Genomic DNA, 57,671 nt, shown 5'->3' with positions numbered 1-57,671 from the left:
ATCCCACGACGGCGATGTGCCTCGAGTGGCTCGACGGCCAGCAGCTTGCCGGCAAGACCGTCCTGGACTACGGCTGCGGCTCCGGCATCCTCGCCATCGCCGCGCTGAAGCTCGGCGCGTCGCGGGCGGTGGGCATCGACAACGATCCGCAGGCGCTGCTCGCCTCGCGCGACAACGCGGAGCGCAACGGCGTCGACGCGGACCTCCAGGTCTACCTTCCCGGCGAAGCTCCCGCCGTGCCCGCCGACGTCCTCGTCGCGAACATCCTCGCCGGCCCGCTGGGTGAACTGGCCCCGACGTTCGCCGCGGCCGTGAAGCCCGGCGCGCCGTTCGCCCTCTCCGGCATCCTGCAGGGCCAGCATGAGGAACTGCTGGTGCGTTACGCCGAGTGGTTCGACGACCTGGACGTGCGCACGATGGAGGACTGGGTCCGGATCAGCGGCCGCCGCAAGGCCTGAGTCGCCAGGACGCCATCAAAAAGAAAGGGCCCCGAGGGGCCCTTTCTTCATTCGACCTTGGGGTCGTTCTGCTTTTCCCAGGAGTGCTGCTCCTGGAGGAGCTTGTCCGGGTCGAAGCCCTGGTCGTCGTTCAGGCCCTGCATCTCCTCGATCGCCGAGGCCGGCGGGTTGCCGTAGTAGATGTTGTACAGGCGCTGCTGGCGGTAGGCGTCGCGCACGAAGACGTACGGGTCGTAGGCCGAGGCGAGGAAGCTCTCCGCGTCGATGCCGCGCGAGCGCAGGGTCACGAGGTAGAGCAGCTGCGGCACGTACTGCTGGCCGTACTTGAAGTCGTGGTTGCGGCTGTAATAGCTGAGCGGGTCGAAGAAGTAGCTGTCGACCGGCAGGCGCCAGACGTCGCGGACCGTGGTCGGGCCGACGAACGGCAGCACGAGGTAGTCGCCCTCGGGCACGCCCCAGCGGGCCAGCGTCACGCCGAAGTCGTTGTCTTCCAGCGGGATGCCCAGCAGGCTGGCGGGATCCTTGAAGCCGAGGAAGCCGATCGTCAGATTCACCACGAAGCGGCCAGTCGTCTGCAGCGCCTGCTTCGGACGGAACTGGAGCAGGTCGTTGGCGACCGTGATCGGCAGGCGGATGTTGGTGTAGAAGTCGCTGATCGCCGTGCGCACCGGCGGGTTCGTGACCTTCCGGTAGCCGACCGCGACCGGGCGGATGACCGCCTTGTCGAGCTTGTCGTTGAACGCGTACACCTTGCGGTTGAACTTCTCGTTCGGGTCGTCGGTGCGTGGCGGGGCGACGTGACAGGCCGCGAGCAGCGCGACGGCCACGAGGCCGAGGAGGGTACGGGCGGTCCGGGCAATCCGGTGCGGGGTCGTGGGGCGCATCGCTGGGGCTTTAGGGGTGGGGCGGTGGTTTAGTGTACCGCGCGGTTTTATTATTTGCACTAAAAGCCGTCCGTCCTGGTCAGAACCGCGCATGATACCCCTACCCCGATTGCCAGCCAACGGGCCGGACCGGTAAACTGCACGGTCAGAAGTGTCTTTATTGTCAAGGATTTGAAATGGCCCGTATTACCGTCCAGGACTGCCTCGAGGTAGTCGACAACCGCTTCGAGCTCGTGCTCATGGCGACCAAGCGCGCCCGTCAGCTGTCCAAGGGCGCCGAGCCGACGCTCGATCCGAACAACGACAAGCCGACCGTGCTCGCCCTGCGCGAGATCGCCGCGCGTCGCGTCAACGACGACATGATCGACGAAATCGACCGCGCCGCGCGTGAACGCGCCGAGCGTGAAGCCCTCGAGTGGGCCGCCACCGAAGTGGACGACGACCTCTCGAAGGGTGGAGATGACTGATGACGCCGGGTCGCTGTCGGCCCTGCATTCATCCGTATTCCGCGCACGTTGATGCGCGGCCGCTGAAGCCGCGCGCGGGAGGCGTCGCCCTCTGAGGCGATCGATCCTTCCATGGAAGTCATCCCTGCGAAAAAGCTGACCGACGTGGTCGATGACGGACCGGTGCCTCCGTATGTGCAGGCGCTGGAAGAGCGCGTGGGCGCGTATCTGCCGCACGATCAGGTGATGCGCATCCGCCGCGCGTTCCTCGTCGGCGCGGCGGCGCACGAAGGCCAGACGCGCAAGTCCGGCGAGCCGTACATCACGCATCCGGTCGCGGTGGCGCAGGTGCTCGCGGACCTCGGCCTCGACGCCGAGACGATCATCGCGGCGATCCTGCACGACACCCTCGAGGACACCCGCCTCGAACGGCCGGAACTCGCCGGCGAGTTCGGCGAGACGGTGGCCGAGCTGGTCGACGGTGTCACCAAGCTCGACAAGATGCGCTTTTCCAGCCGCGCCGAGGCCGACGCCGAGAGCTTCCGCAAGATGCTCCTGGCGATGGCGCGCGATCTGCGCGTCATCCTGATCAAGCTCTCCGACCGCCTGCACAACATGCGCACGCTCGGCGCGAAGGATTCCGACTCGCGCCGTCGCATCGCGCGCGAAACGCTCGAGATCTACGCGCCGATCGCGCAGCGCCTCGGCATGAACAAGTTCAAGGCCGAGCTGCAGGACCTCGGCTTCAAGGCGCTGTATCCGGATCGCCACCGCATCATCGGCGAGCGCATCCGCGCCGCGCTCGGCAATCGCCGCGAAGCGATGGCCAAGATCGAGATGGCGCTCGAGGGCCGCCTCGCCGCGGAGAAGATCCCCGGTCGCGCGGTCAGCCGCATCAAGTCGGCGTGGAGCATCTATTCGAAGATGCGCAGCGAGCACAAGTCGTTCGCGCAGCTGATGGACGTCTACGGCTTCCGGGTCATCACCGATTCCGCCATGCACTGCTACATGGCGCTCGGCGCCGTGCACGGCCTGTACAAGCCGGTCGACGGCCGCTTCAAGGATTTCATCGCCATTCCCAAGGGCAATGGCTACCAGTCGTTGCACACCGTGCTGCTCGGGCCGTTCGGCGCGCCGATCGAGATCCAGATCCGTACCTCGGAGATGGAATCCGTCGCGGAGCGCGGCGTCGCGGCGCACTGGGCGTACAAGAGCGATTCGGGCCCCGCGAACAGCGCGCAGGCGCGCGCCCGCGAATGGCTCTCCGCGCTGGCCGACAGCCAGGCCAACACGCCCTCGGCGTCGGAGTTCCTCGAGGCGGTGAAGATCGACCTCTTCCCGGACGAGGTCTATCTGTTCACGCCGCGCGGCGACATCTTCTCGCTGCCGCGCAACGCCACGGCGCTCGACTTCGCCTACGCCGTGCACACCGACGTCGGCGACCACGCGGTCGCCGCGCGCGTCGACAAGAAACTCGTGCCGCTGCGCACGCGCCTCGTCTCCGGGCAGCAGGTGGAGATCATCACCGCGCCGTCGGCCGTGCCGAACCCGGCATGGCTCGAGGCCGTGGTCACCGGCAAGGCCCGCACCGCGATCCGGCAGTACCTCAAGCACCTCCAGCACGAGGACGCCGTCGATTTCGGTCATCGCATGCTCGATCGCGCGCTCGACGCGCGGGGCACGAGCCTCGACTCGATCCCCGCCGGCGTGCTCGACCGTTTCCTCGACGAGGCCAAGCTCAAGCGGCTCGAAGAGTTGCTCTCGGAGATCGCGCTGGGCAACCGCTTCGCCGATCAGGTCGCGACGCAGCTGATGGGGCTGCTCGGTCCCCGCGAGGACGAACCCCACGCGCATGCCGAGCACGCGGCGGAGAAGATCCGCATCAGCGGTGCGGAGCGTGGCGTCCTCAGCTTCGGCAACTGCTGCCACCCGCTGCCGGGCGACGAGATCGTCGGTTTCCTCTCGTCGGGCAAGGGCATCGTGGTCCACCGCGTGGAGTGCCCGAACGTCGCCGAGTTCCGCAAGACGCCGGAGCGCATCGTCGCCATCGAATGGGATCGCGACGTGTCGGGCGACTACCGCGCCGAACTGCGCATCGAGGTGCTCAACCGTCCGGGCGTGCTCGCCACGGTCGCGGCGGCGATCGCCGACGCCGGCTCGAACATCGAGAACGTCGAGTACATCGAGCGCGACAGCACGGCCGCGACGCTGCTCTTCGCCATCGAGGTGAAGGACCGCAAGCACCTCGCGGACGTCATGCGCCGCGTGCGCCGCACGGGTGTCGTCAGCGGCGTGTATCGCCACCCCCTCTGACGATAGACTGTCCCGATACCCCATCGAGGACGTCACATGACCCGCAGCATCATCGCCACCGACAAGGCGCCTTCGGCCATCGGCCCGTACTCGCAGGCCGTGCGCGCCGGCAACACCGTGTACTTCTCGGGCCAGATTCCGCTCGATCCGGCGACGGGCAACCTCGTCGAAGGCGACATCACGGCGCAGACCCGCCGTGTCTTCGACAACCTGACCGCCGTCGCCGAAGCGGCCGGCGGCAAGCTGTCCGACATCGTGCGCGTGGGCATCTACGTCACCGACCTCGGCGACTTCGCCGCGGTGAACGCCGTGATGGCCGAGTACTTCCAGCAGCCGTACCCGGCGCGGTCGACGATCGAAGTCTCCGCCCTGCCGAAGGGCGCGAACGTCGAAGTCGACGCGATCCTCGTCCTGCCCTGAGTCCGCCAGCGATCGCCGTGCCCCGCAGCCTGGCCCCGACCACCGCCGCGCCACCCGCGGACGCGGCCCATGCGCCCCTGACGACGCTCGGGGGCGTCGGTCCCGCGCTCGCCGAAACGCTCGGCAGGCTGGGCCTGCGCACCGTGCAGGATCTCTGGTTCCACCTGCCGTTGCGTTACGAGGATCGCACCCGCGTGGTGCCGATCGGCGACCTGCGCCCGGGCGACCGCGCGCAGGTCGAAGGTACCGTGGACTTCGTGGAGCGCGGCTTCCGCTTCCGCCCGCAGCTGAAGGTGATCGTCGGCGACGAATCGGGCAGGGCGCTCCTGCTGCGGTTCTTCCACTTCCGCAAGTCGCAGGTCGACCAGTTGCCCAAGGGCGCGCGCCTGCTCTGTTTCGGCGAAGTGCGCCAGGGCCCGCAGGGTCTGGAGATGGTGCATCCGCAATACCAGCGGATCGAACCGGACGATCCCGTGGTGGTCGACGAGCGCCTCACGCCGGTCTATCCGACGACGGAAGGACTCGGGCCGCGACGCCTCGCGGGCGTCGTGTCGCGCGCGCTGACCCATCTGCCCGCCGACGATCGGCTGGAACTCATTCCCGACGACGCGGGCCTGCCGCCGGGCATGACGTCGCTGCGCGATGCCCTGCTCTACGTGCATCGTCCGCCGCCGGAAGTCGACCTGCGCCAGCTCGGCGAAGGCGCGCATCCCGCGCAGAAACGCCTCGCGTTCGAAGAACTCCTGACGCAGCACCTCACGCTGCGACGCATGCGCGCCGCGGTGAAGAAGCGCAAGGCGCCCGCGCTGAAGAGCGCCGGTGCCTTGCGCAATCGCCTGCTCGCCGGGCTCCCGTTCGCGCTCACGGCGGCGCAGTCTCGCGTGTCGCAGGAGGTCGCACGCGATCTCGTGCGCGCGCACCCGATGCTCCGTCTCGTGCAGGGCGACGTCGGCAGCGGAAAGACCGTCGTGGCCGCGCTCGCCGCGGTGGCGGCGGTGGAGGCCGGCTACCAGGTGGCGCTGATGGCGCCGACCGAGCTGCTGGCCGAGCAGCACCTGCGCAATTTTCGCGCGTGGCTCGAACCGCTGGGTCTCAAGGTCGAGTGGCTGGCCGGCAAGGTGCAGGGCAGGGCGCGAAAGACGGCGCTCGGGCATGCCGCCGATGGCAGCGCGCACGTCGTCGTCGGTACGCACGCCCTGATGCAGGAGGGCGTGGCGTTCGCGAAGCTCGGCCTCGTGATCGTGGACGAGCAGCACCGCTTCGGCGTGCACCAGCGCCTCGCGCTGCGCGACAAGGGCGCCGAGGGCGAACTCATCCCGCACCAGCTCGTGCTCACCGCGACGCCGATTCCGCGCACGCTGGCCATGAGCGCCTACGCCGACCTCGACGTCTCGTCCATCGACGAGCTGCCGCCGGGTCGCACGCCGGTGCAGACCTCCGCGATCTCCAGCGAGCGCCGCTACGACGTGATGGAGCGCATCCATGCCGCGTGCATGCAGGGTCGCCAGGTCTACTGGGTGTGCACGCTGATCGAGGAATCCGAACAGCTCGTCGCGCAGGCGGCCGAGGTCGCGCATGCGGAGCTGACCACCGCGTTGCCCGACCTCGCGGTCGGCCTGATCCACGGCCGCATGAAGCCGAAGGAAAAGCAGGCCGTGATGGACGCCTTCAAGGCCGGCGAACTCTCGGTGCTCGTCGCCACGACGGTGATCGAGGTGGGCGTCGACGTACCGAACGCGAGCCTCATGGTGATCGAGAACAGCGAGCGCCTCGGCCTCGCGCAGCTGCACCAGCTGCGTGGTCGCGTGGGACGCGGGTCGGTCGCATCGAACTGCGTGCTGCTCTACCAGACGCCACTGTCGCGCCTGGCGAAGGAGCGCCTGCAGGTGATGCGCGAGACGAACGACGGGTTCCGCATCGCGGAGAAGGATCTGGAACTGCGCGGCCCGGGCGAAGTGCTCGGCACGCGCCAGACGGGCCAGCTGCAGTTCCGCATCGCCGACCTGGCGCGCGACGCGCACCTGATGCCCGACGTGCAGCGCGTGGCCGAGGCCATGATGAAGCACCATCCGGATCGTTGCGAGCGCCTCATCGCGCGCTGGGTCGGCGACGCCGCCCGCTACGTCGACGCCTGACCAAGAGCATCGCCGATACGATCGGCGACCCCGCGGCAGCGGGCCGAGAGCGGTTGACGCCGTACGCTTCAGCCAGGCCCCAGATGCCGCCGCACTTCCGCCGCGATCGTCGCGGTCTCGCGCAGTGCAGGCTGCCGATCGGGCGTCGCCGCATCGATGGCATGCAGCAGCCCCGCCGCGCGAAGTTCGGCATGGAAGCGCTCCAGCTTCGGCGGCAACGGCGAGGACACCACCGTATGCACCGGACGACCCGTGGCGCAGGCCTCCGACAGCATGTTCACCGAATCCGGCGTCACGACGAGCCGGTCCGCCCAGCCAAGGATGCCGGGATAAGGATTGGGTCCGTCGGCCGTCCCGGTCCACACCAGCCCAGGGACACCCGCGAAGGCTTCCCGAAGGCGCGGCAGGAAGGCGGCCGGCGTCCGCCGCGACGCGACGGCGAGCACCGAGCCTCCCTCCGAGACATGTCGCGCGCGCACCGCGGCGAGGAACGCGTCGAAGGCATGCGGATCCGCGGGTGCGCCGTGCCGGTCGCCACCGATCAGCACGCCGAGGCGCGGCCGCGGCAGCTCCCCGAACGACGGGAACCCCGCGCGTCCGTCCTCGAGCCATGCGTCGTCGATGGGATGTAGCGACCCGAGCGGCGAGAGCACGTTGTCGCCATGCAGGCCGTCGTGCCGCGGCGCCACGACCAGATCCCAGTGCGCGGTATCGATGCGCGGATCGAGGATCTGCACCGCGAGGGTCGCGCCGGCCGACCAGCGGCGGATCAGCCGCGTCGCCCATGCGGCCTGCCGGCCGCATCCGATGGCGAGCCGCGGCCAGGGCGGAAGCAGGGCGTCCTCGCCGCGCGCCAGCGCCATTCGCGGCCCCGGCAACAGGCGCGGCGCCAGCCAGGACCATGGCGCGCGCAGATCGATGGCGATTTCGCGGAACGACGGGGTCAGCGCCTCGGCGAGGGCGAGGGCCTGCCGCCGGTTGCCGGCCGCGCCGTCCGTCAGGACCCAGCAGGCGTCGCGTGGCAGGCCGTTCATGGCCGCGCCGTGCGGTGGATTGTTGTCGATTTCGGCACAGTTCGTTCCCTGGCTGACCGTTCATTCGCGCGTCGTGGCGCTTACACTCTCACGGTGCCGGCGATCCGGCGTACCGCCACTGTACAAGGATACCCATGAGCTCTCCGCTGAACGATGCCGCGCTCGATCAGATCTTTCGTAACGCGCGCACCTACAACGCCTGGCAGGACAAGGAGGTGCCCGAGGCGCTGCTCCACCAGCTCTACGACCTGGTGAAGATGGGCCCGACCTCCGCCAACTCCTCGCCGATGCGTCTGGTGTTCATCCGCTCGAAGGACGCGAAGGAGCGCCTGCGCCCGTTCCTCTCGGAGGGCAACCTCGCCAAGACGATGGCCGCGCCGGTCACCGCGATCGTCGCGACGGATTTCGCCTTCTACGACAAGCTGCCCGAGCTGTTCCCGCATGCCGACGCCCGCAGCTGGTTCGTGGGCAACGAGGCGCTGGTCCAGGCCACGGCGTTCCGCAACAGCTCGCTGCAGGGCGCCTATCTGATCCTGGCCGCCCGCGCGCTGGGCCTCGATTGCGGTCCGATGTCCGGTTACGACCAGGCGGGCCTCGACGCCGAGTTCTTCGCCGGCACCCCGGTGAAATCGAACTTCCTGGTCAACATCGGTTACGGCGACGCGGAAAACGGCCTGTTCCCGCGCAACCCGCGCCTGGCGTTCGACGACGCCGCCCAGATCCTCTGATACCTTTCGGGCGGCGACCCGATGCTGCCGCCTTTACATGGCCGTACTTAAACTTCACTGCAGGAGTCACACCATGCGCGTCCTTCGTTATGTCGCCCTCGCGGGCCTGCTCGCCACCGCCGGCACCGCCGTCGCCGCCCCGGTCACGTACAAGCTCGACCCGGGCCATACGATGGTCCTGTTCAGCTGGAACCACTTCGGCTTCTCCAACCCGTCGGCCAACTTCGGCGACGTCGACGGCACGCTCGTCTACGACGAGGCCGACCCGTCCAAGGCCACCGTCGAAGCCACGCTGCCGCTGTCGGGCCTCGACAGCTTCGTGCCGAAGCTCGACGAGCACCTGAAGTCGGCCGACTTCCTCGATGCCGCCAAGTACCCGAACGTCACCTTCAAGAGCACCAAGGTCGTTCCGGCCGGCAAGGGCAAGCTGAAGGTCACGGGCGATCTCACCGTCCACGGCGTGACCAAGCCGGTCACCCTCGACGTCACGCTGAACAAGTCCGGTCCGCACCCGATGATGAAGGTGCAGACGGTCGGCTTCGACGCCACCGCCACGATCAAGCGCTCGGACTTCGGCGTCGGTCAGTACGTGCCGAACGTGTCGGACGAGATCAAGATCCGCATCACCACCGAAGCGCACGACGCCTCGGCGAAGAAGTAAGCCCATCCTTCAACGGATGAAGACGAACCCGCGCCAGCGATGGCGCGGGTTTTCTTTTGCTTGACACGATGGGCCCGCCTGTCTAATCAATGCCCGCATGAGTTCGCGAGACCCCACGAATCCGCCGCGCATCGCCCTGGTCGAGGACGACCTCGCGTTGCGCGACGGTATCCTCATGCCCGGGCTGCGCGGGTACGGATTCGACTGCGTGGCGCTGGGCAGCGCGGCGGAGCTGGATGCCGTGATGGACGGCGGCGCGTTCGACATCGTGATCCTCGACGTCGGGCTGCCGGATACGAATGGCTTCGACCTCGCGCAGCGGCTGCGTCGCGCGTCGCGCGTGGGCATCGTGATGCTCACGGGCCGTAACGGTAGCGCCGACCGCATTCGCGGCCTGAACGACGGTGCCGACGCCTATCTCGCCAAGCCCGTCGATCTGGGCGAACTCGCGGCGACGCTGCACAGCCTGTTGCGTCGCCTGCGCCCCGAGCCGTCGCCGGGCGGCGGCTGGCGCCTCGACGCGAATGGCTGGTGCCTGGTTTCGCCGGGCGACCGGCGTGTCGCGCTGAACGAGGCCGAGCGCAAGGTGCTCGCCCTGCTGATGGCGACGCCGGGCGCGGTGGTGAGCCGCGACGACATGGCGGCGGCGCTGACCGGCGACATCTACGACTTCGACCCGCATCGTCTCGAGGTGATGGTCCACCGCCTGCGTGCCAAGATCGCCGACCGCAGCGGCGAAGCCTTGCCGCTGCGCGCGGTGCGCGGCAGCGGCTACGTCATGCTGGCCTGAGCGTTCGCCGCCATGCGCCGTACGCGGTCGACGAGGGCCGTCGGCGCGAACGGCTTCGGCAGGCAGCTCACGTGCCGGCCGGCATCGTGCAGACGCCTGGCCTCCGCTTCCGCGCTGGCGGAGATCAGCACGATGGGCAGGTCGACCGCGTCGAGCCACGCCAGCCGGCCATGCTCCGTTCCGGGCAGGTGGCAGTCGCTGACGATCACCTGCAGCGAGTCGCCCGCGTCGCGCAGCAGGCGCAGCGCGTCCGTGGCGTTGTCGGTGGCGATCGCGACGCAGCCTGCGTCGTCCAGGGCGTGGAGCAGCAGCTCGCGCAGGTCTTCGTCGTCTTCGACGAGCAACACGCGCACCGCCGCGCACGCGGGTTCCGGGACCTCCGGTGCGGGCACGGCCGGTAGCCACAGCCGGAAGCGCGTGCCCTCGCCGGGCTCGCTCTCCACCTCGATCCAGCCGCCGCCCGCATGCATCGCGTCGCGCACCACCGCGAGGCCGAGTCCCGTGCCCGAGCCCGCGGGCTTGGTGGTGAAGTACGGCTCGAAGATGCGCCTGCGCACCGCCTCCGTCATGCCCTCGCCCTCGTCCCGCAGTTCGATGGCGACACCGTCGACGCCCGCGTGGCGGACGGCGCGCAGGCCGACATCGAGACGTCCGCCCGACGCCATCGCGTCGCGCGCGTTCGCGGCGATGTTCAGCAGCGACAGCTCCAGCTGGCCGCGATCCATGCGCACATGGCGAGGCGTGTCGAGCGCGTCGTCGATGCGGACGCGACTGCCGTCGACGAACAGCTGGCGCAGCATGGGGGCGATGTCGCGCAGCGCGTCCGCGACATCGAACACCTCCATCCGGATCGACTCGCGGCGGCTGAAATTCAGCAGCCTGCGTGTCACGGCGGAGCCGCGCCGCGCGGCGGCGGCCATGCCCTGCACCGCCTCGCGCAGATGCGCCGTCTCCGCGCTGTCCTGCACCTGCTCGGCGTAGCCCTCGATCACCGCGAGCACGTTGTTGAAGTCGTGCGCCACGCCGCCGGCGAGGCGCCCCACGCTTTCCATCTTCTGCGCGTGGAGCAGGTTTTCCTGGGCGCGTTCGCGAGCCGTCATCTCGTCGCGCAGCGTCGCGTTGCTCGACGCCAGCGCGCGCGTCAGGCGGCGCGACTCGTCCAGGGCCCCGCGCAGGGCCGCGACGCAGCGGTCGACCACGAGCGTGATCGCGAAATAGCTGATCGCCAGCGACGGCAGGTTGGCCGCGCCGATCCACGGTCGCGGATACGCGCGCCCCGACAGGGTCATGACGTCGACGAGACCGCCGAGGCAGAACATGGCCATCAGCAGCGCGTAGATCGTCCACAGCTCGCGTCGACCGAGCACGAGGCCGCCCAGCACGATCGTGAGCACGGGATAGGTCTGGTCGAGCAGCTGGCGCGTGAGGCCGATCGACGCGTACATGGTCGTCAGCGACAGCAGCATCGCGCCGACGAAGACGAAGGTCGCGCGTCGCAGGGCGCCGCGACGGATCAGCCACAACGCGAAGGCGGCCGCGCTCCACACCAGCACGTCGACGCCGACGTCCACGATCACGTCGCGGCGCATCGGCGTGCGCACCACCGCGAGGTGGTAGGCCCAGTTGCCCGGAACGGTCACGAGGATGAACGCCATCAGGACCTGCAGCACCGGGGCGTGGCGACGCTCGATCGGGTCGGTGACGGGCACGTCGCGCAGCCAGCGCACGATGCCGCGGAGGTTGTCCCGCAAGGCGGAATTCGAAGGTCGGAGAGGATCGGTGAGCATCGGTAAGCGTCGGTGCGTGTGACGGGAGGATGACAACCCTAGGATGGCCCGATGCCGGCGCAACGCCGGTCGATCAGGACATTCCGGCGCCTGCACGTGGAAGGACTCCCGGGGGAAAGCGGCAGGCGCCTCATTCGTTTTCCGTGGGGAGTGGAAACGTGGGACATCCATATGTGACGTTCGGGCGCCTTGGAATTGCAATGGCGGTCGCGGCGGCCTTGCCCGTGATGGCGATGGCCGATGAGGTGAGGACGACGCCGGCGGTCGCCGCGCGTGCGCAGGGGGCCGCGGTCGATGGCTACGTGGCGGTCGACGGGGCGGGCGACGGCAGCGACGACGCCTATGTCGAGCCCGGCACCCAGGGTGTCGCCGTCGGCGCCGCGAGCGGGGCGATGGGCGTCGCGAGCGCGGCCTTCGGCTATGCGAGCCAGTCGTTCGCCGATTATGCCGTGGCGCTTGGCTCCTACAGTCTTTCCACCGGCATCGGCGCCGCGGCCGTGGGCAGTCTCGCGACCGCGACGGGCGATAGCGGCGTGGCTGTCGGCTACGGCAGCCTCGCCACCGCGACCGGCGCCATCGCCGTCGGCGGCGCGGCCGCCATTCCCGACCCGACGGGCAGCTTCCTCATCGATGCGAGCACGAGCGCGCGCGGTTACGCCGCGATGGCGCTGGGCGCGGGTGCCACGGCGGAATCCAACTTCGGCCTCGCGGTCGGCACCGGTGCCTACGCGTACGGCGACCAGGCGGTGGCGGTCGGCCTGCAGGCGCAGTCGCTCGGACCGGCGACGATCGCCATCGGCAACTACGCGAGCGCGGACGGACTCGTGGCCATGGCGCTGGGCAATGGTGCGAAGGCCCTGGGCGAGGGCACCGTCTCGATCGGCGCCAGCGCGGACGCGCTGGCCGAGGGCGCGACCGCCATCGGTGCCAACGCCTATGCCTCCAGCCAGTACGGGTACGACACGGCGGTCGGCAACAACGCGTACGCGTCGGGCTCGTCGTCGACGGCCATCGGCTTCTCGGCGCTGGCGCTGCATACGGGCGCGATCGCCATCGGCCCATCCACCGCACTCAGCGACTATGCGATGACGATCGGCATCGAATCGCAGGCGGACGGCCGGTCGAGCATGGCGTTCGGCTTCGGAGCGCGCACCGGCGGACAGCGGCCCGAGCCGCCCTCGGACGGCGGCGGCGACGAGCCGTGCTGGATCTGTCGCGCCGCCAGCCCCTATGAGACCGCCGACTACGCCATCGCGTTCGGCGATCACGCGCAGGCGTTCGGCAACGGCATCGCGTTCGGCGCGCGCAGCCTCGCGCTCGGGGCCAACAGCGTCGCGCTCGGTGCCGGATCGCGTTCGGATCGCGACGACTCGGTCTCGGTCGGCACGTCCGAGGCGTGGACCGACAATCAGGGCGAGGTGCACGAGGCGCATACGCGGCAGATCACCAACGTGCGCGCCGGCACCGACGACTTCGACGCGGTGAATGTCGGGCAGATGAACACGGCGCTGCAGAGCGTGACGGGCGGCGCGGAACTCAACGGGCTCGCGATCGCGGCGGCCTTCGGTGGCGGGGCGTCGTACGCCGGTGGCGTCATGACGGCACCGGCGTATCTCATCCAGGGCAACCCGTATTCGGACGTCGGCCACGCGCTGTCTGCATTGGACGTCTCGTTGACGGGCGCGCTGCGGGACATCCAGGACCTGCAGGCGCAGGTGGGTGATGGCGGCCCCGGACAGGGCGGCCCGGGTCATGGCGGGCCGGGGCACGGCGGCCCCGGGCACGGCAACGGCCTGTCGCTGGGCGAAGGCAGCGTCGCGAAGGACAGCCGCGACACGGCGATCGGCACCGGCGCGACGGTCAGCGCGGACGGCAGCACGGCGGTGGGCAGCAACGCGACGATCGACGCCGCGGCCAGCAACGCGGTGGCCGTGGGTGCCGACACGCACGTCACCGCGGCGTCGGGCACGGCGCTGGGGCAGGGCGCGTCGAGCACCGCGGCGAACAGCGTCGCGCTCGGCGCGGACTCGGTCGCCGACCAGGCCAACACGGTCTCGGTCGGCAACGCGGGCCAGCAGCGTCGCATCACCCAGGTGGCGGCCGGCACAGCCGCGACGGACGCGGCCAACGTGGGACAGGTCGACCAGGCGCTGCAGTCGGCGAAAAGCTATGCCGACACGGGCGACCGCAGCACGCTCGAGACCGCGAAGCGTTACACCGATCAACGCTTCACGCAGATGGACGACCGCTTCCACGCCGTGGATCGCCGCCTCGATCGCATCGGCGCGATGAGCACCGCGAGCACGCAGATGGCGATCAACGCGGGCGGCGTCACCTCGCGCGCGGGGCGCATCGCGGTCGGCGCCGGCGTGCAGAGCGGGCAGAAGGCGCTCGCGGTCGGCTACGCCACGCAGCTGGGCGAACGCACGCGCATGAGCATCGGCGGCGCCTTCAGCGGCTCCGAGAACTCCGCCGGCGTCGGCTTCGGAGTCGACCTGTGACGTCACGCCCATCACGATCCCCGAGGAACTTCTCCATGAAAACGACGCGCTCCCTTTCCGTCGCCGTGCTGGCGCTCGCGCTTCTCGCCGGCCTCCCCGGCCTGGCGTTCGCCGCCGCCACGGATGCCAAGGTCGCCCTGGGCGGCATGCGTGCCGATGGGCATGTCGACCGCTTCATCGTGCGCTACCGCGACGGCAGCGCGGAACGTCGCGATACGTCGATCGCCGGCCAGTCGTTCGCGGCGGCCCTCTCGCGCAGCGCCGGCAGCCGCGCGCGGGCATCGGCGCCGCTCACCGCGCGGGCCCTGCAGCGCCTCGCCGTCGGCGGCACCGTGTTTCGCGTGTCGCGCAAGCTGGGCGCGAGCGAGGCGACGGCGCTGATGAAGGCGATCGCGGCCGATCCCGCCGTCGTCCACGTGGAGCCGGACGTCCTGCTGCACGCCGTCCGCGACGTGCGCGCCACCGACGCGGCATCGCCGCCGGACGATCCGAACTACACGGTCGCCCAGTGGAATTTCTTCGATCCCACGGGCGGCGCGAACCTGCCGGGCGTCTGGAACGCGTTCCCAGGCGTCGACGGCAGCGGCGTGACGGTGGCCGTGATCGACACGGGTGTCACGGCGCATGAGGACCTCGATACGTCGCTTGCCGACGCAGGCTACGACTTCATCGTGGATCCCTTCGTGTCCGGCCGGGCCACCGAAGGCCGGGTACCGGGCGGCTGGGACATCGGCGACTGGACGACCGACGAGCCGTGGCTGAGCGAATGCACCAGCGACGACCATCCCGCGGAGTTCAGCAGCTGGCACGGCACCAACGTGGCCGGCATCGTGTCCGAGCTCACCAACAACGGCATCGGCATGGCCGGCGCCGCACCGGGCGCGAAGGTGCTTCCCATCCGCGCGCTCGGCCATTGCGGCGGCTACACCTCCGACATCGCCGACGCCATCGTCTGGGCGGCCGGCGGCCATGTCGACGGCGTGCCCGACAACACGCATCCGGCCAGCGTCATCAACCTGAGCCTCGGCGGCAGCGGTCCCTGCGAATACGACGGCGTCACGTCGGCCGCGGTGGCCGATGCGCTCGCTCGCGGTGCGACCGTGGTGGTCGCCGCCGGCAACGCCGCGGACGATGCCGGCAACTACACGCCGGCGAGCTGCCCCGGCGTGGTCAGCGTCGGTGCCACGGGCATCACGGGACGTCGCGCGTTCTATTCGAACTTCGGTTCGACGGTGACGTTGTCGGCGCCGGGCGGCGGCATCTATCCGAACGACGGGTTCGGCGGCTCGCCGTCCGTGCCGAACGGCTTCATCTGGGCGGCGTACAACTACGGCACGACCACGCCGGTCTCGGTGGCCGACGGCGGTTCCGTCTACGCCGGCATGGCGGGCACGTCGCAGGCCACGCCGCACGTCAGCGCGACCGTCGCCCTGATGCTCGACGCCACGCGCCTGGCCGGCCTGCCGTCACCGTCGCCGGCGGCGATCCGGACGATGCTGGCCTCCAGCGCGCGGCCGTTCCCGCTGACCATCGACCGGCCGATGGGATCGGGCATCCTCGATGCGCAAGGTGCCGTCGCCGCGGCGCTCGGCGTGACGCTGCCGCCGCAGGTGGTCGCGCTCGCGCAGGGGCGTCTCTCGCCGCCACAGCAACGGGCCGCCGGGAGCAGCGCGCTGCTCTCCATCGAGGTGCCCGCCGGTGCCCGCAACCTCGTCATCCGCAGCGTGGGCGGCACGGGCGACGCGTCCCTGTTCGTGAAGGCCGGTGCGCTCCCGGCGGAAGACGGCAGCGACGCCGGCTACCGCTCGGTGCGCCCCGGCAACACCGAAAGCGTCGTGGTCCCGGCGCCGGCGGCGGGCACCTGGTACATCCGCCTCGCGGCGGTGAAGGACTTCGCGAACGTGAACGTCGTGGCGACGTTCGTGCTGCCCTGATCGGGGCGATTCCGCCAGAGAGCCTGGGTGTGGGAAGCCCGCTCGCGGGCGAACGGGTGCTCGCCGCATGCCCCGTTCGCCCGCGAGCGGACTTCCCACAGTCTTTGTGGGCGCGTCGCCGGGCAGGGCGTTCCTGCTAACATCGCCCCTTATCCCCGTTCCAACGCATCGCCGGAGTTTTCCCATGCGCCCCAATCCCGCGGCCGCGCCGCTGATCCCGGCGAACGCCGAAAATCGTTACGAAGTGACGCGTGCCGACCTTCCGCTGTCGTGCCCGATGCCCGGCATGTACCTTTGGAACTCGCATCCGAAGGTGTACCTGCCGATCGTCGACGACGGTGGCACGTCCAAGTGCATGTATTGCGGCGCGACGTACGTCCTGAAAGACTGATCGACCCGCGCGGGCATGCTTCGTGCATCGCCTGCGCGTCTCCCACCCCATCCGGACCGCCCATGGCCACCGTCTCTCCCTCCCGGACGATGACCGTCGTACAGCTCATACCCGCCCTTCATTCCGGTGGCGCCGAGCGCTCGACCCTGGAAATCGCCAGGGCCCTGGTCCGGGCCGGCCACCGCTCGGTCGTCGTGTCCGCCGGCGGACGCATGGTCGCGCAGCTGGAGGCCGAGGGTAGCCAGCACATCACGCTGCCCATCGGACGCAAGTCGCTCGCCACGCTGTTCACCGTCGGCAAGCTGCGCCGCATCCTCCGCGACATCCAGCCCGACATCGTGCATGCGCGTTCGCGCGTGCCCGCCTGGATCGGCTGGTGGGCCATGCGCGGCGTGAGGCCGCGGCCGCATTTCGTCACCACGGTGCACGGCCTGAACAGCCCCGGTCGCTACAGCGCGATCCTGCTGCGCGGCGAGCGCGTGATCGTGGTTTCGCAGACCCTGCGCGACTACGTGCTGCGTCATTACCCGGACGACATCGAGGCGTCGCGCATCGCCGTCGTGCCGCGCGGCATCGACACGGACGCCTTCCCGTATGGCTACCGTCCCGACGATACCTGGCAGCGCGCGTTCTTCGAGCAGTATCCGCAGCTGGCGGGAGCGCCGCTGCTGACCTTGCCCGGCCGCGGCACGCGCCTGAAGGGCCACGCGGACGCGATCGAGCTGGTGTCGGATCTGGCGCAGCGCGCCATCGACGTGCGCCTGCTCCTGCTCGGCGCCGACGAGCCGGGCCGCGAGGCGTACGTGGCCGAGTTGCGCTCGCTCATCCATAACCGCGGGCTGGACGACAAGGTGGTGATCTCGCCGCCGCGTTCGGACGTCCGCGACATCTACGCCATGTCCGACCTGATCCTGCAGCTGTCGGTCCGTCCGGAATCGTTCGGCCGCACGGTGGTCGAAGCGCTCGCGCTGTGCCGGCCCGTGATGGGCTACGCGCATGGCGGTGTCGGCGAGTTGCTGGCCGAGCTCTATCCGGCCGGCCGCGTGCCGCCGGGCGATCGCGAGAAGCTCGTGGAGCGCGCCGCCGAACTGCTGCGCTTCGCGCCGTCCATCCCGCCGCCGCGCAGCTATCGTCTCGCCGACATGCAGTCGGCCACGCTCGCGATCTACGACGAGGTGGTGGCCGGCGTGGCCGCGGCGTGAGCGCCACCGGTTTCGGCGCATCGCTCCGCGCGGGGCTCGCGTCGCCGCTGCTCCCTGTCTGGCTGGTTCCCGCGCTGTTGCCGTTCGGCCGTAGCGCGGAGCTCGGCGTGTTCCTCGCGCTCGTCGGTGCGATCCTGCTCATCGTCCGCGAACCCGAGGCGATCCGTCATCATCCGGGCGCCAGGCTCTTCCTCGCGCTGTTCTCGGCGTACGCGCTGGCGGCGCTGGTCTCGGCGATCGACGCCGTCTCGCTGGGGAAGAGCTGGGGCACGGTGGCAGGGATCCTTCGTTTCGCGCCGCTGGGCGTCTACACCTGCTTCGCGATGCGCCGGCCCGGCAAGGTCCGCGCGCTGTACACGGCGACGGCCGTCGTGGTCGCCGTCTGGGTCGCGGACGCATGGGTGCAAGCATTGACCGGCTACGGCCTCGCGGGCGCCTCGCACCCCGAACGCCTCTCGGGCATCTTCGGCGACACCAATCTCAAGCTCGGCCCGGCCCTTTCGGCGCTGGCGCCTTTCCTGCTGTGGGCCGCGCGCGAGCGCTGGGGCCGCCGCGGCCTCCTGCTGGCGTTCCTGCTGGGGCTCGGGCCCGTGCTGCTTTCCGGATCGCGCGCGTCGTGGCTCTGCTACGGCATCGTGGCGCTGGCGTTCCTCTGGAGCGAGGCCGGCACGTTCCGGCGTTTCGTCGTCGCCTGCGTCGGCGCCGGGGCGGTGGTCGCGCTCGTCGCGGTGCTGGCCTGGCAGGTCTCGCCGCGCTTCCGCGACCGGGTGGCGCACACGGTGCCCGCGCTGTCGGGCACGTCGGCCGGTATCGACGCCGCGCTGACCGGTCGCCTCGACATCTGGACGACCAGCCTCCGGCTCTACGCCGCGCATCCGGTGAACGGCGTGGGCGTGCGCGGCTTCCGCGTCGCGTATCCGGCGTACGCCGCACCGGGCGACCACTTCCTCACGATCGAGAAATGCGGGGACGGCGAGGGGGCCTGCCACGCGCACCAGGTGCTGCTCGAGGTCGCGACGGAGACCGGCACGCTCGGGCTCGTCGCGTGGCTCGTCGCGGCGATCCTCGCCGCGCGGGCGTGGTGGCGCGCAAGCGCGGAAGCGCGTCGCCGCGCCTTCCCGCCGACGGTGGCGCTGGTCGCGATCCTGTTCCCCCTGAACACGCACATGGCGTTCTATTCGGCGTGGTGGGGACTGCTCGCCGCGTGGCTGGTCTCCGTGTGGTGCGCGGCGCTGTTCGCCGACCTTCCGGACGAGGCGCCCGTTCGTGCGCGCTGAGCCGCTGTCGGTCGTCGTCACGACGTTCGACAACGCCGACACGATCGGCGCGTGCCTGGCCTCCGTCGCCTTCGCCGACGACATCGTCGTCCTCGATTCCGGCTCCACCGACGCCACGCGCGAGATCGCCCGCCGTCACGGGGCCCGTGTCGAGGTGCAGCCGTTCGCCGGCTACAGCGCGCAGAAGCAGGCGGCGATCGACCTCGCGGCCCATCGATGGGTGTTGCTGCTGGATTCGGACGAATCGCTGCCGGCCGATGCCGCGCCACGGCTGCGCGCCGCGCTCGCGGCGCCGCGCGCCGCCGGCTTCGTGCTGCTCCGCCGCGAATGGGTGTTCTGGCGCTGGCAGGCCGATCGGGCGCGAATGAACCACTACGTGCGCCTGTTCGATCGCACGCGCGCGCGCATGAGCGGCCACGAGGTGCACGAGAGCGTCGTCGTGGACGGTCCCGTCGAGCGCCTCGACGTGGTGATCGATCACTACGGCGAGCGTGACATCGAGGGGCGCGTCGACAAGGCCAACCGCTACTCGTCGTTGCAGGTGCGCGACCGCGACGCGCGCAAGCCACGCTTGCTGCGCACGCGCATGGTGTTCTACCCGGCGGTGGCCTTCGCGCGGTATTACTTCTGGCGCGGCCACTGGCGCGCGGGATGGGCCGGTTTCGTCGCCGCCCGCGTGCACGCGTTCTACGCGTTCCTGAAATACGCGAAGCTGTACGAGTCGCAGCGCTCAGGCGGCGAGGGCGAGCGCCGGCCGCCGGACGCCGAACGCGGCGACGATTAAATCGCACGCTTCGTGCCGCAGCGCCTCGCGCCGGCGGAACTCGCTGCGCCGCTTGCTTTCGACATCCATCGCGCTACGCACCGGGTCGCGCGGCGGGAGCACGAAGAATCCATCGTCGCCAGGCACGCCGTCGGATTCGATCCAGAACGCGTCGTAATCCGCCTTGACCTTGTCGGGAATGCCGGCGAACACGTGCTTGCCGTTGCCGATGCCGATCACCCGCTCGACGTCGAACGCGTCGGCCAGCGCGCGGATCATCGACAGGAGCAGGTTCTTCGGCCGTAACCCATGGCACTGCCGCGTCAGGTCGCGTACCACGTCGCGTCCCGCGTTGTTCGCCGCACCCTGCAGGCAACCGATCGCGATCGTGCGGCCGCCATCGATGAAGGAGATCGTGGCGTAGGAAATCTGCAGGCCGTTCTCGTCGGTGAGCGACAGGCTGAGCTCGCCCTCGCGGCTGCGCCGCATCGGTGCCTTCACGATGAGCGAGAGCCTGCCGCCGTCGCGCAGCGTGAGTTCGCCGGCGACCACCTTGCGTTCGCGGTAGAGCGTGTGGAAGAACGAGCGTGGGAAACGCGCGAGCGCGAACTCGTAGTGGTCGCGTATGGCGCGCAGGCGACACTCGCGCGTGAACGCCTTGCTCAGGTAGCGATGCTGGTAGCGCTCGGGAAGCACCGTGTCGATCGCGGCGATGCCGAGCATCGGCGTGGACTCGAGGAACGCCAGCCAGTCGTCGTGCTCGCGCCAGCGCGACACGCTGCGTCCGACATACGTCAGTACCGCCCCGACGGCATGCGACCGCGTGCTGTGCCACCCGGTACGACCGCGCAGGGAACGCACGAAACGAAAGATCGATTGCATGGCGGAACGGTCCATCCGGTGACGATGGCCATCGTTCTACGCTGCCGTTTTTTCGCGTGGCTTTCGAAAGGTCGGGGCTGTTGGGCGGGTGTTGTGGGACGAGAAAGCCCATGGAAAGGTACGTACGACCGCGACGGTCTTCGGGTGGGAGCGCGCTTGCGCGCGAAGGGGCTCGCCTCACCGCGAGCTAGAGCCAGATCGCGTTCCAGTAAGGGTAGCCACCTACCGTGTGTGCGAGTCCGGCACGAACCGGATTGGCGATCAGGTAACGAGCGGCGTACCGTAGATCGCGGTCGCGCCTCAACGCGCAGTCCACGTATCCGCGCTGCCAGACGGCGCCAACTCGCAGCGAGCGGGTGACGGATGACTTGAATCGTGCGATGACGCGCGGCAGCGGCTCATCGCCGAGTTCGATCAAGCCATGCCAATGATCCGGCATGACGACCCAGGCGAGGACTTTCGCGCTACCCCACGTGTCGCCAGCGTCGCTGATTCGCGATGCCGTTCGGGCGCGGAAGGTATCCGCGAAGATCGGCAACCGGTTCCGCGCACAAATGGTAATGAAATAGACGCGACCCGGCTCCGAAGACCTGCCGAGCCTGAGTCGTCGGCTCTGGTAATGCATCGACGGATGGTGAAGTTTCCTGAGTGCGGCAGCTGTCCGCCACTGCGGCTATGCAGGCGATCGTGGCGCCCGTTCGCGCGCAAGCGCGCTCCCATCCGAAGGTAGGTCACGCTCGAACGGCCTATGGCCGCGGCTCAGTAAACCTTCGCCGCGCCCGGAGGGCGCGTCTTGAAGCGCTTGTGTACCCAGAGGTATTGCTCGGGTGCTTCGCGGACCATCTGCTCGATTTCTCCGTTCACGCGCGCGGTGTCCAGCGCGGCGTCCTTGCTCGGGAAGTCGGTCATCGGCGCGCCGAGGCGCATCGCGTAGCCGGCGTCGCCGGGGAGGCGGCGATGGTAGAAGGGGATGACCACCGCGCCGGAGAGGCGGGCGAGGTGGTGCGTGGCCGTGATCGTGGCCGCGGGCACGCCGAAGAAGGGCACGAACACGTTGTCCTTGCTGCGCATGTCCTGGTCGGGCGCGTACCAGAGCGTGCCGCCGGACTTGAGGTACTTCACCGTCCCGCGGATGTCGTCCTTCTCGAACATCGCGGCCGCGTAATGCAGTCGCGAGCGCAGCACCGCGAATTCGAAGACGTCGGAATCCATGCGCCGGTACATGCCCGAGATGCGGATGCGCTGCGACACCAGGCGCGCGCACAGCTCCAGATGCGAGAAGTGGCCGCCGACCAGCAGCACGCCCCGGCCTTCCGCCCGCGCGGCCTCGAGGTGCTCCAGCCCCTCGACGGTCACCGGCACGTTGGCGATCGCGCGGTCGGAACCCATCCAGCCGAGCGCGAACTCGGCGAGCATCATGCCGACGTCGCAGAGGTTCGCCCGGACCAGCGCCTTCTGCGCCGCGGGATCGAGCTCCGGGAAGCACAGCGCGATGTTGATCGCGGCGACCCGCCGACGTTCGGGGTTCAGGTGGAGCGCCAGCCGGCCGGCGAGGCGTCCCAGCCGCATCAGCAGCCGGAAGGGCAGGCGCGCGATCAGCCAGATGACGGCCACGCCGAGCCACGCCGGCCAGTGGCGGGGCGTCAGGAGGGCGCGGGTCAGGTGGGGGCGGGGCATACCGGGCATGGCCGGTCATTGTAGCGAATGGGGGCGGCTATACTGCGCGGTCACGGGCAAACCCAGGATCCGCGTGCTGCTGCGCCTGCTCTACAACCTCGCGATGTACCTGTTCACGCCGTTGGTGATGCTGCGACTGATGGCGCGCGGCATGCGCTACGGCGACTATCACGTGCGCTGGCGCGAGCGCTTCGGCCGGTTCCGCGAGCCGCGGCTCAACGGTTGCCTCTGGGTCCACGCCGTCTCCGTGGGCGAGGTCAACGCCGCGGAGCCGCTGGTGAAGGCCTTGATGGAGGCTTATCCGCAGGCCCCGATGCTGGTGACCACGGTGACGCCCACGGGCTCGGAGCGCGTGCGCCAGCTCTTCGGCGACACCGTCCACAGCGTCTATCTGCCGTACGACCTGCCGTTCGCGGTCCGGCGCTTCCTGCGCAGCACGCGCCCGCGGCTGGCCGTGATCGTCGAGACGGAGATCTGGCCGAACCTCTACTTCGCCTGCCGCCGCCACGGCATCCCGCTGCTGATCGCCAACGCGCGGTTGTCCGAGCGCTCCTTGCGCGGCTACGCGCGCATGAGTTCGCTGGTGAAGCGCGCGCTGCGCTGCGTGAGCCACATCGCCGCGCAGTCGCGCACGGACGCGGCGCGCTACCGCCTGCTCGGCGCGGAGCCCAGCCAGCTCACCGTCGCCGGCAACCTGAAGTTCGACATGCCGGTACCGAGCGCGGCCGTGGAGGCCGGCACCGCGATGCGCGAATCCTGGGGCAACGGCCGCCCGGTCTGGATCGCGGCGAGCACGCACGAGGGCGAGGAGATGTGCGTGCTCGAGGCGCACCTCGAGGTGATGCGCCGCCTGCCGGACGCCCTGCTGTTGATCGCGCCGCGGCATCCGGAGCGCTTCAGGGCCGTGGAGGCGTCGGTGCGCAGCCTCGGATTCCACGTCGCGACGCGCAGCGGCGACAAGCTGCCGGGACACGGCACGCAGTGTTTCGTCATCGATTCGATGGGCGAGCTGTTGCGCTTCTTCGCGGCGGCGGACGTGGCCTTCGTTGGCGGCAGCCTCGTCGCGATCGGTGGCCACAACGTGCTGGAACCGGCCGCGTTCGGCAAGCCGGTGCTCGTGGGTCCTTACACGTACAACTTCGAGGAGATCACGCAGCTGCTGCTCGACGAGAAGGGCGGCCAGCGCGTCGCCGACGGCAGCGAGCTCGGCGCCGAGGTGCTGTCGCTGCTGCGCGACCCCGCGCGGCGTGCCGCCATGGGCGCGGCGGCGCGTCAGGTGTTCGAGAGCGAGCGCGGCTCGGTAGGCAAGGTCATGGAGCTGGTCGACCGCCTGCTGCAGGAATGACGCCGTCCGCGAGGTCGGCACGTTCTCCAACGAAGAAGCCCCGGGTCTCCCCGGGGCTTCTTCGTTGCGACCGTTCGCCGCGGATTACTGCAGCAGCGCGTTGATCGCTTCGAGGTCCTTCACGTCCACCGTCCCGGCGGTCTGCTTCAGCAGCAGCTTGTCGAGGATGAACTGGTGGCGGGCCTGCGAGTAGTCGCTGAGCGCCTGGGTGAGGTTCTGCTGGGCGATCAGCACGTCGACGATCGTGCGCGTGCCGACCTCGAAGCCGGCCTGCGTGGCGTCGCGCGCGCTCTCGGAGGACTCCACGGCCGCCTTGGTCGCTTCCACCTTGCTGATGCCCGCCACGACCGAACGGTAGTAGTTGAGCGTGTCGCGCACGACCTGGCGGCGGGTGGCCTCCAGCGAATCCTGCGCGGCGTCGCGCTGGTAGATCGACTGGCGGACACGCGACTGCGTGGCGCCGCCGGAGAAGATCGGCACGTTCAGCGTGACGCCGACGGTCGTCTGGCCACGGCCGTTACCGTTCAGGCGGTTGATCGCCGACGAGGCGCCGTTGCCGCCGTTCTCGTACCACTGGGTCGACTTGCCGTAGCTCGCCGTGGCGTCGATCGTCGGCAGATGGCCGGCCCGCGCGGAGGAAATGCTGTGCTCGCTCGACTCGACGTTGTACTGCGAGGCGATGATCTGCGGGTTGCTCTTGACCGCTTCGGCGACCCACGCCTTCGGATCGTTGGGCGAGGGCGCGTCCATCGGCAGCTGCTCGCGCAGCTTCTTCAGGTTGTCCGCCGGCTTGCCGGTGATCTGCGTGAGCGCTTCGCGCGAGTCGGCCAGCGTGTTCTCGGCCGTGATGACGGCGGCCACGGCGGTGTCGTGCTGGGCCTTGGCGTCCTGCACGTCGGTGATCGCGGAGAGACCGACGTCGAAGCGCTGCTGCGCCTGTTCGAGCTGGCGGGCGAGCGCCTGCTCGTTGGCCTTCGCGAAGGTCAGCGCGTCGTCGTTGGTCAGCACCTGGAAATACGCGGTGGCGACGCGGGTAGCCAGCTGCTGCAGCGCCGCTTCGTACGTGGCGTCCTGCGCCTCGGACGACGACTTCGCCGCCTTCAGATCGGCGTACTTGCTGAAATCGAGCACGCTCTGGCTGATCGTCGCCTGCTGCGTGCGCGTGCGGACGTGGCCGAGATCCGGTCCGATGACGGTGTTGCCGTTGGCGTCCTGACCGGCGGAGCGATTCGGACCGTTGACGTCCGTCTGGCTCAGGCCGAGCTGCGCGTTGATCTGCGGCAGCAGCAGGGCACGGGCCTGCACCACCGTTTCACCGGTGGCGAGACGGGTGGAATCCGCCTGCGACAGCGTCGGATCGTTGGCCCGCGCCTGCCGGTAGGCGTCCAGCAGGTCTTCCGCATGGCTGGCAAAGGGCATCGCAGCCAATGCCAACGCGACGGTGAGCAGCTTCAAGCGCATGGTTTCGCCTCGTGTGTGATGGGGATCTGGTGGGTCAGAGCACGAAGCGCTTCACCGGCGCGGCATGCGCCAGGTAGGGAAGGTCCGTTTCGAGCAGCGATTCCTCGCGGTAGCGGCCGTCACCCTCGTGGGTGAGCAGCACGGCCGTCTGCGCGGGGGAATCGCCGCGCACCACGAACATGCGCCCGCCGGGCTTCAGCCAGCGCACGAACTTCTCCGGAACCGCATGGACGGCGCCGGTCACCACGATGGCGTCGAAAACGGCCTTCGGGTCGTAACCGTTGACGGCCTCGGCCGTCGCCAGCGTGACGTTGGTGACGCCGGCGGCGGCGAGGCGCTGGCGCGCGGCCTCGACGAAGTCGGCATGCATGTCGATGCTGGTGACCTTGCCGGCGAGGTGGGCGAGGCAGGCGGTCAGGTAGCCGCTGCCCGTACCGATCTCGAGGACCTCGTCGGTCTTGTTGAGCGCCACGGCCTGCAGGGTCCGGCCCTCGATCACCGGCTTCATCATCACTTCGCCATGGCCGATGGGCAGCGTGAGGTCGGCGAACGCCACGTTGCGATGCTCCGGAGCCACGAAATCCTCGCGACGCACGGCCTTCAGGGTATCGAGCACATCGAAATCAAGGACTTCCGCGGGGCGGACCTGGTTCTCGACCATGTTCTGCCGGGCCTGCTCGAAATTCATCGCCATGGTTGGTATTCCGTACGAAAGCTGCAAAAAGATTTGGAAGGATAAGCGGTTAGGACCCGTTTTCCCAATGATGCAAGGCTGCTGCGCCGTCGCCGCCGGGCGAAGTGCCGGAAGTCACCGGACGGAACCGACACAAGTCATGGTTCCTGCCGCGCCGCCGGCCGCTGGCGCCTGAACGGTCGCTGCGTGGGCCCCTTGCCGTCCATGGGGAACCGCCGGAGCGCCCCCACCTTGCATTCTAAGGTAGAAGGACGGCGGGACTCTTGTTGTTACGGCCCTCGCGATGCCAACCGCGACGTGCTGGAAATAACTGAACCGCTGCGTATAATAAAGTCATAATCTTAGTTTGTGAAGGTGCAGCCATGAACGCCAGCCCGAAACTCAAGGCCCAGGGCCCGGGCCGTCCCAAGGACATGGAGAAGCGCGCGGCCATCCTCGATGCCGCGAAAGCGCTGTTCACCCAGGGCGGGTTCGCCGGCACCAGCATGGACGCCGTGGCCGCCGCCGCCAGCGTGTCCAAGCTCACCGTTTACAGCCACTTCGGCGACAAGGACAACCTCTTCCGCGAGGTGATCCGCGCCCACGTGCAGGAGCGCCTGCCCGACGACCTGTTCGATTTCAGCCCGGGCGCCGACATCCGCGTCACGCTGACCAACATCGCCAGCCGTCATGCCGCGATGGAGACCAACACCGAATCGGTCGGCACGTTCCGCGCGATCCTTTCCGACTGCCAGTCGGGAGGCAATCCGCGCTTCGGTCGGCTCGTGTGGGAAGAAGGTCCCGTCCGCATGCACAAGCTGATGCAGCGCCTGCTGGAGGGCGCGGCGGCGCGCGGGCAGCTCGACATTCCCGATCCGTCTCGTGCGACCACGCAGTTTCTCGCGCTGCTCAAGGGCGACCTGCTGATCCGCCGCCTGTTCGGTTGCGAGGATTGCGCCGTGCAGTTCGGCGAAGAGGTCAAGGCCAATGCGCTGGCCGCCGTCGACATGTTCATGCGCGCGTACTCGCCGCGCCACGTGAGCGTCTGATCCCGCTCGACGATCGTTCGTTTGCCGGACCGCATGGGTTCGGCCGTCGAGCTGCCGCACGACAGCGCCCATCTCGCCATGGCAGCCATCCGCGCGCGTCGGGTGATGTGGACGCCCGCGCCTTCACCCAGTCTTTCCAGGAAGCGCCCTAACGTCTGGCCGATCATTCCCACTCTCCCAGGAGACCAGGCCATGTCCAGCGTGAAGCCCTTCGTCAGCGACATCGAGAACATCCGCAAGCGCGCCCGCGAGCACATCGACAACGGCGCGGTGACGTCGGGCTACCGCGCGGATCGCGAGACGGTGATCAAGCTGCTCAACGAAGCGCTCGCCACGGAGATCGTCTGCGTGCTGCGCTACAAGTACCACTACTACATGGCGCCCGGCATCCACTCGCAGAGCGTCAAGGCCGAGTTCCTCGAGCACGCCAACGAGGAACAGGCGCATGCCGACCGCATCGCCGAACGCATCACGCAGCTCGACGGCACGCCGAACTTCAATCCGGAGGGCCTGCTCTCGCGCAGCCACGCCGATTACGTCGAGGGCGTGACGCTCGTCGACATGATCAAGGAAGACCTCGTGGCGGAGCGCATCGCCATCGACAGCTACCGCGAGATCGTCCAGTACATCGGCGACGACGACCCGACGACGCGGCGCATCATGGAAGACATCCTCGCGCAGGAGGAGGAGCACGCCGAGGACATGGCGACGCTGCTGGAAAACCTCGGTGCGAAGGGTGACGGCGCGCCTGGCGCGCACTGACCCGTTAAGGGGCGGGCGGTTAAGCTAGGCGAACGTTCACGACGACAAGGACACCCCTCATGAATGCGACCGCCACTCCACCGCCGGCCGCCCGCCGCCGGCGCAGGCCCCTCAGCATCGCGATCGCGCTGCCGATCGCCGTGCTCATCCTGCTCGTGCTGATCCTCATGTGGTGGTGGGACAAGGAACCGGAGCAGTTCGATCCGGTGGCCGTGACCACCGCGCACATGAAGGAGATCGACCGGCCGATGAGCACCGGCGCGGTCACCACCTATACGCTGATCCGTTCGGTGGACACGCTGCTCGACAAGCGCGGCGGCTACCTCAGCAACGACAAGCTGCCGCCGGGCGTCTTCATGGACAACGTCCCGAACTGGGAATTCGGCTCGCTCACCGCGTCGCGCGATCTGGTTCGCGCCCTGCGCAACGACTTCAGCCGCTCGCAGACGCAATCCACGGAAGACAAGTCGCTCGGCGAGGCCGACCCGCTGCTCAACAGCCCGAACGACCGCTGGCTGCTTCCCAGCTCGGAATCGCAGTACGGCAAGGCGGTGGACGACCTCGAGGACTACCTCGCGCGCCTCTCCGACGCGCCCGACGCCAACGCCCATTTCTACGCGCGCGCCGACAACCTCGCCGATTACCTGCAGACCGTCTCGGCGCGGCTCGGCTCGCTGTCGCAGCGTCTTTCGGCGAGCGTGGGTCAGCTTCGCGTCGACGCCGCGCCGAATGCCGACGCGCCCGCCGCGGCGGGACCGGCCAAGGCCGTCTTCGTCAAGACGCCGTGGAACCGGATCGACGACAACTTCTACGAGGCGCGCGGCTACACCTGGACGCTCCTGGAGCAGCTCAAGGCGATCCGCCACGACTTCGCGCCGATCCTGCGCAGCAAGAACGCCGACGCCAGCCTGCAGCAGGTCATCCGCGAGCTGGAGGAATCGCAGAAATCGCTCGGCAGCCCGGTGGTGCTGAACGGCTCGCCGTTCGGGTTCTTCGCGAACCACTCGCTGGTGATGGCCAACTACGTGTCGCGCGCGAACGCCGCGATCATCGATCTGCGTGCCCTGCTGGGCCGCGGATGAAGAAAGGCCCGCCGATGGCGGGCCTTTCGTGTTCTTCACAAGGTAGCGCGCATCGCGCGCTACCCGACGCCGATCAGTTCTCGGACTTGTAGCGGCCCATGCCGGCGACGATCTCGGCCTTCGCCTCGTCCGCGCCGACCCAGCCGTCGACCTTGACCCACTTGCCCTTCTCGAGATCCTTGTAGTGCTCGAAGAAGTGGCCGATGCGCTCCAGCCAGTGGCCCGACACCTGCGCGATGTCGCGAATGTGGGCGTAGCCGGCGAATACCTTCTCCACCGGAACCACGACGAGCTTCTCGTCGGCGCCGGCTTCGTCGGTCATCTTCAGCATGCCGACCGGGTGGCAGCGGATCACGGAGCCCGGCACCAGCGACAGCGGGAGGATCACGAGGGCGTCCAGCGGATCGCCGTCGCCACCCAGCGTGCCCGGCACGTAGCCGTAGTTGCACGGGTAGCGCATCGGAGTCGACAGGATGCGGTCCACGAAGATCGCGCCGCTTTCCTTCTCCACTTCGTACTTGACCGGCTCGGCATCCTTGGGGATTTCGATGATGACGTTGATTTCGTCCGGCACGTTCCTGCCGGCGGGGACGAGGTGCAGACCCATGGGATTCCTTGATCTTTCGAGGGGTTAAGGGGGCCGATAGCATACGTCCTGCGGAGCGGCCGGGCAAAACCCGGCCGCTCCCGCCGACTACTTCAGGTGTTCCCAGAGGTACGTGTACGCCAGCGCGTTCATGAACGCGGACTGCTTGTTGTCCGCCGCCGCGCCGTGCCCGCCCTCGATGTTCTCGTAGAAGCTGGCGTCGAAGCCCATGGCCTGCATCCGTGCCGCCATCTTGCGGGCGTGCACCGGGCCCACGCGGTCGTCGCGCGTGGAGGTTGTGAACAGCACCGGCGGGTAATGCGTGTCCTTGCGCAGGTTGTGGTACGGCGAGAAGGTCTGGATGTACTTCCATTCGGCCGGGACGTCCGGATTGCCATACTCGGCCATCCACGACGCGCCCGCGGACATGTGCGGATACCGCTTCATGTCCAGCAGCGCCACCTGGCTGACGATCGCGCCGTACAGTTGAGGGTACTTCGTGAGCATGTTGCCGGCCAGCAGGCCGCCGTTACTGCCACCCATCATGCCCATGTGCTTCGGGCTGGTGACCTTGCGGTCGATGAGGTCCTGCGACACGGCCGCGAAATCCTCGTACGCACGCGGGCGCTCGGCCTTCAGGGCCGCCTGGTGCCAGCGCGGACCGTATTCGCCGCCACCGCGGATGTTGGCGACCACGTACACGCCGCCCTTCTCCAGCCAGGCGCGCCCGACGCCGGCCGAGTACGCCGGCTGCAACGAGATCTCGAAACCGCCGTAGCCGTAGACCAGCGTCGGATTGCTGCCGTCGGCCTTCATGGCCTTCGGCGCGACCTCGAAGTAGGGCACCTTCGTGCCGTCCTTCGACGTGGCGAAGTGCTGGCTCACCGTGTACTTCGACGCGTCGAAGAACGCCGGGCTGTGCTTGAGCGCTTCGCGGTCGCCCTTGCCCAGCACGCCGTAGTAGAGCGTGGTGGGCTGCAGGAAACCGGACACCGTGAGGAAGTATTCGTCGGAATCGTCGGCGTCCACGCCACCGGCCTGCATGGTGCTCAACGCCGGCGCGCCGCCGAGCGCCTCGCTCTTCCAGTCGCCGGTCGTCGCGGGCGTCAGGATACGGACCTCGCTCACGACATCGCGCATCACGTTGAGGATGAGGTGGTGCCGCGTCCAGGAATGGCTCGACAGCGAGGTGTGCTCGTCAGGGGTGAACAGCACGGTGAACTCGCGCTTGCCCGCCATGAAGTCGTCGAACTTCGTCGCGATCAGCGAGCCAGACGGGTACGTCTTCCCGCCGACCGTCCATGCGGTGCGCGGCTCGACCAGCAACCACTCGCGCTCGACGTCGGTCTCGGCGTCGTTGGGGACGTCGATCTTCGTCAGCTTGCCGTCCTTGCCGCGGACGAACGTCTCGCTGTTGTAGAACTCCAGCGCGCGCAGCACGAAGTCGCGCTCGAAGCCCGGCGTCCGGTCGCGGAACGCGGAAATCGACATGTCGGACGACTTGCCCTCGTACACCGTCGTCGCCGACGACAGCGGCGTGCCGCGCTTCCACTCCTTGACGATGCGCGGATAGCTCGAATCGGTCATCGAACCCGGGCCGAAGTCGGTCGCGACGTAGAGATGGTCCTGGTCAATCCAGGCCACCTGGCTCTTGGCCTCGGGCAGCGCGAAGCCGTCCTTGACGAACGCCTTGGCCGACAGGTCGAACTCGCGCACCACGTCGGCGTCCGCGCCACCGCGCGAGAGCGAGACGAGGCAGAGGCGGTCGTCGGGCTTCAGGCACTGCACGCCGTGCCAGACCCAGTTCTCCTTTTCGCTCGCGGCGAGCGCGTCGAGATCGATCACGGTCTCCCAAGCGGGCTTGTCCTTGCGATATTCCGCAAGCGTCGTGCGGCGCCACAGCCCCTTCGGATGCTGCTTGTCGCGCCAGAAGTTGTAGAAGTGGCCACCGATCTTCGAGACCATCGGGATCTTCGCGTCCGAATCCAGCACCTCGAGGATGCGGGCGTCGAGCGCCTTGAAATCCTGCCCTTCGGCGTAGGCCGCGACGGTTTTCGCGTTCTCGGCCTTCACCCATGCGAGCGGCTTCGCGCCGTCGATGTCGTCGAGCCAGAGGTTTTCGTCGTCGCCGGCGGCCTGAGGGGCGGGGGCGGAGGAGTGCGGGGTGTCGTGTGCCTGGGTCATGCCACAGAAGGTAAGGGCGATGGCCAGCGCAATAAAGCGGTGCATGGGTCTGGTAGTCCGGCAAGCTGGTGACAGCCGACCATAACCCATGGCATCGCGGCAGGCCCCATGACTTTCGCCCTAGGCATCGCCGACACGGTCGGCTCCCACCCTTCGGTAGCAGGGTGGCTACCGAAGGGTGGGAGCCGATCGCATCGGCGATCGACGTGCCTCAAAGCAGCGGAATCAGCAGCAACGCCACGATGTTGATGATCTTGATCAGCGGGTTCACCGCCGGGCCGGCGGTGTCCTTGTACGGGTCGCCCACCGTGTCGCCGGTGACGGCCGCCTTGTGGGCGTCGGAGCCCTTGCCGCCGAAGTTGCCGTCCTCGATGTACTTCTTGGCGTTGTCCCAGGCGCCACCGCCCGTGGTCATGGAGATCGCCACGAACAGCCCCGTGACGATCGTGCCGATGAGCACGCCGCCCAGCGCCTGCGCGCCGGCCTCCGGTCCGCCCAGCCACTTGAAGCCGAAGATCACCACCACGGGTACAAGCACCGGCAGCAGCGACGGCACCAGCATCTCGCGGATCGCCGAACGGGTCAGCATGTCGACCGCGCGCGAGTAGTCGGGCTTCGTCGTGCCCTGCATGATCCCGGCGATCTCGCGGAACTGGCGGCGCACCTCCTCCACCACGGCGCCCGCCGCGCGGCCCACGGCCTCCATCGCCATCGCCGCGAACAGGTACGGGATCAGACCGCCGATCAGCAGGCCGATGATCACGTAATGGTTCGACAGGTCGAAGCGCACGTCGGCGCCGCCGAAATGCAGGCCGAGGTTGTGCGTGTAGTCGGCGAAGAGCACCAGCGCGGCCAGGCCCGCCGATCCGATCGCGTACCCCTTGGTCACCGCCTTGGTCGTGTTGCCCACGGCGTCCAGCGGGTCGGTGACGCCGCGCACCTCGGCGGGCAGCTCGGCCATTTCGGCGATGCCGCCGGCGTTGTCGGTGATGGGGCCGTATGCGTCGAGCGCCACCACCATGCCGGTCATGCTCAGCATCGCGGTGGCCGCGATGGCGATGCCGTACAGGCCCGCGAGCGCGAAGGCGCCCCAGATCGCCGCGCACACCGCGAGCACGGGCAGGGCGGTCGACTTCATCGACACGCCGAGGCCCGCGATGATGTTCGTCGCGTGTCCGGTGGTGGACGACTGCGCGACGTGCCGCACGGGGCGGTACTCGGTCGCGGTGTAGTACTCGGTGATCACGACCATGGCGCCCGTCAGCACGAGACCGATGAGCGCGCAGCCGAAGAGCCGGCCGGCGCCGTAGGCGGAATCGGCCATCAGCGACTGCGTGATCGGCCAGAAGGCGATCGCCGCGAGCAGCGCGGAGACGAACACGCCGGCGTACAGCGCGTTCATGATCTTGCCGCCGCGCGTCTTGACGAAGAACGTGCCGATCACCGATGCGACGATTGACGCGCCGCCGAGCACCAGCGGATAGAGGATGCCGTTCGGTCCCACCTCCGTCGCCATCACGCCACCGAGCAGCATCGTGGCGATCAGCGTCACCGCGTAGGTTTCGAACAGATCGGCGGCCATGCCGGCGCAGTCGCCGACGTTGTCACCCACGTTGTCCGCGATGACCGCCGGGTTGCGCGGGTCGTCCTCGGGGATGCCGGCCTCGACCTTGCCCACGAGATCGGCGCCGACGTCCGCGCCCTTGGTGAAGATGCCGCCGCCGAGCCGCGCGAAGATGGAAATCAGGGACGAGCCGAAGGCCAGGCCGACCAGCGCGTGCAGCACGTGCGCGCGCTCGTAGCCCATGTGCGTGAGCACGCCGTAGTAACCGGCGACCCCGAGCAGGCCGAGACCGACCACCAGCATGCCGGTTACGGCGCCACCGCGGAACGCCACCGCGAGGGCAGAAGAAAGGCCGCTCCTGGCGGCCTCGGCGGTACGCACGTTGGCACGAACCGAAACGTTCATGCCGATGTAGCCGGCGGCTCCCGAGAGCACCGCCCCTAGCGCGAAGCCGATCGCGGTACCCCAGTCGAGGAAGATGCCGAGGAGGAGGAAGAGCACGATGCCGACGACGCCGATGGTGGCGTACTGGCGGTTGAGGTAGGCGCGGGCTCCTTCCTGGATGGCGGCGGCGATCTCCTGCATCCGTTCGTTGCCCGGCGATCGTGCCAGGACCCAGCTGACCGAAAACGCGCCATACGCGATCGCGACGACCGCACATGCCAGTGCGATCCATAAACCGTACTGCTGCAGCATCGAAGCCTCCCCGGATTGTGAGGGGCCCGTGCCGGACCCCTGTTCCGAGTATAGGCACGACCGCATGAGAGGTCGTTGTGCGCTGCGCCACCCATGCGCCACGACCGTCACCACGAACTCGTGGGACTTCGCGGGATCTGGTTCCGCGCCCGGCTCTGCGGAAGGTTTCTCTGCAGATTCTCGAGCGCCCGCGTCAGCCGTCCGGTCGCGTTTCGCTGTTCCTGCGTCTGGTCGTGAGCGAACGGATGCTGCGGAAGTGCGTGCTCCGGCCCCGTGGGCCCCATCACCCGGTGGAAGGCCTGCAGCTCCCGCGTGACCCACGCAGGATTCAACGCCGGTTCCGGCACGCCGGCGATCATGAGGACGGGAGGCGTCGCCGGTGCCGTTGGCGCGAGCGATACGGGCGCGCTGAGCGCAGGGGCTTTGCGACCCTGGCCTCGTGTGAGAGGCGGTTCTGCCGGCGTTCCTGGCTGTGACGCGGGTGTCGGCATGTTGGAGGTGCGGCGCCCGATGGGGTTGTCCTGCGGCACCAGCGGCACGTGGTTGTCGAGAAACGTCTGCCGCCCGGTTCCCAGGCGAGCGCGGCCGGTCGCGACGTGGCCGATGGCGCCGCTCTCGATCCCCGCATCGGGCCTTATCAGGCTATCGCAGTGATAGCAGGCGTCGAATGTGGCGCTCCGTATCTGCGCCTTCAGCTCGTCCATCGTCCACGTCGCGGCGTCGCCGTTACTCAGCGGTCCGAGCTTGATGGTGAAAATCACGGCTCTCGCCGTGCCGTAGTCGGATACCGCATGGTGTACCGCACTCGTCGCGAGTGTTTCGGCGTGCAATCCCGGTATGCTGTCGTCGCGACGATGCGGTCGCACGTCATGCGTACCATCGGGCCTGGGAACCGGCCGATGGACGTCGATGAAGGAGCGCAGCACGCGCTCCAGGTTGCTGTGGAGTTGGGGCGGTGTCGACGGTGCCGCATTCGCAGCCTCGGATCCGACATGCTTCGGTGCAGGCATGCCCTTCGCGCGCACCTCCTCGATGGCTGCGACGAGGCCATCGGAATCATTGACGTAATACTGCGACGCCACGGCGGGTTCGATCGCGCCGGGATGAGGTCTTCCCTGTATCTCGGGATCGAAGACCACGCGATTCCCCGCGACGGCCCCGAAGGTGAGCGGCGTCGTGCCCGGAAACGAGGTCTTCGTCACCGAGTTCCATACGCGGGCTGGCAGATTCACGAAGCCCGTGCGTCCGAAGCCCGGCGGCTGTGTCGGACTCCCCTCGACTCGCCAGGCATGACGTTTGCCGACGATACCGGCGAGGTGCTCCGTGGGTAGCGGGATCTCTCCGGGAGGTACGTAGTAGCCCGCAAGCGCGGTATAAGTCTTCAGCTCCGCGCGCGCCTTGTTGGTGCGGAGGTAGGGTTTGATGAAGGCGGCGGCCATCTCCACGAACTTCTCCCGCCCCGCCTGCACAGCGGGGCTTTGGATGAACGTGTGGTCGTCCGGATCGTGATCATCCGCATGCCTGAACGATGTGTCGTCCGCGTAGGCCGGAACGCCGGTAAGACCTCCCTCGTCGGTGAACGTCATGGGATTGCCACGGACCATGGCGTAGCGGTTGAGGCCATCGACGTCGCCGGACGGATCGGGCGCGCACCAGCGTGCCTGCCAGCAGAGATAGTGCCGTTGCCCATAATCGTAAAGCGACGTGCCATCGCGCTGGACGCCGGCGTAGTGCAGGTCGAGGCCCGCGGTGTCAGTTCCCGAAGGTGCCATGCGCAAGGCGACCCCACCATACGGATAGTAAGCTTCCCGGCGCAGGACGGCCCCGTCGTCGGTCACGAGGAGGGATCCTGCGACGCAGGGTGCGCCGAGTTCGTGGGTCACGCTGGTGACGCCTTGCGAGTGCGTGACACGGAACCGCGCCATGCCCACGACCATCGCGATCGTCTCGCGCCGGCTGCCACCTTCGTCGTCACACCGCACCCCGGGGTGATACAACGACTCGCCGCCGTTCCCGGCGTACGTCCACCGTTTTCTTCGGCGTCGATGGTTGGCGTCGTAGCGATACGTTTCGCCATCGCCCTGCGCCGTGCCGACGTCCACCCGGCGCAGGCGGCCCAGCGTGTTCCATCGCAACGCCGACAGCCCGGGCCAGCATCGCAGCAGTCGGCCCGCGGCATCGAAGCACGTGTCGACATCCTCCGCCGGCACGCCCATCTGTGCGGGCACGGTCCGGTTCGAAGTAGGCGAAACGATCATCGTGGCCCGGCGTGTCGTGCCTTCCGCGGGCGCGTGTTCGACTTCGAGGAGGTTGCCGCCCGGATCGTACACATGGGTGCGGACGTACGTCCGCGTCTCACTGGCGTTTCCCGTGGCCAGCAGTGGTGGAAGCGAGCCGTCGTCCGCGGCGTCGGGGTGTTCCCGGCCTGTCGCCCGTACCAGCCGATAGCCGCTGTCGTAGCTGAAGGTGCGTGTCTCGCCGTCGTCGACGAGGCGAACCAGATTGCCGACGGGGTCGTACGCATAATCCGTCGCCTGGATCACCGTCCCGTCGGCACTCCTCGTCTCGCTGTGGAGCATGTTGCCGGTCGCCTCGTCATACCTCCAGTCGCGCGTGAGGTGCGGGCCCACGCCCATGCGCACGATCCGCCCGGCCGCGTCCCGCTCGATCGACGTCGCCAGTACGTGGCGCGTGCCCGTGCCGGCCACGAAATCAACCGCCAAGATGTCGCCCGTGTCGCCGTAGGTGTACTCACGGCGATGCCCGGCGGCATCGATGAAAACGGAAGTCGCACCGTCACCACGCGGGATGACGGTCGTGATCGCTTCGCGTGCTTCGAGGCGCGCGTCGATATCGGGACCGTCCGTCCAGTCGGCCTCCTCGTCGTCGGCCAGCAGGCGCTGCCGTGTTTCGATCGGTACGCCGAAGATCGACGCACGTGCCGTGGCGGTGCACCCGGCGTCGTCATAGACGCGGACCGGAAGGCTCGCCAGGTTGCGTCCGTCGGTACCCGTCGACGGCGGTGCCCACCACTGCCGGAGCGCGACGCGCTGCTCTCCGTCCGCATCGACGGTGCCACGCACGAAGCGGCCTGCGTCGTCGTAGTCGTAGATGAACTGGCTGCCGGTGGCATCACGCGACCACAGGTGTTGGCCCGCGTCGCCGCTCAGCGACCACGTGTCTCCCGCGTCGGCGCTCCAGTGGCGCACACCGCCCAGCGCGCTCGACCAACGGCGCGCCGGGACAGCCATGCGCGCATCGAAGGCCTCGATCGCACGCCCGTTTTCGGCGAAGACGACCCGCTCGATCGACGCGGCAGGCGTGGCGTCGCCGGCATCGCGCAGATAGCGAGCCGTGCGTGCGGGCGATCCATCGGGCTGCCACGACGACACCCAAGGCTCCGACGGCGTGTCGTGACCCGTCGTCATGCAGTTCTCATCGTCGGTGATCGCATACCACGGGCGATGTCGCTGCCGCCTGAGCGCACCATCCGCACGCGTCGCCACGGTCACCCGGCCTAGGACATCGCTCGTGACATGTTCCGTCGGCGTGTTCGGCGGTGGGTCGGCGAAGCGCCAGTCGTCGCTGACATAGGGCAGGAACGATGTCGACGCGGGGCCCTCGGGCGGCGGCACGATGTGCCGCGTCACCGCCCACGTGCCGACCCCGGTGCGGATACGGCTGCCGATCGGGCGGCCGATGCCGTCGAAGTGCGTCACCGTCAGGCGGGGCGCGGCCGCCGTCGCCGCCGCGGGGAAGTCCGCTGCCGCGATCTGCAGGACGTGTGCTGGCTGACGGTCGGCCGATGCGTCGTTCCACGAGGCATCGGCCGCCACCCATGCGCGCGCATGGCCTCGCAATGCGGCTTCGGGATCGTCGATGGCATCCGTCACCGACGAGCCGGGCGTCGCGTCCGGACCGGAGATCGCGGCGAAGCCGGTATCGATCGCCACGCCCGCCGTGTCGAGTTCCTTGCCGTGGAGGGTCTCCGCACGCACGGCGCCGAACGCGTCCATGGCGATCGCGCGCGTCACGCCGTCGGCGTCGACGGTGCGCCACGGCAGCAGGCGGCGATAATCCGTGTCGACGGTGATGCTCCAGCCCAGCGGATCGGTCACGTGTGCGACGAAGAGGCCATGCCGATCGTAGGCATACGTGGTCCAGCCTATCGATGCGGCCGGCGATCGACGAATGACGCGGTGGAACCCCTGGAAGTCGTCGTAGACCATCCGCGACGTCACGACACCGAGCAGGTCGTCGTCAGGCGCGAGCAGGCGACTATGCATCGGCGTGAAGCCGCCCTTCGCCAGCAGGGCGTCCGCGCGATCCATCCCCGCCGCGTCCGCGAGCTCCCGTCGTGCCGCCGCATCCATGGCCGCGGACGACACCGCCATCGGCAAGGCCGCGGCATCCGGCGGCACGTCGGTGTTCGGGTCGCCGAAGTGCACGCAGGTGAGCGATACGAGTGCGCGTGGCAGCGTATCCACAGGGCAGGACGGCGATTCGAACCACTCCAGACAGATGTCGGCCATGGCGAGCATGTCGGGGCCGACGACGACGCGCTGCACCCGTCGGTCGCCCTCGACGGCGAGTCGCCAGCGTCCGGGGGCATCCACGTGCCAGGGCATGACGAGCGTTTCGGTCAACGTGTGCATGCCCTGCTGGTCATCGCGAGAATCGCGCCACGGGGCGATCTCGTCAGGGTCGGCGGGCGCATGGCCAGGAGGTCGCGCGCAACCGATGGACAGGGTGCGGCGTGCGATGCCGAACGCGTCGTGGTCGAGGAACAGCTCATGCCGGCGCAGGGGTTCCTCGCGATTGCCCGCCAGGACATCGCTCGCGGTTTCGATCAGCAACGCTTCCCGGACCGTGTCCGCAACGCGGCGCACGGCATGGCGCGAATGGGCGACGTACCATGGCCCGGCATCGGACGCGCCTGGCGCGTAGAGCTCCCGACGTCGTTCGCGACCGCGCAGCGAGCGGCGCCACGATGCGGCGTTTTCTTCGGGCGGGCGGTCCGGTCGCAGCCGCAGCGGGCAGGGCAGGTCGAGCGCGAAGTCGCTCTCGTCGGTGTCGAGCTCGTCGCAGCCCACGTGGTACCACGCGACCAGGCGACGCGAGGGCCAGTGTTCGGACGGTGGATCGCATTCCTGCACCGTGTCGACGCGCCGGAAACCGGCGAACGTGCGATCGGAAGCGTCGTGGTAGCCGTCCCGATACGTCATGGTGCGCCGATAGTGCAGGCCGGACACGTCGTCGACGACATCGACGCGTTTCACGATGTCGACGGAGTACGGCAGCAACGACGAACCCGCCGAGGCGCCATCGCGTTTGGCGTCCAGCCACTCCTGCGCGCTGCGTCGCAGGGTGACCGACGTGACGGCACCCCGATGATTGTTCGTCCGGTACAGGCGCCACGGAAACGGCATGCCGATGTCCATGCGCCATTCGCAGGCCGTCCTGCCGCCTCGCGCGGGAACCGCAAGGATCGCGGTCATGCCGCCCCGCGCATCGACGTCCGAGAAGCCCAGGCTGCAGCCGTCGTCGAACAGGACGCCGGCTGGCCACGGACGGACGACGGGATCGGTGAAGCCGTGGCCGCCGCGGTTGAGCCAGATGACGAGGCCTTCGACGGTCGCGTGGACGATGTCGACCCATCCGTCGCCGTCGATGTCGACAAGATGCGTGTGCCGAGCGATCAGGGGACGGTCCGTCGTCAGCGCGCCGGGTCGATGCCTCGGCGCGAAGGCGCCGCCGCCGCGGTCGCCCCAGGCGTCGACCGTGCCGTCCGGGGCGACGCGGACGAGGTCGTTCGCGCCGGCACAGAGCATCGGCCCGAAGGCGACGATATCCGTGCCGCCCGCTGCCGGCAGCCGGTCGCCGGCGTGGTCCACGAAGCGGGGTGCGCCAAATCCGCCGTCGTCCTCCAGGGGTACCACGCGGATCCCGTTCGGATGCACGGTCACGTAGGCGCCGCGACCGGTTCGGTCGATGTCCACCCACCAGGCGAAGGCCGTATCGCCTTCCGTCGGCGCGTGGCTGAAGGGTCTGAACGCCTCCCACCGCGCCAGGCCAGCGGCGGCATGGAAGCCATGGATGGGACCGAACGAGGTCACCCAGTCGGCCCGCCCGTCCTGCGAGATGTCGATGGAACGCCACGGGCCCCCGCCGTAGAACCGGCCGGGCGACGTGCCCGGCCGGCTCAGCGCCGGCATCGGCAGCGGGCGCAACGGCGCATAGGCGATGGCGTCCGCATCCCCGTCTTCGGCTCTCACGGGTTCCGCGAACAGACGGCCCGTCGTCGCTTGCCAGACCACGCCGGGGACGCCCTCGCCGAGCGCATCGAGGAACGCCGAGCCCGACGCGGCCGTGCCAGGGAAGGGCGGCGACTCCCGATCGCCGCCCTGCGTCGCGTCGAACGTCGTCCAGTCGAACGTCATCGGCGCGGCTCGTTCGGGGATGCCGGAAAGGCCATAAGCGAAGCGATCGACGCGACATACCCTCGCATGCCGCTCCGTCGGTGCGTAGTGGAACAACATCCGCCGAACCAGCACGGGCTGCTCGCCGAGTTCGCTGAAGCGGTGGAACATCAGGAGCTGGCGGCACAGCCTGAACTGGCGATGTTCGAATCCATAGTGCGCGTCGGCGATGGGGTGTTCCCGCGACGGCCATTCGTGGTCCGCCGCGTAGCCGGGTAGCTCGTCCACGGAAAGCGTCCGCTGTCCGTAATCCAGCACCAGTTCGAAACGCCACGCATCGTCCGTCGCGTCGACCAGGCAGAGCGGAAGATCCGTCGCGTTCGCATTGCCATACCGGATGTGCGTCAGGTATCGCGCCGCGGTGGTGTCGCGACCATCCTCCGGTGCTCCCGACGCATCCTCGGCGGTGTACACGTAGGCGACGCGCTCGCCGTGGGAACCGATGGATTCCTCGAGCCGCCATTCCGCGACATGCGACGGCGATGCCGGATCGGCCAGCCTCGCGTTCGCGTGCCGGCCGAAGACGTGAAGCGTCCCGTCCGGCGAGTGCAGCATCCAGAAGTCGTCGCCGGCACCGGTCCACCGTTCGAACCGGGTGTGATCGCGCTCCGTCCGTGGCCGGAACCGACGGACGTCGTAGGCCGCCCCTAGCGCGATCCCGCGGAAGCTCGACGCGGTTGAGTTTTCGACAAGGAAGAGCGGCTCACCGTCCGGCGCGAGAACCCTGTCCTCGTCGGTAAACGTAGGAAGGCCGCGGTCGGACTCCCGACGCAATGACGGCAACGACAGGCGCCACCCAAGACCGAACACCCCGTCGGTGCTGGAGTGACGGTATACCAACGATACATCGGGCGCGCCGTCGGCACGCGACAGGGGAAGGGGGATGACGAGGCTCGCCTGTCCCGAGTGGTCCGGTCCGATCCAGTTGCCGGAGAGCGCCGGTTCGAGGGTGCCGCTGCCTGACAGGGCGGGAGGGCGAAGGACGTTCGACCGATCGCTCATGTGCCTGCCTCCATCCGTGGAAGTGCGTGCCGTGGAGCGATTCTACGATGCACAGCCGTCGCGCGACGCGACATCGGGGATCATCGGCATGTCCATTCGGCAACATGGGGGCAAGCCTCCATGTTGCCGGGCATTCTTGCTAGCAGGTGCCTCGGTCAGCGCGTGGCGATGTCGAGGATGACCCCGGTCGCGATGGCGACGAGCAGGAACTCGTTCGAGTTGTCGTCGTCGCGCACCCAGTGATAGCCACGTGGCGGCTCGCGCAGGTGACGCTCGCGGTAATCGTGGATCACGATGACGCGCCCATCGTAACGGTGACCGCGTTCCCAGCGACGCGCATGCGGCGGCGGGCCGCGATGATCGTGGCGGTCGTCGTGCCAGTCGCGGCGATCGTCATGCCGGTCGTCGTGGCGATCGTCATGCCAGTCGCGACGGTCGTCGTGGCGCTGCGGCGGGTCGAAAGCGAACGCCGGAGCGATCGCGCCGGCGGCGGCCAGGCAGAAAAGCATCTTGCTCAGCGTCTTCATGAGAGGTCTCCCTTAGCGCGTGGCGATGTCGAGGATCACGCCGGTCGCGATGGCGACCAGCAGGAAATCGTTGTTCTCACGGACCCAGTGGTAGCCGCGCGGCGGCGGGCGGAGGCGGTAGCTGCCGTAGTCGTAGACCACCACGTTGCGGCCGTAGTAACGGTGTCCGCGCTCCCAGTGGCCGTAATAGCGCGGCGGCGGCGGACGGTGGTAGTACGCCGGGCCGTGGTAATAACCGTGGCCGTAATACGGACGCGGCGGCGGGCGATGGCCGTGCCAGCCGTTGTCGTGATGCCAGCGGCGGTCGTCGTGCCCGCGATCGTGGCCATGACGGTCGTGGTCGCGACCGTGGTGGTCGTCGGCGAACGCCATCGTCGTGGTCAGCAGAGCGAGGGCGGCAAAAGCGGAACGCAGCATCGTCTTCATGAGAGGTCTCCCGGCCCGATCGTCATACCGCGTGTCGCGCGGCCGATCGACGATTCGGATGCTAGGAAGCGCTGCCTGAACGCGAAGTCCTACGAATGAAAGGCTCGCGAAAGACGTTCATTGACGCGACAGCTATTGAACCGGCCGGTTCAGGAAATCGACCCCGGGCGGAACTCGAGGGTGAGCTCCGGCGGCCGTCCGGGCAGCTCCAGTGCCGTTCTCCGTTCAGGCGAACGGGCCAGTACGCGTCCGCGCCGGACCACGAGCAGCCGTTGCGCCTTCAGCCGGACGGCCTCGTACGCGTCCCCCGCCTGAAGGAGGACGCAGTCCGCCGGGTGCCCCGGCGCGATGCCGTAGTCCTCCAGCCCCAGCACGCGGGCGGCGTTGACCGTGACCGCGTCGAAGGCGCGCGCCACGCCCTTGGTGGAGGTCATCTGGGCCACGTGCAGCCCCATGTGCGCCACGTCGAGCATGTCCGCGGAGCCCATGCCGTACCAGGGATCCATGACGCAGTCGTGGCCGAAGGCGACGTTGACGCCGGCATCCATCAGCTCGGGCACGCGCGTCATCCCGCGTCGCTTCGGATAGGTGTCGTGGCGCCCCTGCAGCGTGATGTTGATCAGCGGGTTGGCGATGGCGTGCACGCCCGCCTCGGCGATCAGGGGCAGCAGCTTGGAGACGTAGTAGTTGTCCATCGAATGCATGGACGTGAGGTGCGAGCCGGTGACGCGGTCCTGCAGGCCCGTCCGTACCGTCTCCGCCGCGAGCGTTTCGATGTGCCTCGACAGCGGATCGTCGGACTCGTCGCAATGCATGTCCACGCGCAGCCCCCGCTCGGCCGCGAGTTCGCAGAGCCAGCGAATCGAGGCGGCGCCGTCGGCCATGGTGCGCTCGAAGTGCGGAATCCCGCCGACCACGTCGACGCCCATGTCGAGCGCGCGCACGAGGTTGGCTTTGGCGCTCGCCGAGCGCAGCAGGCCGTCCTGCGGGAACGCGACGAGTTCGAGGTGCAGGTAGGGCGCGACGCGCCGCTTCACCTCGAGCAGCGCTTCCGTCGCCAGCAGGCGGTCGTCGCAGACGTCCACATGGCTGCGGATCGCGAGCAGGCCCTGCGCCACGGCCATGTCGCAGTAGACCATGGCGCGGTCGACCAGGGCCTGTTGCGTGAGCACCGGCTTGAGCTCGCCCCAAAGGGAAATGCCTTCGAGCAGCGTGCCGGACGCGTTGAGCCGGGGCAGGCCCAGCGACAGCGTCGCGTCCATGTGGAAATGCGCATCGACGAACGGCGGCGCGACGAGGCGCCCCTGTGCGTCGATCTCCTCGGCACCCTTCGCCGGCAGCGCCGTCTGGATCGCCGCGAAACGCCCTCCCTCGATGCCGATGTCGACGTCGGTGCGGCCGTCGGGCAGGGTGGCGTGGCGGATGATGAGGTCCATGGGAAGGGCTCCGGTGAGGAACGGCCATGATACCCGCTGCCCTTCGGCCTTCACGCAGGTGAAGCCCCGTTTTGGCACCATTCCCTTAGCCATGAACGTGACTGAAAAGCTCGCCATCCTCGCCGACGCCGCGAAGTACGACGCCTCCTGCTCGTCCAGTGGCGGCAAGGGCCGGAACTCGCTGAAGACTGGCGGGATCGGCTCCACGGAAGGCATGGGCATCTGTCATGCGTACGCGCCGGACGGCCGCTGCATTTCGCTGCTGAAGATCCTGCTGACCAACTTCTGCGTGTATGACTGCGTGTACTGCGTCAACCGGCGCAGCAGCAACGTGCGTCGCGCGCGTTTCTCCGTCGAGGAAGTGGTGAAGCTCACGCTCGCGTTCTACAAGCGCAACTACATCGAGGGCCTGTTCCTGTCCTCGGGCATCATCCAGTCGCCCGACTACACCATGGAGCAGCTCGTGCGCGTGGCGCGCACGCTGCGCACGGAGCATCGCTTCGGCGGTTACATCCACCTGAAGACGATTCCCGACGCGTCGCCCGAACTGATCGACGCCGCGGGCCGATGGGCCGATCGCCTGAGCATCAATGTCGAGATGCCGACGGAAGGCGGCCTCAAGTCGCTGGCGCCGGAGAAGGATCTGGGCGACATCCGCAGCGCGATGGGGAGGCTGCGTCTGTCGATCGACGAGGCGAAGGCCGAGAAGAAAGCGCCGCGCTTCGCGCCCGCCGGCCAGAGCACGCAGATGATCGTCGGCGCCGACGCGGCGAGCGATCGCGACGTGCTCACGGCGAGCACGAATCTCTACACGAATTACCACCTGCGTCGCGTCTACTACTCGGCCTTCAGCCCGATCCCGGATGCGTCGAAGGTGCTTCCGCTGAAGCCGCCGCCGCTGGTTCGCGAGCATCGCCTGTACCAGGCCGACTGGCTGATGCGCTTCTACGGCTTCGGCGCCGACGAGATCGCGCCGCCCGGTGACGACGGCATGCTGTCGCTCGACGTCGATCCGAAACTCGCCTGGGCGTTGCGGCACCGGGAGCGCTTCCCCGTCGACCTCAACCGCGCGTCCCGGGAGATGCTCCTGCGCGTGCCGGGACTCGGCGTGAAGACGGTCGACCGCCTGATCGCCATGCGCGCGCACCGGCGCGTACGCTACGACGACCTCGTGCGCCTTCGCGTGCCGGTGAAGAAGGTCGCGCCGTTCGTCGAAACCATCGACCATCGTCCGCGCGGCGACCGCGAGAGCGTGTTCCTGCGCCACGACCTGCGCGAGGCCGTTCCCGCCCAGGCGGATCTTTTCGGCTGACGATGCACGTCGTCACGCTGGACGATCCGTCCGATACGGCCGAATGGCGCGCGAAGGCGCGCACGCTGCTGCTCGCCGACGTCGATCCGGCGGATGTCGAATGGCGGACCGGCGCGTCGGGTGGCCTGTTCGGCGAAGACGCCCCCTTGCCTCCGCCCGTGCGCGAAACGACGCCTGCCGTGCCGCGCGCGTTCCTCGGCCTTGCAGACACGGTGCTGGCGCACCGCGACCCGCGTCGCCACGCGACGCTCTACCGCATGCTGTGGCGGATGACGCACGGCGAGAAGGCCCTGCTGCGCATCGCCACCGACGACGACGTCGCCTGGGCGCACACGTGCATCAAGCAGGTCAATCGCGACATGCACAAGATGAAGGCGTTCGTGCGCTTCCGCGAAGTGCCTCTCGGCGACGCGACGATCTACGTGGCCTGGTTCGAGCCCGAGCACGACATCGTGGCACGCGTGGCGCCGTTCTTCGTCCGTCGGTTCACGGGCATGCGCTGGTCGTTGCTCACGCCGTCACGCAGCGCGCACTGGGATGGCGAGACGCTCTCCATCGGGCCGGGCGCGAGTCGCGCGGATGCGCCGTCGGACGACGCGCTGGAAGACCTCTGGCGCACGTATTACGCGAGCATCTTCAATCCGGCCCGCCTGAAAGTGGACGCGATGCGTCGCGAGATGCCGGTGAAGTACTGGAAGAACCTGCCGGAAGCGCGGCTCATCCCCGAACTGGTACGCGACGCGCTGCCGAGGATGCAGGCCATGGTGAAGAACCAGCCGACGGTGCCGAGAAAGAAGATCACGCCCTTGCAGAAGGCGGCCGTCGACGCGCCCGAGGGCAGCATCGCCGCGCTGCGCCGGCAGGCGCGCGACTGCCGCGCGTGCGATCTGTGGAAGCCCGCGACGCAGACCGTGTTCGGCGAAGGCCCGGTGCATGCCCGCATCGTCGTTATCGGTGAGCAGCCGGGCGACCAGGAAGACCTCGCCGGCAAGCCGTTCGTCGGGCCCGCGGGCAAGCTCTTCGACCGCGCGCTGGGCGAGGCGGGCGTCGAGCGCGACGCGCTTTACGTCACGAACGCCGTCAAGCATTTCAAGTTCGAGCCACGCGGGAAGGTGCGGTTGCACAAGCGCGCGAACGCGGAGGAGCAGGCCGCCTGCCGGCCGTGGCTGGCGGCGGAACTGGACCGCATCCAGCCCGAGGCGATCGTGTGCCTGGGTGCGATGGCCGCGCAGGCGGTGTTCGGCGCGTCGTTCCGGCTGATGCAGCAGCGCGGCGAATGGCTGGATCTTCCGGACGGCCGCCGCGCCATGGCGACCGTGCATCCGTCGTACCTGCTGCGCCTGCCGGATCACGAGGCGCGCGAAGCCGGCTACGCCGACTTCGTCCGCGATCTGTCGCTCATGCACGACGTGCTGGGCTGAGGCGACATAACCAGCGAAAGCGCTCCGTCGGTCCTCACCCCACCGCGAACTTCTTCAGCTTCCTCGTCACCGGCGTGTTCTTCAGCGTCACGTACACCGGCAGGCCGTCGGGCCCGTACGGCGGCGGTGCTTCGCCCTGGATCAGCGGCGCGAGGTAGCGGCGCGCGGCGGCGGTGATGCCGAAGCCGTCCTTCGAGATGAAGTTCTTCGGCATCTTCTTCTCGTGGTTGGCGATCTTGTCCAGCGGCGCGGCCTCGATCTTCCACTTGTACGGCTCGTCCGAGGTGCGCACGATCACCGGCATCACGGCGTTGAGCCCTTCCGCCGCGTATTCGACGGCCTTCTTGCCGACCGCGTAGGCCTGGTCCAGGTCGGTCTTCGACGCCACGTGGCGCGCGGAGCGCTGCAGGTAATCGGGCAGCGCCCAGTGGTACTTGTAGCCCAGCTTCTCGCGCACCAGCGCGGCCAGCACGGGCGCCGCGCCGCCGAGCTGCGCATGGCCGAACGCGTCGCGCGCGCCGGACTCCGCGAGGAACTTGCCCTCCTTGTCCTTGACGCCCTCCGAAACGACCACGGTGCAATAGCCCACCTTCTCGACCGTGGCCTTCACCTTCGCCAGGAACGCCTCCGGATCGAACACGTTCTCCGGGAACAGGATCACGTGCGGCGGATCGCCGGCGGAGGAGCCCGCGAGGCCGGCGGCCGCGGCGATCCAGCCGGCGTGCCGGCCCATCACCTCGATGATGAAGACCTTGGTGGAGGTATCCATCATGGAGGCCACGTCCAGGCTCGCCTCGCGCACGGCGATCGCCGTGTACTTCGCCACCGAGCCGAAGCCGGGGCAGGTGTCGGTGACCACGAGGTCGTTGTCGATCGTCTTCGGCACGCCGATGCAGTTGACCTCGTAGCCGAGCGCCTGGCCGATCTTCGAGACCTTGTTCGCCGTGTCGGCGGAGTCGTTGCCGCCGTTGTAGAGGAAGGTGCGGATGTCGTGCGCCTTGAACACCTCGATCAGGCGCTCGTACTCGGCGCGGTTCTCCTCCAGCGACTTCAGCTTGTAGCGGCAGGAGCCGAACGCGCCGCCGGGCGTGTGCTTCAGGGCCGCGATGTTGGCCTTGGCCTCCTTCGAGGTGTCGATCAGTTCCTCGCGCAGGGCGCCGAGGATGCCGTTGCGGGCGGCGTACACCACGATGCCCTTGTCTCTCGCGGTCTCGATGACGCCCGCGGCGGTGGCGTTGATCACGGCGGAGACACCGCCCGACTGGGCGTAGAGAAGTTTGCCGGCGGCCATGCTTCGCATCCTGTAAGTCAGCTCGGGAGGGCCAGCGTAGCGCGCCACGCGTCGCGATGCCTTGAAAGGGTCGACACCCGGACCCCGTACACCTCGCCGGTGTCGTCCGTTTGACGCGGCGGCGCCCGTGCCGTTACCTTGAGACCCATTTTTATCGTGCCCGACAGGGGATTTTTCCCGGACGTCCGGCGAAATGGAGCATCAATGCGACTCGTGCTATTCGGCGCGCCCGGTTCGGGCAAGGGCACCCAGGCGGCCCGCCTCAAGCAGGATCTGGGCATCCCGCACATTTCCACCGGCGATCTCCTGCGCGCCGAGATCAAGGCGGGGTCGGAGCTCGGCAACAAGGCGAAGACCCTGATGGACGCCGGCCAGCTCCTGCCGGACGACATCATGCTGGGCATCATCGAGCACCGCCTCGGCGAGCCCGACGCGAAGCCCGGCTTCATCCTGGACGGCTACCCGCGCAACCTGGCGCAGGCCGATGCGCTCGACGGCGTGCTGGCCAAGATCGGGCAGCCGCTCGACGTGGTGATCAAGCTCGAGGTGCCGAACGAGGCCATCGTGGATCGCTGCGTCGTCCGCTTCGAAGCCGAGCATCGCCCGGACGACAATCCGGACACGGTGAAGAAGCGCCTCGCGATCTACGCCGACCAGACCGCGCCCGTCGCCGAGTTCTACGCGAAGCGCGGCAAGCTCCAGGTCGTCGACGGCGTCGGCGAGCTCGACGAGGTCACGGCCCGCATCAAGGCCGTGCTCGACGGCACGAAGGCCGCCAGCGCCTGATCCCTACCGGCCCGCCGGTCGCGGCGGGCCACCCACCTCCCGGGTGTTCGTAGCCATGCGCGTCCATATCCTCGGTATCTGCGGCACCTTCATGGGTGGCGTCGCCGCGCTCGCGCGCGAACTCGGCCTTCAGGTCGAAGGCTCCGACGCCAACGTCTACCCCCCGATGAGCACCCAGCTCGAGAGCCTTGGCATCGGGCTGATGCAGGGCTATCGCGCGGAGCATCTGCGGCCCGCGCCCGATCTCGTCGTGGTGGGCAACGCCATGACGCGGGGCAACCCGGCGGTGGAGTACATGCTCGACGAGGGCATGCGTTACATCTCCGGTCCGCAGTGGCTCGGCGAGACCCTGCTCGGCGGGCGCGAGGTGCTCGCCGTGGCCGGCACCCACGGCAAGACGACGACGACCAGCCTGCTCGCGCACCTGCTGGAATCGGCGGGGCTGGCGCCGGGCTTCCTCATCGGCGGCGTGCCGGGCAACTTCGACGTTTCCGCCCGTCGCGGCGAGGGACGTCCGTTCGTCATCGAGGCCGACGAGTACGATTCGGCGTTCTTCGACAAGCGCTCGAAGTTCGTGCATTACCGCCCGCGCGTCGCGATCCTGAACAACCTGGAATTCGACCACGCGGACATCTTCCCGGACGTCGCGGCGATCCAGCGCCAGTTCCACCACCTGGTGCGCACGGTGCCTGGCAACGGACGCCTGATCGTGAACGCGGAAGACGCCCACCTCGCCGAGGTGCTGGCGATGGGTGCCTGGACGCCGGTGGAGACCTTCGGCATCGACCGTGGCGACTGGCGCGCCGAACTGATCGCCGCCGACGGCTCGCACTTCCGCGTGCTCCGTTCCGGCGAAGCGCTGGGCGAGGTCCGCTGGGCGTCGCTGGGCAGGCACAACGTGATGAACGCCCTGGCGGCGCTGGCCGCCGCCGCGGCCGCGGGCGCCGATCCTGCCGCGCTGCTCCCGGCGTTCGCGACCTTCGCGAGCGTCAAGCGGCGCATGGAAAAGATCGGCGTCGCTCGCGGCGTCACGGTGTACGACGACTTCGCCCATCACCCCACCGCCATCGCGACCACGCTCGCGGGGCTGCGGGCGAAGGTCGGCGACGCGCGCATCCTCGTGGCCCTCGAACCGCGCTCGAACTCGATGCGGCTGGGCGCCCACGCGGACGCGCTCGCCCCGTCGCTCGCCGACGCCGACCGCGTCGTCTTCCTGCATCGCCCCGAGCTGCCCTGGGATGCCGCCAGGGTCACCGGCGCGCTCGACGGGCGCGGCGCGACGGTCGGCTCGGTCGACGCGCTGGTCGATGCGCTGGCCGGCGAGGCGCGCGACGGCGACCATGTCGTCTTCATGTCGAACGGCGGCTTCGAAGGCGCGCCCCGGCGCTTCTTCGCAGCGCTCGGCGCGGGTTAGACTGGCGGGCATGGCCGCGACCAAGCCCGACCTCGACCTCCCGCTATTCCCGCTGTCGAACGTTCTGTTCCCGGGCGGCCACCTGCAGCTGCGGATCTTCGAGCCGCGCTACATCGACCTCGTGCGCGAATGCGCGCGGACGGGTCGGTCGTTCGGCGTGTGCATGATCCTCGAAGGCCGCGAGGCGGGGCAGCCCGCCGTGCCGGCCGCCGTGGGCACGCTGGCCACCATCACCGACTTCCACACGCGCGAGGACGGGCTGCTCGGCATCGTCGCCGAAGGCGGCCTGCGCTTCCGCGTCACGCGCACGCGGGTGCGCTCGGATGGCCAGGTGCGCGGCGACATCGCGCTGTGGCGCGCCGAGGAAGTGCTTCCGCTGCCGGCGGAGTTCGGCCTGCTCGCCACGATCCTCGAGCGCCTCGCCGACCAGATGATGCCGCCGTGGCGCCACGACGTGGCACAGCGGCTCGACGACGCGAGCTGGGTCGGCTACCGCCTGTCCGAACTGCTGCCGCTCGATCCCGACGAATGCCAGCACATGCTCGAACTCGACGACCCGCTGCAGCGCCTGGCGGAACTGCGCGACATCCTGCCGCGATTCCAGCGCGCCTGAAGGACACGCCATGACCACGCTGGCCGGCAAGACCCTCTTCATCACCGGCGCCTCGCGCGGCATCGGCCTGGCGATCGCGCTGCGCGCCGCGCGCGACGGCGCCAACATCGTCATCGCGGCCAAGAGCAACGTGGCCAACCCGAAGCTGCCGGGAACGATCCACACCGCGGCGGCGGACATCGAAGCCGCCGGCGGTACCGCGCTGCCGCTGAAGGTCGACATCCGCGAGGAAGCGGAAGTGCGCATGGCGGCCGCCACGGCGGCGGAACGCTTCGGCGGCATCGACATCGTGGTGAACAACGCCAGCGCGATCTGGCTGGCGGGCGTCGAAGGCACGCCGATGAAGCGCTTCGACCTCATGCACGAGGTCAACACGCGCGGCACGTTCCTCACCACGCAGGCCTGCCTGCCGTTCCTGAAGCACGCGGCGAACCCGCACGTGCTGATGCTCTCGCCGCCGCCGAGCATCGATCCGCGGTGGTACGCGCCGCACGTGGCGTACACGATCGCGAAGTTCGGCATGAGCCACTGCGTGCTCGGCATGGCGCCCGAATTCGAGCCCCTCGGCGTCGCGGTGAACGCGCTGTGGCCGAAGACGGTCATCGCCACGGCGGCCGTCGCCATGCTCGGCGAGAGCGTGCGCGTGGAGAACTGCCGCACGCCGGAGATCGTGGCCGACGCGGCGCATGCGATCCTCACGAAACCCTCACGCGCGGCGACGGGCCGGTTCTTCATCGACGAGGACGTGCTCCGCGCCGAAGGTGTGGACGATTTCGAGCGCTATGCCGTGGCGCCGGGCCAGCCCCTGCTCCCGGATCTGTTTCTGTAGCTACCGCGACAGCCAAGAAAAGCCGCGCACAGGCTAGCCCGTTTGGCGTATGGCCGCTTTCGGCAAGCCGGGGTAACGTCGATCCACGGTCGCTTCCCGCCAAAGGGAAGGCGGCAAGTGGGGCTTGCCGGCCTGCAGGGGGTGCCGGCGGCGGGTCCGTCAGGTGTACCCGCGAAGCCGGCAGCAGGCCACGAGAACGGGTGAGGAGCAGGCATGTCGCGCGGGGAATCGACGGGTCGTTGCGTCGTCTGGATAGGCAGACCGAGCGTTGAAGAACATTTCGGCTTGATCCGGGCCGGTTGGCGCACCTTGGTCGCCGATCCGGCGCGGCAACCGGGCGAACTGCCCGAATGCGGCGATGCCGCCATCGCCGTGGTGGATCTGCGCGCGAGCGCCCAGGCGGCCGTGCGGATCCTGGCCGGATTGCGGGACGCGCACCCCGGCATGGCATGGATCGGATTGACCGGCGCGCGGACGCCGTCCGCCGATCCCGGCGTGCGTCACGTGCTGCCGCACGCGTTCGAGATCATCGAAGGCACCTCGTCGCTCGGCGCGCTGCGCCAGGCGCTGATGCGCGTGCCCGGCGACGGCGAGCCCGCGCACGACGACGACGCCCCCAACCTGCTCACGGGGAACAGTCCCGCCATCCGCGCGCTCTCGCAGAACATCCGCAAGTTCGCGCCGGTGGAGCTCCCGTTGCTGATCACGGGGGAGACCGGCACGGGCAAGGAGATGGCGGCGCGCGCGCTGCACCAGCTGTCGCCGCGCAGCGCGAAGCCGTTCGCCGCCATCAACTGCGGTGCGCTCCCGGCCAATCTGGTGCAGTCCGAACTCTTCGGGCACGAGCGCGGCGCGTTCACCGGCGCCACGGCACGCCGCATCGGTCATTTCGAGTCCGCCGACGGTGGCACCGTGTTCCTCGACGAGATCGGCGACCTGCCGCTCGACGCGCAGACCAATCTGCTGCGCGTGCTGCAGGAGGGCACGATCGAGCGCATCGGCAGCTGCCAGTCCATCCGCGTCGACGTGCGCGTGCTGGCCGCGACGCACGTGGACCTGGAAAAGGCCGTCGCCCAGGGCAGGTTCCGCGAAGACCTCTTCTACCGTCTCAACGTTCTGCGGCTGCGCATGCCGCCGCTGCGCGAGCGCAACGGCGACATCGAGCTGCTGGCCCAGCATTTCCTCGACGCCTTCCGCGAAAGCTACGGCACGCGGGCCCGGGCCTTCAGCACCAGCGCCCGCAAGGCGCTCAACGCCTTCAGCTGGCCCGGCAACGTGCGCGAACTGATGAACCGCGTGCAGCGCGCCGCCGTGATCGCGGACGATGCGCTGATCACCCCCGACGACCTCGAGCTCAGCGTCGACGCGCCGGGCGGCGAACGCGACAGCCTCGGCAGCGCGCGCACCTGCGCCGAACGGGAGGCCATCGTCGACTGCCTCCGGGCCAGCGCGTTCAACATCAGCGAGTGCGCAAGGCGCCTTCGCGTGTCCCGCGTCACCGTGTACCGCCTCTGCAAGAAGCATCAACTCGCCCTCGACCAGCTGCGCTGAAGGCACGTCGTCCGATAAGAAAACTCCCGGTCCTCTGGGGGACCGGGAGTTCCCATTCGCCGCCCAGCTGGCAGGGCGCTGGACGAGCGAACCACGCGGCGCCCGGTGGGGCGCCTCACTGGCGAGGGGAGCAAGCCCCATGCCACCCAGGCGTTGCTTTGATTCGCAAGGAATTTCCCCGGCGCCGTCGCGGGAGGCCCCATGGCGTCTGAAAGCGGCGTGTAACACGCCGTTGCAGGGGCGCTACACGGAGCGCGTTGTCGCCGCCGCCCGCGCCTTATACGATGCATGTCCCACGCGCGCATGCTCCGGCCACGCCGAAAGCTGCCCCGCGGGATTCGGATCGATGTCGGACCGCAGAGCGTACCGTGCGATTCCATCCGTTCCTGCAAGGGTTCCGGCGCTGCGGCCGGCACCGGGAGTCGTTCCAATGTCGTCGTCGCATCCTGTCGATCCCTCCGAACTCACGGGCCTGGGCAAGCGCTACTGGCTGCCCGTCTATCGACCGCGCGATGTCGTGCTCGATCACGGCAAGGGCGCCCGCGTCTGGGATACGCAGGGCCGGGATTACCTCGATTTCGGGGCCGGCATCGCCGTGAACTCGCTGGGCCACCAGGATCCGGACCTCGTCGCCGCGCTGGTCGCGCAGGCGCACAAGCTCTGGCACGCCAGCAATGTCTTCTACACCGAGCCGCCGCTGCACCTGGCGCAGGAGCTCGTCGAGCACGCGCCGTTCGCCGAGCGCGTGTTCCTGTGCAATTCGGGCACCGAGGCCAACGAGGCCGCGATCAAGCTCGTGCGTAAGTGGGCCGCCGCGCAGGGCCGCACGCCGGACAACCGCGTGATCGTCACGTTCCAGGGCTCGTTCCACGGCCGCACGCTCGCGTCGGTGACCGCGACCGCGCAGCCCAAGTACCAGGAAGGTTACGAGCCGCTTCCGGGCGGCTTCCGCTACGTGCCGTTCAACGATGTCGCCGCGCTCGAAGGCGCCTTCGCCCAGGGCGGCGTCGCCGCGGTGATGCTCGAGCCCGTGCAGGGCGAGGGCGGCGTCATGCCGGCGGAGCCCGGGTTCCTGAAGAAGGTGCGCGAGCTCTGCGACGCGCACGATGCGCTGATGGTGCTCGACGAGATCCAGTGCGGCATGGGGCGTACCGGCACGCTGTTCGCCCATTCGCACGATCACGTCACGCCCGACATCGTCACGCTGGCCAAGGCGCTGGGCGCCGGTTTCCCGATCGGTGCGATGCTGGCGGGTCCGAAGGTCGCCGACGTCATGCAGTTCGGCGCGCACGGCACCACCTTCGGCGGCAACCCGATGGCCGCGGCGGTGGCGCTGGTGGCGCTGCGCAAGATCGCCTCGCCGGCGGTGCTGCTGAACGTGGAGCGCCAGGCGAACGACATCCGCGCGGGGCTGACGAAGCTCAACCACGCGTTCCACGTCTTCTCGGAAGTGCGCGGCCGTGGCCTGATGATCGGCGCGGTGCTCGACGCGGCGTACAAGGGACGCGCGGGCGAGATCCTGGACATCGCGGCGGCCCACGGGCTGCTGATCCTCCAGGCCGGCCCGGATGTCCTGCGCATCGTGCCGCCGCTGACGATCACCGACGAGGAAACCGCGGAAGGCCTCCAGCGCCTCCACGACACCCTCGCGGCATTCGTCAAGGAAGCGCAGGTCGCCTGATCGGCCTGCCGCCCCGGTCCCGCCCACGGGGCCGGGGCGACACGATCACAACGTCGCGAACACCTCGCGCGCGGCCGAGATCGTCGCATCGATCTCCGCGTCGCCATGCGCGCTCGACAGGAAGCCCGCCTCGAACGCCGACGGCGCCAGGTACACGCCGCGCTCCAGCATCCCGTGGAAGAACCGGTTGAACCGGCCGACGTCGGCGGCCGTCGCCTGCGCGTACGTTTCCACCTGCTCGCCGGTGAAGAACAGCCCGAACATCGCGCCGACGCGGGTCACGCTGAAGGGGATGCCGGCGTCTCGCGCGGCGGCGAGCAGGCCATCGGTGAGGCGGACGGTGCGGCGCGCGAGATCGTCATGGAAACCGGGAGCCTGGATCAGCGTCAGCATCGCCAGGCCCGCCGCCATGGCCACGGGATTGCCCGACAGCGTGCCCGCCTGATAGATCGGACCCGAGGGCGCCACCTGCGCCATCAGGTCGCGCCGGCCGCCGTACGCGCCGACCGGCATGCCGCCACCGATGATCTTGCCGAAGCAGGTGAGGTCGGGCGTGATGCCGTAGTGCGCCTGCGCGCCGCCGAGCGCGACGCGGAAACCGGTCATCACCTCGTCGAAGATAAGCAGCACGCCATGCTTCGTGCACAGCTCGCGCAACGCCTGCAGGTAGCCGTCCTTCGGCGGGATGCAGTTCATGTTGCCGGCGACGGGTTCGATGATCAGGCCCGCGATGTCGTCGCCGTGCTCGGCGAACAGCGCCTCGGCCGCCGCGAAGTCGTTGTACGGCAGGGTCAGCGTGAGGTCCGCGGCGGCCTTTGGCACGCCGGGCGACGTCGGCACGCCGAACGTGAGCGCCCCCGAGCCCGCCTTCACCAGGAAGCTGTCGCCATGGCCGTGGTAGCAGCCTTCGAACTTCACGATCTTCGTGCGGCCGGTGGCGCCGCGGGCCAGGCGGATGGCCGACATCGTGGCCTCGGTGCCCGAATTGACCATGCGCACCATCTCCACCGACGGCACGAGCGACACGATCGTCTCCGCCATCGTCACCTCGGCGGGGCAGGGCGTGCCGAACGAGAGGCCGTCGAGCACCGCGGCCTGGACGGCCTCGCGCACGGCGGGATGGTTGTGGCCCACGATCATCGGGCCCCAGGAGCCGACGTAGTCGATGTAGCGCTTGCCTTCGACGTCCCACAGGAACGGGCCGTCGGCGCGGGCGGTGAAGAAGGGCTCGCCGCCCACCGACCGGAATGCGCGCACGGGCGAGTTCACGCCGCCGGGCAGCAACGTCTGGGCGCGTTCGAAGAGTTCGTGGTTCGTGGTCATCAAAGGGTTCCGGAACGGGATTCGAAAAGAGCGGCGAAGCGGCGCGTCGCCGTCTGGATGTCGGGCTGGGCGAAGATCGCGGACACCACGGCGAGGTAATCCGCGCCCGCCTCGAGCAGCACCCGCCCATTGTCGGGCGTGATGCCGCCGATCGCCACGACGGGAAGGCCCAGCGTCCTCGCCTGCGTCAATACGTCGTGCGGCGCGACCGCGGCGTGGGGCTTGGTGGTGGAGGGATACATAGCGCCGAAGCCGATGTAATCCGCGCCTTCCGCCTGCAGCTGCCGTGCGCGATCGACCGAGCCGTAGCAGGAAACCCCGATGATCGCGTCGGGCCCCAGTTCCGCGCGAGCGACCGCGATGGAAACGTCGGTGTGCCCCAGATGCACGCCGCCACCGGTCTCGCGAGCGAGTGCGACATCGTCGTTCACGATGAACGGCACCCCGTACCGCGCGCAGATGCTGGCGATCTCGCTGGCCTCCGCGAGTCGGCGCGCCGCGTCATGGGTCTTGTCGCGGTACTGCAGTAGGCTGGCACCGCCGGCGAGGGCGGCCTCCACGGCGGCGAAAAGGTCGTCGCGCGGGCCGTCGGTGATGGCGTAGACACCGCCGCGGAGACGGGCGGCGCGGGATAGGGCGTTCATGGGCATCCTTTGAAGCGTGACGGGGCCGTGCTACCGCCTTCGGCCCGGGGGTGACAGAATGAGGGACTTTTCCGCTCCACGACAGTACGCGAAGCCATGAGCAACGACACCGACACCAAAACGCGCAAATGGATGTGCGTCGTCTGCGGGTACATCTACGACGAAGCGCTGGGCATGCCCGAAGACGGCATCGAACCGGGCACGCGCTGGGAAGACGTCCCCGACACCTGGACCTGCCCGGACTGCGGCGTGACCAAGGACGATTTCGAGCTCGTCGAGATCGACTGACGGCGGATGCGGCCGGGAGCCGCACCGATGCGGGAATGGGGCTGACATCGTTTCGCCCCATTTCGCCAGCGATAACGCAGGAAAACCTGCTTCCATGATCCCGCGGCGCACGCAACGTGCGCCGATGACGTGGAGGAAGCGGCGATGCAGCGATTCATACCCTTCGACGACCAGTGGGACGAACTGGCCCGGCTCGACCCGGCGTCGCTCGTCCCTTACCACGTGGGCGTGCCCTGCGAACACGGACTCTCGGCCGCTCAGCGTGCGGACGGCGCGGCGCCCTCGATGGCGAGCGTCTCGCCCAGTTTCAGCCCCAGCCTGCCCGCGGCGCCGGCGGCCACTTCCAGAACATAGGCCGCGTCGCGCCCGTCGCTGGGATAGATAGCGCAGGGATCGGCCTTGCACGGCTGCGCGTTCAGCTGCATCGCCACGAGCTTGCGCGCTCCGTCGAAGTACAGGATGTCGAGCGGGATGAGGGTGTTCTTCATCCAGAACGCGCGCGGCTGACTGTCGGGGAAGATGAAGAGCATGCTCTGATCGGGCTTCAGCTCGGTGCGGAACATGAGCCCGCGCTCGCGCTGGGCGTCCGACACCGCGAATTCGGTGGAAAACCGCGCGCCATGCAGCGTCACCGACGGCGGCGTCGCGGCGGTGGCGGCAAGGGGCGCCAGGAAGAAGGCGACGGACAGCACGCGCGTGAGCATCGAAAGACACCTTATTAGTGTGAGGAGATGCGGGCAGTCTACCTCGCCACTTTTTTTCAGAAAGATGTCGAAAACCCCTTCACAGACCTTCGGCCCGGCCCTATACTTCTCCTCCTGGTCGCGACGAAAGTCACCCACGCGACAGTTCTTCGGCTTCACCAACCACCTCGAAAAAAAGTTTCACGAGGGTGTTGACGGAAACGAAAAACGATATAGAATGGGCGGCTCACCTCGGGACGAAATGTTCAGAGGGCATCAA

45 protein-coding genes and 1 pseudogene (1 of these 46 running past the window's edge) are annotated in these 57,671 nt (G+C 68.9%); 27 read left to right on the top strand and 19 right to left on the bottom strand.

The features are described 5' to 3' along the window. On the top strand, positions 1 to 458 hold the 3' portion of the coding sequence (gene prmA / locus BMW54_RS14280) for a 50S ribosomal protein L11 methyltransferase (RefSeq protein WP_090057241.1). The gene continues 442 nt to the left of window position 1, outside the view; the window shows 458 of its 900 coding nt (coding positions 443-900); its start codon lies off the left edge, out of view; the stop codon is at positions 456 to 458. Between the two features lie 47 nt (positions 459 to 505). Here the strand turns inward: prmA and BMW54_RS14275 are convergent, their stop codons facing one another. Then, positions 506 to 1,342: an MlaA family lipoprotein gene (locus tag BMW54_RS14275; RefSeq protein WP_090057239.1), complete on the bottom strand. Its 837-nt coding sequence runs from the start codon at positions 1,340 to 1,342 to the stop codon at positions 506 to 508. Between the two features lie 176 nt (positions 1,343 to 1,518). Between BMW54_RS14275 and rpoZ the strand changes: the two genes are divergently transcribed. The 4 genes from rpoZ (at position 1,519) to recG (ending at position 6,656) form a co-directional block, all read left to right on the top strand. After that, positions 1,519 to 1,809, top strand: a complete 291-nt coding sequence (gene rpoZ / locus BMW54_RS14270) for a DNA-directed RNA polymerase subunit omega (RefSeq protein ID WP_090057237.1) — start codon at positions 1,519 to 1,521, stop codon at positions 1,807 to 1,809. A gap of 111 nt (positions 1,810 to 1,920) precedes the next feature. Continuing rightward, positions 1,921 to 4,101 carry a RelA/SpoT family protein gene (locus tag BMW54_RS14265; protein ID WP_090057234.1) on the top strand — a complete coding sequence of 727 codons (2,181 nt, stop codon included), beginning with the start codon at positions 1,921 to 1,923 and terminating at the stop codon, positions 4,099 to 4,101. 36 nt (positions 4,102 to 4,137) lie between these two features. Further along, positions 4,138 to 4,521 carry a RidA family protein gene (locus BMW54_RS14260; protein WP_090057232.1) on the top strand — a complete coding sequence of 128 codons (384 nt, stop codon included), beginning with the start codon at positions 4,138 to 4,140 and terminating at the stop codon, positions 4,519 to 4,521. Positions 4,522 to 4,550: 29 nt separating this feature from the next. Continuing rightward, positions 4,551 to 6,656 (top strand): ATP-dependent DNA helicase RecG, encoded by a 2,106-nt coding sequence (gene recG, locus BMW54_RS14255; RefSeq protein WP_090057827.1) that lies wholly within the window; start codon positions 4,551 to 4,553, stop codon positions 6,654 to 6,656. 68 nt (positions 6,657 to 6,724) lie between these two features. Here recG and BMW54_RS14250 read toward each other — a convergent pair whose 3' ends face one another. Further along, on the bottom strand, positions 6,725 to 7,690 hold the full coding sequence (locus BMW54_RS14250) for a mitochondrial fission ELM1 family protein (RefSeq protein ID WP_090057230.1): 966 nt from the start codon (positions 7,688 to 7,690) through the stop codon (positions 6,725 to 6,727). A gap of 134 nt (positions 7,691 to 7,824) precedes the next feature. On the opposite strand from BMW54_RS14250, the gene BMW54_RS14245 reads away from it, so the two are divergent. The 3 genes from BMW54_RS14245 (at position 7,825) to BMW54_RS14235 (ending at position 9,869) form a co-directional block, all read left to right on the top strand. Further along, on the top strand, positions 7,825 to 8,418 hold the full coding sequence (locus BMW54_RS14245; protein WP_090057228.1) for a malonic semialdehyde reductase: 594 nt from the start codon (positions 7,825 to 7,827) through the stop codon (positions 8,416 to 8,418). Positions 8,419 to 8,491: 73 nt separating this feature from the next. Further along, positions 8,492 to 9,079 carry a YceI family protein gene (locus tag BMW54_RS14240; protein WP_090057226.1) on the top strand — a complete coding sequence of 196 codons (588 nt, stop codon included), beginning with the start codon at positions 8,492 to 8,494 and terminating at the stop codon, positions 9,077 to 9,079. Positions 9,080 to 9,176: 97 nt separating this feature from the next. After that, positions 9,177 to 9,869, top strand: coding sequence for a response regulator transcription factor (locus tag BMW54_RS14235; protein WP_090057223.1), 693 nt, complete (start codon positions 9,177 to 9,179; stop codon positions 9,867 to 9,869). Here BMW54_RS14235 and BMW54_RS14230 read toward each other — a convergent pair. Further along, positions 9,851 to 11,620 carry a hybrid sensor histidine kinase/response regulator gene (locus BMW54_RS14230; protein ID WP_139206111.1) on the bottom strand — a complete coding sequence of 590 codons (1,770 nt, stop codon included), beginning with the start codon at positions 11,618 to 11,620 and terminating at the stop codon, positions 9,851 to 9,853. The two genes, BMW54_RS14235 and BMW54_RS14230, sit on opposite strands and share 19 nt — an antisense overlap. Before the next feature lie 236 nt (positions 11,621 to 11,856). Here BMW54_RS14230 and BMW54_RS14225 point away from each other — a divergent pair, with 236 nt between their 5' ends. The 6 genes from BMW54_RS14225 to BMW54_RS14200 all read left to right on the top strand — a co-directional run bounded on the left by BMW54_RS14225 (position 11,857) and on the right by BMW54_RS14200 (position 19,745). After that, positions 11,857 to 14,157, top strand: coding sequence for a YadA-like family protein (locus BMW54_RS14225; protein WP_090057219.1), 2,301 nt, complete (start codon positions 11,857 to 11,859; stop codon positions 14,155 to 14,157). 35 nt (positions 14,158 to 14,192) lie between these two features. Next, positions 14,193 to 16,091 (top strand): S8 family serine peptidase, encoded by a 1,899-nt coding sequence (locus BMW54_RS14220; RefSeq protein ID WP_090057217.1) that lies wholly within the window; start codon positions 14,193 to 14,195, stop codon positions 16,089 to 16,091. A gap of 184 nt (positions 16,092 to 16,275) precedes the next feature. Beyond that, positions 16,276 to 16,482: a zinc-finger domain-containing protein gene (locus tag BMW54_RS14215; protein WP_090057215.1), complete on the top strand. Its 207-nt coding sequence runs from the start codon at positions 16,276 to 16,278 to the stop codon at positions 16,480 to 16,482. A 62-nt stretch (positions 16,483 to 16,544) separates the two neighbouring features. Continuing rightward, the gene (locus BMW54_RS14210; RefSeq protein ID WP_090057213.1) at positions 16,545 to 17,684 is read left to right on the top strand and encodes a glycosyltransferase; all 1,140 of its coding nucleotides are present in this window, start codon (positions 16,545 to 16,547) and stop codon (positions 17,682 to 17,684) included. Then, positions 17,681 to 18,961, top strand: a complete 1,281-nt coding sequence (locus tag BMW54_RS14205; protein WP_090057211.1) for an O-antigen ligase family protein — start codon at positions 17,681 to 17,683, stop codon at positions 18,959 to 18,961. Before BMW54_RS14210 ends, BMW54_RS14205 begins: the two co-directional genes overlap by 4 nt. Beyond that, a complete protein-coding gene (locus tag BMW54_RS14200) occupies positions 18,951 to 19,745 on the top strand; it encodes a glycosyltransferase family 2 protein (protein ID WP_090057209.1) in 795 nt (264 codons plus the stop codon). Before BMW54_RS14205 ends, BMW54_RS14200 begins: the two co-directional genes overlap by 11 nt. Here BMW54_RS14200 and BMW54_RS14195 read toward each other — a convergent pair. From BMW54_RS14195 to lpxL, 3 genes are all read right to left on the bottom strand, one after another. Further along, positions 19,692 to 20,606: a VirK/YbjX family protein gene (locus tag BMW54_RS14195; protein ID WP_175472876.1), complete on the bottom strand. Its 915-nt coding sequence runs from the start codon at positions 20,604 to 20,606 to the stop codon at positions 19,692 to 19,694. The genes BMW54_RS14200 and BMW54_RS14195 overlap by 54 nt on opposite strands. 187 nt (positions 20,607 to 20,793) lie before the next feature. Next, a complete protein-coding gene (locus tag BMW54_RS14190; RefSeq protein ID WP_090057205.1) occupies positions 20,794 to 21,231 on the bottom strand; it encodes an REP-associated tyrosine transposase in 438 nt (145 codons plus the stop codon). 134 nt (positions 21,232 to 21,365) lie between these two features. Further along, positions 21,366 to 22,292: an LpxL/LpxP family Kdo(2)-lipid IV(A) lauroyl/palmitoleoyl acyltransferase gene (lpxL, locus tag BMW54_RS14185; RefSeq protein WP_254779375.1), complete on the bottom strand. Its 927-nt coding sequence runs from the start codon at positions 22,290 to 22,292 to the stop codon at positions 21,366 to 21,368. Between the two features lie 70 nt (positions 22,293 to 22,362). Here lpxL and waaA point away from each other — a divergent pair, with 70 nt between their 5' ends. Then, on the top strand, positions 22,363 to 23,628 hold the full coding sequence (waaA, locus tag BMW54_RS14180; RefSeq protein WP_090057822.1) for a lipid IV(A) 3-deoxy-D-manno-octulosonic acid transferase: 1,266 nt from the start codon (positions 22,363 to 22,365) through the stop codon (positions 23,626 to 23,628). Positions 23,629 to 23,712: 84 nt separating this feature from the next. Here the strand turns inward: waaA and BMW54_RS14175 are convergent, their stop codons facing one another. After that, a complete protein-coding gene (locus BMW54_RS14175) occupies positions 23,713 to 25,089 on the bottom strand; it encodes a TolC family outer membrane protein (RefSeq protein ID WP_090057203.1) in 1,377 nt (458 codons plus the stop codon). Between the two features lie 34 nt (positions 25,090 to 25,123). After that, positions 25,124 to 25,783: a protein-L-isoaspartate O-methyltransferase family protein gene (locus tag BMW54_RS14170; protein WP_090057200.1), complete on the bottom strand. Its 660-nt coding sequence runs from the start codon at positions 25,781 to 25,783 to the stop codon at positions 25,124 to 25,126. 362 nt (positions 25,784 to 26,145) lie between these two features. Between BMW54_RS14170 and BMW54_RS14165 the strand changes: the two genes are divergently transcribed. From BMW54_RS14165 to BMW54_RS14155, 3 genes are all read left to right on the top strand, one after another. After that, positions 26,146 to 26,811 (top strand): TetR/AcrR family transcriptional regulator, encoded by a 666-nt coding sequence (locus tag BMW54_RS14165; protein ID WP_090057199.1) that lies wholly within the window; start codon positions 26,146 to 26,148, stop codon positions 26,809 to 26,811. 192 nt (positions 26,812 to 27,003) lie between these two features. Further along, positions 27,004 to 27,573, top strand: a complete 570-nt coding sequence (locus BMW54_RS14160) for a ferritin-like domain-containing protein (protein ID WP_090057196.1) — start codon at positions 27,004 to 27,006, stop codon at positions 27,571 to 27,573. A 59-nt stretch (positions 27,574 to 27,632) separates the two neighbouring features. Further along, entirely contained in the window at positions 27,633 to 28,655 is a 1,023-nt protein-coding gene (locus BMW54_RS14155; RefSeq protein ID WP_090057194.1) for a DUF2333 family protein, read from the top strand. A 73-nt stretch (positions 28,656 to 28,728) separates the two neighbouring features. On the opposite strand, the gene ppa is transcribed toward BMW54_RS14155, so the two are convergent. The 7 genes from ppa to BMW54_RS14120 form a co-directional block, all read right to left on the bottom strand. Then, complete coding sequence (gene ppa / locus BMW54_RS14150; RefSeq protein ID WP_090057192.1) at positions 28,729 to 29,262, bottom strand: inorganic diphosphatase; 534 nt, start codon at positions 29,260 to 29,262, stop codon at positions 28,729 to 28,731. Positions 29,263 to 29,349: 87 nt separating this feature from the next. Further along, positions 29,350 to 31,470 carry a prolyl oligopeptidase family serine peptidase gene (locus BMW54_RS14145; protein ID WP_090057190.1) on the bottom strand — a complete coding sequence of 707 codons (2,121 nt, stop codon included), beginning with the start codon at positions 31,468 to 31,470 and terminating at the stop codon, positions 29,350 to 29,352. A 166-nt stretch (positions 31,471 to 31,636) separates the two neighbouring features. Then, positions 31,637 to 33,685, bottom strand: a complete 2,049-nt coding sequence (locus BMW54_RS14140) for a sodium-translocating pyrophosphatase (protein WP_090057187.1) — start codon at positions 33,683 to 33,685, stop codon at positions 31,637 to 31,639. A 107-nt stretch (positions 33,686 to 33,792) separates the two neighbouring features. Further along, positions 33,793 to 41,166 (bottom strand): SpvB/TcaC N-terminal domain-containing protein, encoded by a 7,374-nt coding sequence (locus tag BMW54_RS14135; protein ID WP_090057184.1) that lies wholly within the window; start codon positions 41,164 to 41,166, stop codon positions 33,793 to 33,795. A gap of 155 nt (positions 41,167 to 41,321) precedes the next feature. Next, positions 41,322 to 41,693: an RcnB family protein gene (locus BMW54_RS14130; protein WP_090057183.1), complete on the bottom strand. Its 372-nt coding sequence runs from the start codon at positions 41,691 to 41,693 to the stop codon at positions 41,322 to 41,324. A gap of 12 nt (positions 41,694 to 41,705) precedes the next feature. Next, on the bottom strand, positions 41,706 to 42,119 hold the full coding sequence (locus tag BMW54_RS14125) for an RcnB family protein (RefSeq protein ID WP_090057180.1): 414 nt from the start codon (positions 42,117 to 42,119) through the stop codon (positions 41,706 to 41,708). A 149-nt stretch (positions 42,120 to 42,268) separates the two neighbouring features. Continuing rightward, entirely contained in the window at positions 42,269 to 43,555 is a 1,287-nt protein-coding gene (locus BMW54_RS14120) for an amidohydrolase family protein (RefSeq protein WP_090057179.1), read from the bottom strand. Positions 43,556 to 43,646: 91 nt separating this feature from the next. Between BMW54_RS14120 and BMW54_RS14115 the strand changes: the two are divergent. Further along, positions 43,647 to 44,792 (top strand): annotated as a pseudogene (locus BMW54_RS14115) (putative DNA modification/repair radical SAM protein); the annotation flags it as partial. A 77-nt stretch (positions 44,793 to 44,869) separates the two neighbouring features. Continuing rightward, positions 44,870 to 46,288 carry a UdgX family uracil-DNA binding protein gene (locus BMW54_RS14110; RefSeq protein ID WP_090057173.1) on the top strand — a complete coding sequence of 473 codons (1,419 nt, stop codon included), beginning with the start codon at positions 44,870 to 44,872 and terminating at the stop codon, positions 46,286 to 46,288. 34 nt (positions 46,289 to 46,322) lie between these two features. Here BMW54_RS14110 and BMW54_RS14105 read toward each other — a convergent pair whose 3' ends face one another. Continuing rightward, positions 46,323 to 47,579 (bottom strand): 6-phosphofructokinase, encoded by a 1,257-nt coding sequence (locus tag BMW54_RS14105; protein WP_090057170.1) that lies wholly within the window; start codon positions 47,577 to 47,579, stop codon positions 46,323 to 46,325. Between the two features lie 204 nt (positions 47,580 to 47,783). On the opposite strand from BMW54_RS14105, the gene BMW54_RS14100 reads away from it, so the two are divergent. The 6 genes from BMW54_RS14100 (at position 47,784) to BMW54_RS14075 (ending at position 54,453) form a co-directional block, all read left to right on the top strand. Continuing rightward, positions 47,784 to 48,365: an adenylate kinase gene (locus BMW54_RS14100; RefSeq protein WP_090057168.1), complete on the top strand. Its 582-nt coding sequence runs from the start codon at positions 47,784 to 47,786 to the stop codon at positions 48,363 to 48,365. Between the two features lie 55 nt (positions 48,366 to 48,420). Beyond that, entirely contained in the window at positions 48,421 to 49,779 is a 1,359-nt protein-coding gene (mpl, locus tag BMW54_RS14095) for a UDP-N-acetylmuramate:L-alanyl-gamma-D-glutamyl-meso-diaminopimelate ligase (RefSeq protein WP_090057166.1), read from the top strand. A 10-nt stretch (positions 49,780 to 49,789) separates the two neighbouring features. Further along, entirely contained in the window at positions 49,790 to 50,392 is a 603-nt protein-coding gene (locus tag BMW54_RS14090; RefSeq protein ID WP_090057164.1) for an LON peptidase substrate-binding domain-containing protein, read from the top strand. A 10-nt stretch (positions 50,393 to 50,402) separates the two neighbouring features. After that, positions 50,403 to 51,221 carry an SDR family oxidoreductase gene (locus tag BMW54_RS14085; protein WP_090057162.1) on the top strand — a complete coding sequence of 273 codons (819 nt, stop codon included), beginning with the start codon at positions 50,403 to 50,405 and terminating at the stop codon, positions 51,219 to 51,221. A gap of 309 nt (positions 51,222 to 51,530) precedes the next feature. Next, entirely contained in the window at positions 51,531 to 52,772 is a 1,242-nt protein-coding gene (locus tag BMW54_RS14080; protein WP_254779372.1) for a sigma-54 interaction domain-containing protein, read from the top strand. Between the two features lie 430 nt (positions 52,773 to 53,202). Then, the gene (locus tag BMW54_RS14075; protein ID WP_090057157.1) at positions 53,203 to 54,453 is read left to right on the top strand and encodes an acetylornithine/succinylornithine family transaminase; all 1,251 of its coding nucleotides are present in this window, start codon (positions 53,203 to 53,205) and stop codon (positions 54,451 to 54,453) included. 45 nt (positions 54,454 to 54,498) lie between these two features. Here BMW54_RS14075 and hemL read toward each other — a convergent pair whose 3' ends face one another. Further along, complete coding sequence (gene hemL / locus BMW54_RS14070) at positions 54,499 to 55,776, bottom strand: glutamate-1-semialdehyde 2,1-aminomutase (RefSeq protein ID WP_090057155.1); 1,278 nt, start codon at positions 55,774 to 55,776, stop codon at positions 54,499 to 54,501. Beyond that, on the bottom strand, positions 55,776 to 56,420 hold the full coding sequence (gene thiE, locus BMW54_RS14065; protein WP_090057153.1) for a thiamine phosphate synthase: 645 nt from the start codon (positions 56,418 to 56,420) through the stop codon (positions 55,776 to 55,778). The genes hemL and thiE overlap by 1 nt, the downstream gene beginning before the upstream one ends. A gap of 96 nt (positions 56,421 to 56,516) precedes the next feature. Here thiE and BMW54_RS14060 point away from each other — a divergent pair, with 96 nt between their 5' ends. Beyond that, entirely contained in the window at positions 56,517 to 56,708 is a 192-nt protein-coding gene (locus BMW54_RS14060; RefSeq protein ID WP_090057151.1) for a rubredoxin, read from the top strand. 257 nt (positions 56,709 to 56,965) lie between these two features. On the opposite strand, the gene BMW54_RS14055 is transcribed toward BMW54_RS14060, so the two are convergent. Beyond that, the gene (locus tag BMW54_RS14055) at positions 56,966 to 57,571 is read right to left on the bottom strand and encodes a DUF192 domain-containing protein (RefSeq protein WP_254779370.1); all 606 of its coding nucleotides are present in this window, start codon (positions 57,569 to 57,571) and stop codon (positions 56,966 to 56,968) included. Positions 57,572 to 57,671: the final 100 nt, after the last annotated feature.

Source organism: Luteibacter sp. 329MFSha, assembly GCF_900111665.1.
Classification (GTDB): Bacteria; Pseudomonadota; Gammaproteobacteria; order Xanthomonadales; family Rhodanobacteraceae; genus Luteibacter.
The sequence above is the reverse complement of the archived record's forward strand: the minus strand, read 5'-3'. Positions and strand labels throughout refer to the sequence as shown.

Bases quoted from the DNA above. Each gene is read 5' to 3' on its own strand.
- BMW54_RS14275 (WP_090057239.1), bottom strand. From the start codon at position 1,342: ATGCGCCCCACGACCCCGCACCGGATTGCCCGGACCGCCCGTACCCTC.
- rpoZ (WP_090057237.1), top strand. From the start codon at position 1,519: ATGGCCCGTATTACCGTCCAGGACTGCCTCGAGGTAGTCGACAACCGC.
- BMW54_RS14265 (WP_090057234.1), top strand. From the start codon at position 1,921: ATGGAAGTCATCCCTGCGAAAAAGCTGACCGACGTGGTCGATGACGGA.
- BMW54_RS14260 (WP_090057232.1), top strand. From the start codon at position 4,138: ATGACCCGCAGCATCATCGCCACCGACAAGGCGCCTTCGGCCATCGGC.
- BMW54_RS14250 (WP_090057230.1), bottom strand. From the start codon at position 7,690: ATGAACGGCCTGCCACGCGACGCCTGCTGGGTCCTGACGGACGGCGCG.
- BMW54_RS14245 (WP_090057228.1), top strand. From the start codon at position 7,825: ATGAGCTCTCCGCTGAACGATGCCGCGCTCGATCAGATCTTTCGTAAC.
- BMW54_RS14240 (WP_090057226.1), top strand. From the start codon at position 8,492: ATGCGCGTCCTTCGTTATGTCGCCCTCGCGGGCCTGCTCGCCACCGCC.
- BMW54_RS14235 (WP_090057223.1), top strand. From the start codon at position 9,177: ATGAGTTCGCGAGACCCCACGAATCCGCCGCGCATCGCCCTGGTCGAG.
- BMW54_RS14225 (WP_090057219.1), top strand. From the start codon at position 11,857: ATGGCGGTCGCGGCGGCCTTGCCCGTGATGGCGATGGCCGATGAGGTG.
- BMW54_RS14220 (WP_090057217.1), top strand. From the start codon at position 14,193: ATGAAAACGACGCGCTCCCTTTCCGTCGCCGTGCTGGCGCTCGCGCTT.
- BMW54_RS14215 (WP_090057215.1), top strand. From the start codon at position 16,276: ATGCGCCCCAATCCCGCGGCCGCGCCGCTGATCCCGGCGAACGCCGAA.
- BMW54_RS14210 (WP_090057213.1), top strand. From the start codon at position 16,545: ATGGCCACCGTCTCTCCCTCCCGGACGATGACCGTCGTACAGCTCATA.
- BMW54_RS14195 (WP_175472876.1), bottom strand. From the start codon at position 20,606: ATGCAATCGATCTTTCGTTTCGTGCGTTCCCTGCGCGGTCGTACCGGG.
- BMW54_RS14190 (WP_090057205.1), bottom strand. From the start codon at position 21,231: ATGCATTACCAGAGCCGACGACTCAGGCTCGGCAGGTCTTCGGAGCCG.
- lpxL (WP_254779375.1), bottom strand. From the start codon at position 22,292: ATGCCCGGTATGCCCCGCCCCCACCTGACCCGCGCCCTCCTGACGCCC.
- BMW54_RS14175 (WP_090057203.1), bottom strand. From the start codon at position 25,089: ATGCGCTTGAAGCTGCTCACCGTCGCGTTGGCATTGGCTGCGATGCCC.
- BMW54_RS14170 (WP_090057200.1), bottom strand. From the start codon at position 25,783: ATGGCGATGAATTTCGAGCAGGCCCGGCAGAACATGGTCGAGAACCAG.
- BMW54_RS14165 (WP_090057199.1), top strand. From the start codon at position 26,146: ATGAACGCCAGCCCGAAACTCAAGGCCCAGGGCCCGGGCCGTCCCAAG.
- BMW54_RS14160 (WP_090057196.1), top strand. From the start codon at position 27,004: ATGTCCAGCGTGAAGCCCTTCGTCAGCGACATCGAGAACATCCGCAAG.
- BMW54_RS14155 (WP_090057194.1), top strand. From the start codon at position 27,633: ATGAATGCGACCGCCACTCCACCGCCGGCCGCCCGCCGCCGGCGCAGG.
- ppa (WP_090057192.1), bottom strand. From the start codon at position 29,262: ATGGGTCTGCACCTCGTCCCCGCCGGCAGGAACGTGCCGGACGAAATC.
- BMW54_RS14145 (WP_090057190.1), bottom strand. From the start codon at position 31,470: ATGCACCGCTTTATTGCGCTGGCCATCGCCCTTACCTTCTGTGGCATG.
- BMW54_RS14140 (WP_090057187.1), bottom strand. From the start codon at position 33,685: ATGCTGCAGCAGTACGGTTTATGGATCGCACTGGCATGTGCGGTCGTC.
- BMW54_RS14135 (WP_090057184.1), bottom strand. From the start codon at position 41,166: ATGAGCGATCGGTCGAACGTCCTTCGCCCTCCCGCCCTGTCAGGCAGC.
- BMW54_RS14130 (WP_090057183.1), bottom strand. From the start codon at position 41,693: ATGAAGACGCTGAGCAAGATGCTTTTCTGCCTGGCCGCCGCCGGCGCG.
- BMW54_RS14125 (WP_090057180.1), bottom strand. From the start codon at position 42,119: ATGAAGACGATGCTGCGTTCCGCTTTTGCCGCCCTCGCTCTGCTGACC.
- BMW54_RS14120 (WP_090057179.1), bottom strand. From the start codon at position 43,555: ATGGACCTCATCATCCGCCACGCCACCCTGCCCGACGGCCGCACCGAC.
- BMW54_RS14110 (WP_090057173.1), top strand. From the start codon at position 44,870: ATGCACGTCGTCACGCTGGACGATCCGTCCGATACGGCCGAATGGCGC.
- BMW54_RS14105 (WP_090057170.1), bottom strand. From the start codon at position 47,579: ATGGCCGCCGGCAAACTTCTCTACGCCCAGTCGGGCGGTGTCTCCGCC.
- BMW54_RS14100 (WP_090057168.1), top strand. From the start codon at position 47,784: ATGCGACTCGTGCTATTCGGCGCGCCCGGTTCGGGCAAGGGCACCCAG.
- mpl (WP_090057166.1), top strand. From the start codon at position 48,421: ATGCGCGTCCATATCCTCGGTATCTGCGGCACCTTCATGGGTGGCGTC.
- BMW54_RS14090 (WP_090057164.1), top strand. From the start codon at position 49,790: ATGGCCGCGACCAAGCCCGACCTCGACCTCCCGCTATTCCCGCTGTCG.
- BMW54_RS14085 (WP_090057162.1), top strand. From the start codon at position 50,403: ATGACCACGCTGGCCGGCAAGACCCTCTTCATCACCGGCGCCTCGCGC.
- BMW54_RS14075 (WP_090057157.1), top strand. From the start codon at position 53,203: ATGTCGTCGTCGCATCCTGTCGATCCCTCCGAACTCACGGGCCTGGGC.
- hemL (WP_090057155.1), bottom strand. From the start codon at position 55,776: ATGACCACGAACCACGAACTCTTCGAACGCGCCCAGACGTTGCTGCCC.
- thiE (WP_090057153.1), bottom strand. From the start codon at position 56,420: ATGAACGCCCTATCCCGCGCCGCCCGTCTCCGCGGCGGTGTCTACGCC.
- BMW54_RS14060 (WP_090057151.1), top strand. From the start codon at position 56,517: ATGAGCAACGACACCGACACCAAAACGCGCAAATGGATGTGCGTCGTC.